This is a genomic window from Streptomyces sp. NPDC002870 (assembly GCF_042888505.1).
Taxonomy (GTDB): Bacteria; Actinomycetota; Actinomycetes; order Streptomycetales; family Streptomycetaceae; genus Streptomyces.
The window spans coordinates 144,824-202,494 of sequence record NZ_JBIAPW010000007.1; the positions used below are offsets into that span (position 1 = coordinate 144,824).

The following is a 57,671-nucleotide window of genomic DNA, read 5'->3' on the forward strand; positions in this document are numbered from 1 at the left end:
GGCGTCGGCTCTTTTGGGGGTGGGGTGGTCTCGCTTGGAACTTGGGCGTGGCTCTGGTGGTGTTTTTGGGGGGGGGGGGGCGCTGCGCGCGGGCGGGGGGGGGGGGCCCCCCCCCCCCCCACCCCGTCAAGCCAAGCTCATGCAGAGCTTACGGCTCAGGCCTCCGCGGCCTCTTCGCCCTCGCCCTCGGCCTCGGCGCTCGGCTCCTCGGCCTGCGCGGCCAGGACCTGCAGGACGACGGTGTCGTCCTCGACGGCCAGGGTCGTGCCGGACGGCAGCGGCACGTCCTTGGCGAGGATGGAGTCACCGGCCGCGAGGCCCGCGATGGAGACCGTGACGGACTCGGGGATGTGCGTGGCCTCGGCCTCGACCGGCAGGGCGTTCAGCACGTGCTCGACCAGGTACGCACCCGGGGCCAGCTCGCCCTCGGTGTGCACGGGGATCTCGACGTTGACCTTCTCGCCGCGCTTCACGATGAGCAGGTCGACGTGCTCGAGGAAGCCCTTGATCGCGTCGCGCTGGACGGCCTTCGGGATGGCCAGCTCGGTCTTGCCGTCGATGTCCACGGCGAGCAGAACGTTGGAGGTACGCAGGGCGAGCAGCAGCTCGTGGCCCGGCAGCGTGATGTGGATCGGGTCGGAACCGTGACCGTAGAGAACGCCGGGAACCTTGTTCTCGCGGCGGACACGACGAGCCGCACCCTTGCCGAACTCGGAACGGATCTCGGCGGCGAGCTTCACCTCGGACATGTGCACTCCTCGTATTGCAGAAAAAACTCTGGTGGCGGTCACCCGGCCACGACAGGCCTGCTACGAAGAGCGCGTCGATAACGGACCGCCGCACCGAAAGTGCGGCCTCCCTCGCCGAGCAACTTCGACAGTCTACTCGGAGTCCCCGCAGCCACCCAATTCGATCAAGAGGCCCCGGGCCGGGCGCGAGGAGGCCACCCGGCAGGGCATGAGAAAGGGCATGAGAAAGGGCCGCTCCCAGCGGGAACGGCCCTGTCTCCGTACGTTTCTCAGCCCTGCTCCTCGAAGAGGCTCGTCACCGAACCGTCCTCGAACACCTCACGCACCGCACGCGCGATCGTCGGCGCGATCGACAGCACCGTGATCTTGTCGAGCTCCAGGTCGCCCGGGTCGGGCAGCGTGTTCGTGAACACGAACTCGCTCACCTTGGAGTTCTTCAGACGGTCCGCGGCCGGACCGGAGAGGATGCCGTGCGTCGCCGTCACGATCACGTCCTCCGCGCCGTGCGCGAACAGCGCGTCGGCGGCGGCGCAGATCGTGCCACCGGTGTCGATCATGTCGTCGACGAGGATGCAGACGCGGCCCTTGACCTCGCCCACGACCTCGTGGACGGTCACCTGGTTGGCGACGTCCTTGTCGCGGCGCTTGTGGACGATCGCCAGCGGGGCGTCGAGCCGGTCGCACCAGCGGTCGGCGACGCGTACCCGGCCGGCGTCGGGGGAGACGACGGTGAGCTTGTTGCGGTCCACCTTCGCGCCCACGTAGTCGGCGAGCACCGGAAGCGCGGAGAGATGGTCCACCGGGCCGTCGAAGAAGCCCTGGATCTGGTCGGTGTGCAGGTCGACCGTGAGGATGCGGTCGGCGCCCGCGGTCTTCAGCAGGTCGGCGATCAGCCGGGCCGAGATCGGCTCGCGGCCACGGTGCTTCTTGTCCTGACGGGCGTAGCCGTACGACGGGATGATCACGGTGGTGCTCCGGGCGGAGGCCCGCTTCAGAGCGTCGATCATGATCAGCTGCTCCATGATCCACTTATTGATGGGAGCCGTGTGGCTCTGCATCAGGAAGCAGTCCGCACCGCGGGCCGACTCCTGGAAGCGGACGTAGATCTCGCCGTTCGCGAAGTCGAAGGCCTTCGTCGGCACCAGGCCGACACCCAACTGGTGTGCGACCTCCTCGGCCAGCTCGGGGTGGGCGCGGCCGGAGAAGAGCATCAGCTTCTTCTCGCCGGTCGTCTTGATCCCGGTCACAGCACTGTCTCCTCAGACGTGTTCTCTGGCCACGGGCGTACTGAGCGTGAGCCAGCCGAATTTGCGTGCACGTATCACGGTACGCCGAGAACGACGCACCTGTTTCCGGTCAGTTCCCGTCGTCGACCGGTTCCGTTGCCACCTGGGCCGCCTGAGCGGCGGCGCTTCCGGGGCGCTTGCGAGCCACCCAGCCCTCGATATTCCGCTGCTGGCCGCGCGCGACGGCCAGCGAACCGGCCGGTACGTCCTTGGTGATGACCGAGCCCGCCGCGGTGTACGCGCCGTCCCCGATCGTGACGGGAGCCACAAACATGTTGTCCGAGCCGGTCTTGCAGTGCGAGCCGATCGTGGTGTGGTGCTTGGTCTCGCCGTCGTAGTTCACGAACACGCTCGCGGCGCCGATGTTCGTGTACTCGCCGATCGTCGCGTCGCCGACGTAGGAGAGATGCGGCACCTTCGTGCCCTCGCCGATCGTGGCGTTCTTCATCTCCACGTACGTACCGGCCTTGGCCTTCAGGCCGAGCCGGGTGCCGGGACGCAGATACGCGTACGGGCCGACCGACGCCGACTCCCCGATCTCCGCGCTGTCCGCCACCGTGTTGTCCACCCGCGCGCCCGCGCCGACCGTGGTGTCCTTCAGCCGCGAGTTGGGGCCGACCTCGGCGCCCTCGGCGAGATGGGTCGCGCCCAGCAGCTGCGTCCCGGGGTGCACGATCGCGTCCGGCTCGAACGTCACCATCACATCCACGAGCACCGACGCCGGGTCGACGACCGTGACACCGGCCATCATCGCCCGCTCCAGCAGGCGCTCGTTGAGCAGCTTGCGCGCCTCGGCCAGCTGTACGCGGTTGTTGATGCCCAGGATCTCCCGGTGGTCGCCGGCGACGGACGCGCCGACCCGGTGACCGGCCTCGCGCAGGATGCCGAGGACATCGGTGAGGTACTCCTCGCCCTGGCTGTTGTCCGTACGCACCTTGCCGAGCGCGTCGGCGAGCAGCTGGCCGTCGAAGGCGAAGACCCCGGAGTTGATCTCCCGGATCGCGCGCTGGTCCTCGGTGGCGTCCTTGTGCTCGACGATCGCGGTGACGGCGCCGGTGACGCTGTCCCGCACGATCCGGCCGTAGCCGGTGGAGTCGGGCACCTCGGCGGTCAGCACGGTGACGGCGTTGCCGTCGGCGGCGTGCGTCGCGGCGAGCGCGGTGAGCGTCTCGCCGGAGAGCAGGGGAGTGTCGCCGCACACGACGACGACGGTTCCCTCGGGGGTCTGCCCGAGCTCTTCGAGGGCCATCCGGACGGCGTGCCCGGTGCCGTTCTGCTCGGCCTGGTAGGCGGTGCGGGTGCCGGCGTACTGCTCGGCAAGGTGCCCCTTGACCTGCTCACTCGCATGGCCGACGACGACGACGAGGTGCTCGGGGTCCAGCTCGCGCGCGGCGGAGACGACATGTCCGACGAGCGAGCGCCCGCAGATTTCGTGCAGGACCTTGGGGGTCTTCGACTTCATGCGGGTGCCCTCACCCGCTGCGAGGACGACGACGGCTGCCGGGCGGTTGGCGCTCACGGGAATGCCCTTCGGCTTCGGGTGGTGGACATCCGAAGGATACCGGGGGGTTTCGGGAGTGAAATAAGGGTGGGTCCTGACCGTGAAAGTCAGAACCCGATGAAAGAGGCTCCCCCGCCAGGACTCGAACCCGGACTAATGGCACCAAAAGCCACTGTGCTGCCAATTACACCACAGGGGATAGCTGAGTCGATCATTCCGGACATTACCCCCGGGGCGTCGACTGGGCACCCCACACTATGCCGTACCACCCGCACTCGGTGCGACGGTACTTGTCCCCAAGCTGCCCCGCACTCGCCGAAAAAGCCGCCCCGCACTCCCCGGAAAAGGACTCGCGCCCGCCCTTAGGCTGGAGGGCATGACCACAACGGGGGAACGCCAGGACGGCACGGGCACGACCGCCCGTAGCTGGCTGTGGTGGAGGCGGCGGCGCAGTGTCGCGTTGGACGTGGGGCTCGCGATCGCCTCCGCATTCGAGTGCGCTCTGGAGGGTGTGGGGTTCGCGGATCAGGCCGTGATTCCCGTGCCCGTCGGGGTGCTTTTCGGGCTGGTCGTCGGGTCCGTGCTGGTGCTGCGGCGGCGGTGGCCGATCGCCGTGGTGCTGGTGTCGATCGCGACCACGCCCGCCGAGATGGGCTTTTTGATGGGCGTCGTCGGGCTCTACACGCTCGCCGCGTCCGATGTGCCGCGCCGGATCACCGCGACCCTCGCCGGGATGTCGCTGGCCGCGACGCTGATCGTGTCGTTCGTGCGGGTACGCCAGGAGGTGCAGTCCGCGGACTTCGATCCGGCGCCCGGCTCCTGGTACGTACCGACGATGGCGGGCTTCATGTCGCTCGGCCTGACCGCGCCGCCGGTGCTCCTCGGTCTCTACATAGGGGCCAGACGCCGGCTGATGGAGAGTCTGCGGGAGCGCGCGGACAGCCTGGAGCAGGAGCTGTCGCTGCTGGCCGACCGGGCCGAGCAGCGGGCCCAGTGGGCGCGTACGGAGGAGCGGACCCGGATCGCGCGGGAGATGCACGACGTCGTGGCGCACCGGGTGAGCCTGATGGTCGTGCACTCGGCCGCGCTGCAGGCGGTGGCGCTCAAGGATCCGCAGAAGGCCGTGAAGAACGCCGCGCTGGTGGGGGACATGGGCCGGCAGGCCCTGACCGAGCTGCGCGAGATGCTCGGCGTGCTGCGGGCGGGCGACGACGAGCAGCGGGCCGCGAAGCCGGTGCCGCTGGCGGCGGTGGGGGTCGCCGCGGCCGCCGCCGCGGCTGCCGCAGCCGAGGACGGACCGTGTCTCGCCGACCTGGAGGGTCTGATCGGTCAGTCCCGGCAGGCGGGGATGGTGGTCGAGATCGTGGTCCAGGGCGAGGCGCTGGAGTACGCGCCGGAGGTCGAGCAGACCGCGTACCGCGTGGTTCAGGAAGCTCTGACGAACGTCCACAAGCACGCGGCCGGCGCGAAGGTGATGGTGCGGCTCGGCCACCGCGAGTCCGAGGTCGCCGTACAGGTGGAGAACGGCGCTCCGGACGCCGACGGTGGGCCGACGGCCGCGCGGCTGCCGAGCGGCGGCAACGGCCTGGTGGGGATGCGGGAGCGGGTGCTCGCGCTGGGCGGGGTGTTCGTGTCCGGGCCGACCGACGTGGGCGGCTTCCGGGTGTCGGCGGTGCTGCCGGACCGGGACGGGTACGGCGAGCGGCAGCTCTGACCCGTACTGATACGGAAAGGTCCCGGTCGGGCGCGGCCCCTTTCGTCGGTCCCGGTAGCCCGGGTGGGACGTCCGGGTTCCTCCCGCCCGCCTCGGTAAGCCCCGGTCGGGCCGGGTTCCTCCCGTCGGCTCCGGCAAGCCCCGGGCTCAGCCGAGCGTGAGGCGGGCCGGCTGGACGCCCGTGACCAGCGTGGCGAGCGCCCGGTCGATGTCCGGGCCGAGGTACCAGTCGCCGGTGTGGTCGAGGCTGTAGACCCGGCCCTCGACGTCCATGGCCAGCAGCGCCTGGCTGTCGCCCTCCTCCCCGAGCGGGGAGATCTCGGTGTCCAGCGTGCGCCCCAGATCGGCGAGCGTGCGGGCGAGGTGGAGCCCCGCCAGCGGGTCGAAGTGCACGGGCGTGGGGGCCGTCTGCCGGCCGGGGCCGGGGGCCGTGACGCGCAGTCCGCCGAATTCCGCCCAGGCCTCGACGGCCGCCGGGAACACCGAGTGCCGGTGGTCGGCCGGCGAGGCGTACGCGCGCAGCGTGTCCGCCCAGTGCTCGGCCAGCTTTATGTCCCAGCGGCCGGGCTGCCAGCCCGCCTCGCGCAGGGCGGCGTCGACCGCGACCGGGAACCGGGTGGTGCTGAGGTGGTCGGGCATCGGTGCGGGTTCAGCCGTTCTCGGGTGCGGTCGGGGCGACGGGGCGTACCCCGAAGTGGTCGAGCATCGCCGTACAGGAACGGCAGGGCGGTGCGTAGCTGCCGTGCAGCGGGTCGCCGTCCTCGCGGATGCGGCGTGCGGTCAGTTTCGCCTGTTTCAGTGCGCGCCGCGCCTCGCTGTGGGTCAGCGGCTTGCGCTGGGCCCGCTTCGAGCGCTGCGACTCGGCGGCCGTGAGATGGCGTGAGAGCAGGATCGCCTCGGGGCAGCGGCCGGTGAAGCGTTCACGCTGGCCGCTGGTGAGGGTATCGAGGAAATCCTGTACGAGCGCGTGAAGTACGGGCGGCTGGTCGCCCTTTCCCGCGGTGCAGGTGAGAGTCTCACCGCGAACGGAGAGGGCAGCGGCGACGGTGGGCAGGATGCCGTCGCGGCGGTGGTTCAGGACGGGCGGGCGGTGGGCCTCGGTGCTGCTCCAACTGAGGCGTGGATCACCTGATGTGCCGGACGTACTTGGTTGCGCTGTGTGCATGGTGCTGTCGTTCCCTCCCCTGCACTCCCCCGAGTTGCGGGACAGCCTGCCAAATGGGCCGGGGCGTGCGGAAGCTGGGGCACTGAAACGTGTCGACCCGTCGGCAAACGGTCACTTGTTTGTGACTGTTGGTGACGGAACCGGAGCGTCGGTTCTCCCTGTTGCACCACCGCATAGGCTGTCCTGAACCAGCCGGAACGCAGCAGGGGGCATACCGCCATGACGACAGGTCGGCAAGGGCTGGGGGCACCTCCCGGCCCCCGGGCCGTGGGACGAACCGCGCCACCGAACGCGGCCTACGCCGGGCAGGTCGTGAACTTCCCGGACCCGGTCCGGGCCTCCCGCCACCCCAGAGGTGTGCGCGTGGACGAGAACGGCTTTCCGGTCTTTTCGCCGTACGCGCGTGCCGCCGCGCAGATTGCCGAACCCCCGGAGGGCTTCGGCGTCGACGAACTGCGGCTCACCGACTACGTATCGGCGAATGCGGCGTTGCACGCCGACGGCCATCCGCTGTGGGACACGATTCCCGCGGTGGCCACGCCGCACGGCTGGACCTGGCACCACGTGCCGGGCACCCGCCGTCTCGAGCTGGTCCCGGTCGAGGTGAAGGCGCTGCTGCGGCATCACGGCGGCCTGGCGACGACGCCGGTGGACCAGAGCAAGCGGGGCACCCGGCCGCTGCAGGAGACCCGGCCCGCGCACTTCGGCCTGCCCAAGGGCGCCGTGTCGGTGACGGAGCAACAACTGCTCGGCGTCGAGGAGGACTTGGGTTACCGCCTGCCGGGCGCCTACCGCACGTTCCTCAAGGCGGCGGGCGGCTGCGCCCCGGTCGGGGCGGCGCTCGACGCCGAGTTGGGGCTGCTGGTCGACCAGCCGTTCTTCACGGTGCGGGACGAGGCCGGGGTCAATGACCTGGTGTACGTCAACAAGTGCCTGCGGGACCACCTGACCAAGGACTACCTGGGCGTCGCGTTCGTCCAGGGCGGGATCCTGGCCGTGAAGGTCAAGGGCTCTGCGATCGGCTCGGTGTGGTTCTGCGCGTACGACGACGCACGGGACCAGGACGGCTGGAACGTGCAGGAGCGCGTGGAGCGGCTGCTGCTGCCGTGCGGCGACGACTTCGACGGTTTTCTGCAGCGCCTGGCGGGCAATCCGCCGGAACTGGAGACCGTGGCGAACCTGATGGTGGACGGCGGCTTCGCGTACGCCGTCCCGATCTCGGACGAGGGGTGACGGTCCCGATGGTGACCTTCGCGCAGGCGCAGGAGCGCGCGGAAGAGTGGGTCAACGGCGATGTGGCCGCGTATCAGCACCGTGAGGTGCGGGTGCGGGAGTTCGAGCTGGGCTTCGTGGTCTGGGCGGAGGACCGTGAGGGCGGCGTCCGTTCCGACGGCGGGCAGCAGCGGCTGGTGATCGCCCGCGACAGCGGTGAGGCGACGCTGTGGCCGGGGCTGCCGGTGGGTGAGGTGATCCGCCGGTACGAGGAGGAGTACGGGATCCAGGAGGAGGCCGCTGTCGCGCCCGAGCCGCCGCAGCGCATCGACCTGAATCAGACGTCGTTCCTGCTGAGTCCGCCGGAGTGGCTCCAGGAGGCGGCGGACAAGCTGGGGATCCCGGACCGGCGGTCGCCTGCGTCCGGCGCGGCGGCTTCGGGCTCGGGTTCGGCTTCGGCTTCGGATCTGGCTTCGGGTTCTGGCTCGGGTTCTGGTTCGGGTTCGGGTTCGGACCTGGGCTCGGCTTCGGACCTCGGTTCTGGTTCGGGTTCGGGTTCGGACCTGGGCTCGGCTTCGGACCTCGGTTCGGGTTCGGGTTCGGGTTCGCCGGAACCGGCGGGTGTGGGCGCGGGCGCGCCGTCGACCGGGGCCGACTGGTCGGCCCCCGCTGCCGCTTCGGGTGCCACCGGCCCCAACGCGTCGCAGGCGGGCGGGAGTTCGTCCGCCGCCGGGTCGGCGTGGCCCGAGGCCGGGTCCTCGGGGGGCGGCGGGTCGCTGTGGCCCAGCGCCGGTGGCGGCGACTACGAGCCGACGGCATCCGACGGTGTGCCGGCCACGCCGTCCGGGGCCGGCGCGTGGACGGACACCAGCGACGCCGGGTCGGACGACGCGTCCGTGCCGCTGCCGGCCACGGTGTTCGCGCCGCCGATCTCCGGTACCGACGACGATGACACCCCGCCGCCCGCGGTGGGTGCGGATGCGCCGACCGCCCTGATGTCGGGCGGCAGCCAGTTGCCGCGGACCGCGGTCGCCCCGGCCCTGAACCGGCCGCCCGCGGGACCTTCCGGTCTGGGTGCGAGCGACATCGCCGACGCGGCGACGAGCAAGGCGGTCCTGCCGCCGCGAGGCTCGCGCGGAAGCGGTCCGACGACTCCGCCGCCGCCCGGCGCTCCCGGCGCTCCGGGCGCGCGGCCGGGCGCGACGCCGCCTCCGTCGGGGCCGGGTGCTCCCGGTGCTCCGGCGGCCGGCTATCTGCCGACGCAGCTCGTCCCGCAGCTGGGTCCGGAGGGGCCGCAGCCGCCCGGTGCGCCGACGCCTCCCGGTCCGCCCGGTGCGCCGACGCCCCCCGGTCCGCCCGGTGGTGGCGCGCACCATGCCGCGACGATGCTGGCGGACCCGAGCCAGATGGGCGGCCCCGGTGCGCCGCAGCCGCCCGGTCCGCCGGGCGCTCCGGGTGCGCCTGGGGCTCCGCAGCCTCCTGGTCCGCCTGGTGCGCCGACGCCTCCCGGTCCGCCCGGTGGTGGCGTGCACCATGCCGCGACGATGCTCGCCGGACCCGCCCAGACGGGCCCCGGTGCGCCGCAGCCGCCGGGCGCTCCGGGTACACCGGGTGCGCCTGGGGCTCCGCAGCCTCCTGGTCCGCCTGGTGCGCCGACGCCCCCTGCTCCGCCCGGTGGTGGCGTGCACCATGCCGCGACGATGCTCGCCGGACCCGCCCAGACGGGCCCCGGTGCGCCCCAGCCGCCCGGCCCGCCCGGTGCGCCTGCCGGCCCGCCGCCCGGCCCCGTACCGCATGCGCCGCAGCCGCCGCACGGCGGTCAGCCGCCCGCGTACGGCTATCCGCCGCAGCCGACCGGCATGCCCACCGTCGGCCCCGGCTACCAGGCCGTGCTGCGCTACCGCGCGCCCGACGGCTCCGAGGCCCAGGTGATCCGCCGCTCGGCGCCCGGCACTCCGCACCCGGAGTGGCAGATCCTGCATGAGCTGCGCGCCATGAACGTGCCGCCGCAGCAGGTGCTGGAGCTGCACACCGAGCTGGAGTCGTGCGAGCTGCCCGGCGGCTACTGCGCCCGGATGATCCGGGAGACCTGGCCGCAGGTGCGGATCACGTCTGTCGCTCCGTACGGCAGGGATCACGCCAGCCGGCAGCAGGGCATGCAGCATCTGCTCACTCACCAGGGCGAGTTGCACCAGGTCGCGGCCGGCCCGGCGCGCCCCGCGCCGGTGCGGGCGCCGCTGCCGCAGGTGGCGCCGGCCCCGCCGATCCCCCCGGAGGGGATCGCGCAGGAGCTGGTGGGCGCGTTCGGACCGCAGGGCATCTGCCGGTTCGACCAGCGGGCCGTTTCGCGTCAGGGTGTGCCGGAGATCGTCGCGGCCACGCTGGTGTGGGCGGGGCTGCCGGGCGACTTCAACCCGTTCTTCTGGGCGCAGCCGGCCCAGCCGGTCGTCCCGACGCTTGCGGAGCTCGCGGCACAGCGGCAGATCCAGCCCGCCTCCGACGCGGGTTCGTACCTCGTGGTGGGCAGCGACTTCGGCCGGGCGATCTGCGTCCAGTACGGGACGGCGCACATCGTGGCGGTGCCGGTGGAGGCGGGCCCGGGCGGTCAGCCGGTGGCGCCGCAGTTCGTGAACAGCGGGCTGCCGGAATTCACCCGCTGCCTGGCGCTGCTCGGCCGGATGTGGCGGCTGCGCTTTGGGCTCAACCCGGAGCAGGCCGGCCGCTGGACGGTCGACTTCCAGGCACAGCTCGCCGCGCTGGACCCGGCGGCGCTGGCGTCGCCGGAGGGCTGGTGGTCGGTGCTGCTCGAGCAGATGTGGGACGGACTGCTGTAACGCCGCAACTCTGAAACGCCGTACGTGGCGAGTCACCGGGGCGGGGGGGGCGGCCCCCCCCCCCCGGGGCCCCCCCGGGGGGCCCCCGGGGGGAGAGTTTTTTCTCGGGGGGGGGGGGGGGGCGGGGGCGGGGGGGGGGGGGGGGGGGCGGGGGCGGGCCCCCCCCCCCCCCCCCCCCCCCCCCCCCCCCCCCCGCTGTTTCCCCCGATTCCGACTTCTTTCGCAAAGTGGCGCGTCCTTGACCGGTGCGCATGGGTGGAGTGTTGCGTTTTGAGCGCTTCACCTGGATCCAGGAGGATATGAGTCAATCACGTTGTGTGTCGGAGAGAGGCTTGAAGATGAGTGCTGCATCGATGTCACCTCACGGCTTCGCCACCGTACGTGGCCGTGGCTACCCGCTGAAGAAGACCGACGCCTACGTCACCTCCCTGTCCCAGGACCGCGACGACGCCTGGGAACGCGCCGCGCGCCTCACCGTCCTCGCCAGAGAGATGGAGGCGGAGGCGGCAGTCCTGCGCGAGAGGGTCGCGGCGCTCGCCCCGCCGACGTACGAGACACTCGGCCGGCGCGCCGAGTACCTGCTGGCGCTGGCCGTTGAGGAGTCCGAGGAGCTGCGAGCCACGTCCCAGGACGAGGCGCAGGCCGTGATCGAGGCGTCCGACGCGGCCGCCCGCCGGACGCGCGACGCGGCCCGCGAGCATGCCGATTCGGTACGGGCGGACGGCGAGGCGCGGGCCCAGCAGATCCTCCTTGCCGCGCAGGCCACGGCGGACGAGACCCGCATCGAGGCCCGCCGCGAGGTCAAGGAGCGGCGCGTCGAGGCGGTTGCCGCGTGGAAGGAGATGCGCCTGCGCACCGAGACCATGCTGGCCGACCTGGAGACGGAGCAGGCCGGCCGCTGGGAGACGTTGGAGCGCGAACTTGCGGACCGCGAGGCCGAGTTGGACGCGCGCCAGGCCGAACTCGCCGACTACGCGAAGGCCAGTCTCTCGGAGGCCAAGTGCGTCTTCGCCGAGTCGGAGGAGTACACCCGCCACGGTCAGGAGGACGCGGAGGCCCGGGCCGCCGAGCTGCTCGCCGAGGCCCGGGCGTGCGCGGAGCGGATCGCGCGCGAGACGGAACGGCTGCTGCGGGAGCACGAGGAGTCCCGCGAGGAGATGGAGGCGCACATGGCGCACATCAGCAACAGCCTGGCGACCCTGACGGGCCGTGCGGCGGCGGAGGGCTGAGGGGGCCCTCCGCCGATGGCGCGGGGCTTGTTATTTCACCGAGGCGGGCGGCTCGAACGGGACGACGGGCTTGTTCTGGCAGCCGAAGGACTTGGCCACGACCCGGGCGGAGTGCGGCAGGTGGGTGAAGTGGGTGCGGGCGCTCGTGTCCCCCGTGAGGGTGTCCGACATCGATCCCTCGATCGGTACGCCGCTCTCCTGCTTCGCGGGCGTGCCGGGGATCTTGCACTTGATGAACACGAAGTATCGGACCTCATACGGGCCTTCCCCGGGCCTCCCGTACGTTCTTCCAGCCAGTTCATGCCGGCGCTGCCCAGGAGTTCCCTGCAGGTGGCCTGCTCGGCGGCTGCAGAGTCCTCGCTCTTGTCGGCGGTGCATGCAGCCATTCCCAGCAGCAAGAGCGCCAGGACGGGCAATCGGACGGACTTCAACATCAGTATCCTCGGGCGTTGTCGGTGTCACTGCGAGCCCCGCCGGCCTGGTGTTCCTTCTCCGCTTCGATCGACAGATCCCATATCTCATCGCTGGACATGCCGTGCTGCTCCGCCCAATTCATTAGCGGAGTCATCGCGTTGCGCTCGCCCTCGTCCCTCGCCTTGGCGATGCCCTCGAGCGACTCGTCGGTGTTGTCGAACTCGTTCTCCTTGAGCCAGTCGATCGTCTGGGTCGCAAACTGGGTTCCGCAGCGCCGCCAACCACTTCGAAGGCAAGGGGGACGGCGATGGCCGCGGCGGCACCGGTGGGAACGACAACGGCCGCGCCCACGCCTGCGGCTGTCCCGATGACGGCCTCGGCCGCGAAATTGCGCTACTCGCCCTGCTTCTCGAGTTCCCTGTTCCGATCCTCCTTCACGCCTGAAGCACGCACGCGGTGGCTACTTCTCGGGCTGGTCGGCGATGACCGGGAAGCGGCGGGGGGCGACGAACACCAGTACCAGCAGGGCGACTCCGGCTGCCGCTGCCGCGCCCATGTACACGTAGTCCACCGCCGCGTTCACCGCGCGCCGCAGGTTGTCCGCCGACGCGTCCGTCGCGAGCGTGTGCGCCACCGAGTCGAGGTCGCCGCCGCCGAGGCGGGCAGCCAGCACTCCGTTCGCGATCGCCCCGAAGAGGGCCGCGCCCACGCTCTGGCCGACCTGACGGCAGAAGAGGACGGACGCCGTTGTCGTACCCCTCTCCGCCCAGGGGACCGTCGACTGGACGCCGACGATCAGCGGGAGTTGGAAGAGTCCCAGCGCCGCGCCGAGGAGCAGCATGATCAACGCGGGCTGCCAGGGTTCGGCGGGGTGGGGGAGCAGCGGGAAAGCCAGCAGGATCAGCATCGCGAGCGTGATCCCGACGATCGCGGTGAGCCGGAAACCGATCCGTGTGTAGACCCGGTTCGACAGTGCCGCTGAGATCGGCCAGCTCAGTGTCATGACGGAGAGTACGAATCCCGCGGCGATCGGCCCGAGGCCGAGCACCGACTGTGCGTACGTCGGGAGGAAGACGGTCGGGGCCACCATGAGCAGGCCCAGCGCGCCGAGCGCCAGATTGACCGCGGCGATCGTGCGGCGGCGCCAGACCCAGCCGGGGATGATCGGCTCGGCGGCCCGCCGTTCGATTACGACGGTCACCGCGAGGAGGACCGCGCTGCCGCCGAGCAGCGCGAGCGACGGGGTGGAGAGCCACGGCCAGGCGATGCCGCCCTGCACGAGCGCGAAGAGCAGCAGGCTGCCGGTGAGGAAGACGGCCAGTGCGCCGGGCCAGTCGATACGGGGGCGAGGTCCGCGTTCCCGTACGGGCTCGGTGAGATGGCGGGCGACCAGCCACAGCGCCACCGCCCCGACCGGCAGATTGATCAGGAAGATCCAGCGCCAGTCGGCGTACCCGGCGAGCAGCCCGCCGATCGCCGGCCCCGACACCGCAGAGACCGCCCACACCGTCGACAACTTCGCCTGGATCTTGGGGCGTTCCTTGAGCGGGTAGAGGTCGGCGGCGATGGTCTGCACCGTGCCCTGGAGCGCCCCGCCGCCCAGGCCCTGCACCACGCGGAAGGCGATCAGTGAGGCCATGTTCCAGGCGGCGGCGCACAGCAGCGAGCCGGCGAGGAAGAGGATGATGCCGGCGATCAGTACCGGTTTGCGGCCGAAGGTGTCGGAGAGTTTCCCGTAGACGGGGAGGGAGACGGTGACGGCGAGCAGATAGCCGGAGAAGAGCCAGGAGAAGACCGAGAAGCCGCCGAGGTCGCCGACGATCTGCGGTACGGCGGTGGAGACGATGGTGCCGTCCAGCGCGGCGAGCGCCATGCCGAGCATCAGGGCGGCGACGACGGGGCCGCGGCGGCCGGGTCGCGGGACGGCGGTTGCCGCGGTTGCCGCGTTTGCTGCGGTCGCCTCGGAGGCTTTCGGTGCCGCGGGCTCCGCGGTTGCCTCCGGTGCGTCGGTTGCCGCGGCAGCTTCCGGTGACTCGGTCGCCTCCGACGCCGCGGACGGCGCGCTCGCCGATCCGCTCGGCGCCCCGGATATCTCGCCGTCGGCGCCGGTGCTGCCCGTACTGCTGCCCGTACCGCCGCCTGTGGCGCTCACCCCTGAATCCTTTCCCCCTGCACGTATTTCCCGGGACAGCCTCTCACTTGAGCCTCACGCAGCGGGAGGGTGCAGGCTCGACCCGTGCCGGTCCACCTCGAGGTGGAGTCCCCCTAGGGGCTTCTCCTTACTGACGGCCAGGAGTGGTTCGTCCCGGGGGACGACGAGGTGGTGGGGATCAATCCTTAGCTTGGTCTTACGGCCGCAGCTGAGGCCCGCACCACCGGGGGGTGGGGAAAACCCCCGGTTCAAGACTGCGCTGCGCACCAGCGCGCCGGACCGCTTCCGCCGACAGACTTCAATCCGTACTCGCCTCCGCATTCGCATCCGTACTCGATGCGCTCTCGGAGCGTACGCGGCGACACCAACTCATCACCGAATTAGGAGACATACCGTGACAACGGCTGTGACCATTCCTCGGCACGGGGACACCGGAGGGCGTACGGCCGTCGCCGCGCGAGGGCGGCAGGTCGTCAAGGCGTACGGCTCCGGGGAGACCCGTGTCGTCGCGCTCGACCATGTCGACGTCGACATCGCCCGCGGGCAGTTCACCGCGATCATGGGCCCGTCGGGGTCCGGCAAGTCGACTCTGATGCACTGCCTGGCCGGTCTCGACACCGTCACGTCGGGCGAGATCTACCTCGACGAGACCGAGATCACCAAGCTCAAGGACAAGAAGCTCACGCAGCTGCGCCGGGACCGGATCGGCTTCATCTTCCAGGCCTTCAACCTGCTGCCGACGCTCAACGCCCTGGAGAACATCACGCTTCCCATGGACATCGCCGGCCGCAAGCCGGACGCCGCCTGGCTGAACCGGGTCGTCGAGACGGTCGGTCTCATCGACCGCCTCAAGCACCGGCCCACCCAGCTCTCCGGCGGCCAGCAGCAGCGCGTCGCCGTGGCCAGGGCGCTCGCCGCCCAGCCCGAGATCATCTTCGGCGACGAGCCGACCGGAAACCTCGACTCCCGCGCGGGCGCAGAGGTGCTGGGCTTCCTGCGCCGCTCGGTCGACGAGCTGGGCCAGACCATCGTGATGGTCACGCACGACCCGGTGGCCGCCTCGTACGCGGACCGGGTCCTCTATCTCGCCGACGGCCGGATCGTCGACGAGATGTTCCGGCCGACCGCCGATGCCGTACTCGACCGTATGAAGGACTTCGACGCGCGGGGGCGGACGTCGTGACTGTATGGAAGACCTCGATGCGCAACTTCTTCGCGCACAAGGGGCGAATGGCGCTCTCGGCCGTGGCGGTGCTGCTGTCGGTGGCCTTTGTGTCGGGGACGCTCGTCTTCACCGACACGATGAACACGACGTTCGACAAGCTCTTCGCCGCGACCGCGTCCGACGTCACCGTCAGCCCCAAGGGCTCGGGCGACGGCGGCGACGAGAACCCGCAGACCGGCAAGCCCGAGTCGCTGCCCGCCTCGCTCGTCGAGAAGGTGGCGAAGGCCGACGGCGTGAAGTCCGCCGAGGGCGCGGTCGTCAGCATGAGCGTGACCGTCGTCAACTCCAAGAACAAGGACATGGGTTCCAGCAGCGGCGCTCCGACGATCGCCGGCAACTGGACCGAAAATGAACTCAAGTCGATGGACATCACCTCCGGCCACGCACCCCGCGGCCCCACCGAGGTGATGGTCGACGCAGACACCGCCGAGAAGCACAACCTGAGGCTCGGTGACGAGCTGCGCACCATCGCCGTCACCGGCGACCTCACCGCCAGGATCACCGGCATCGCCTCCTTCAAGGTCACCAACCCGGGTGCGGCCGTCGTCTACTTCGACACCGCCACCGCGCAGCGTGAACTGCTCGGCAAGGAAGGCCTGTTCACCCATGTCTCCGTCACCGCGGCCGAGGGCGTGAGTGACGAACAGCTCAAGCAGAACGTCGCCACGACGCTCGACGGATCGTTCAAGCTGCAGACGGCGAAGGAGTCCGCCGACTCCAACCGAGAGGACGTAGGCTCTTTCCTCGACGTGATGAAGTACGCGATGCTCGGCTTCGCCGGTATCGCCCTCCTCGTCGGCATCTTCCTGATCGTCAACACCTTCTCGATGCTGGTCGCCCAGCGCACCCGCGAGATCGGCCTGATGCGAGCCATCGGTTCGAGCCGCAAGCAGGTCAACCGCTCCGTGCTCGTCGAGGCGCTGCTGCTCGGCATCGTCGGATCCATCGCGGGCGTCGCCGCCGGCGTGGGGCTGGCCGTCGGACTGATGAAGCTGATGGGCTCGATGGGCATGGAGCTGTCCACCAGGGACCTGACCGTCAAGTGGACCACCCCGGTGGTCGGACTCGTCCTCGGCATCGTCGTCACCGTCGTCGCCGCGTATGTCCCGGCCCGCCGGGCCGGCAAGGTCTCCCCGATGGCCGCGCTGCGCGACGCCGGTACGCCGGCGGACGGCAGGGCCGGCTGGATCCGGGCCGGGATCGGCCTCCTCCTCACGGGTGCCGGTGCCGCCGCGCTGCTGGTCTCCACCCAGGCCGACAAGGCGAGCGAGGGCTCGCTGTTCCTCGGCCTCGGCGTGGTCCTCTCGCTCATCGGCTTCGTGGTCATCGGTCCGCTGCTCGCGGGCGTCGTGGTCCGGGTGATCAGCACGGTCGTCCTGCGGATGTTCGGCCCGGTGGGGCGGCTCGCGGAGCGCAACGCGCTGCGCAACCCCCGCCGTACGGGAGCGACCGGCGCCGCCCTGATGATCGGCCTCGCCCTGGTGGCGTGCCTGTCGGTGGTCGGCTCCTCGATGGTCGCGTCGGCGACGGACGAGTTGGACAAGTCGGTCGGCGCGGACTTCATCGTCCAGTCGGGCAAGGGCCAGCTGATCATGCCGCAGGTCGAGAAGGCGCTGAAGTCGGCCCCGCACATCGAGCACGTCACCAACTACAAGGGCGTGGACGCCAAGCTCACCACCCCGGACGGCAAGACCGAGGACGAAGGCATCGTCGCCGCCGACCCGACGTACGCACAGGATCTGCGCCGCGAGACCGTCGCGGGGGAGCTCTCGGCGGCGTACGGGAAGAACGCGATGTCGGTGGGCGACACCTACGCCAAGAGGCACGGCGTCAAGGTCGGCGACACGATCAAGGTCGCGTTCAAGCACGGCCGGACGGCCGGGCTGAAGGTCGCGGCGATCACCTCCGACGACGGGAACGTCGACAAGGGCGCGATGTACACCAACATCACGACCGCCGCGCAGTACGTCCCCGCCGACAGGATGCCCAAGAACATGATCATGTTCGCGAAGGCGGAGGACGGCAAGGAGAAGGAGGCCTACGCGGCGCTCAAGGCGTCGGTCGCCAAGTACCCGCAGTACAAGGTGCAGAACCAGACCGACTTCAAGCAGGACCTGAAGGACCAGATCGGCCAGCTGCTGAACATCGTCTACGGCCTGCTGGCGCTCGCGATCATCGTCGCGGTGCTGGGCGTGGTGAACACCCTGGCCCTGTCGGTGGTCGAGCGGACCCGGGAGATCGGCCTGATGCGCGCCATCGGCCTCTCGCGCCGTCAGCTGCGCCGCATGATCCGCCTGGAGTCGGTGGTCATCGCCCTCTTCGGCGCGCTGCTCGGCCTCGGCCTGGGCATGGGCTGGGGAACGGCGGCCCAGAAGCTGCTGGCGCTGGAGGGCCTGGGGGTCCTGGAGATCCCGTGGCCGACGATCCTGACGGTGTTCGTGGGCTCGGCGTTCGTGGGTCTGTTCGCGGCACTGGTACCGGCGTTCAGGGCGGGCCGGATGAACGTGTTGAACGCGATCGCCACGGAATAGGGGGCGGCGGCGCGTTACCGTAGGGGGTCCTGGCCCCGGGGTGTTCCTCCAAACATTCCGGGGCCGGGGTGTTTGGCGGGCCGCGGGGTGCGGGGGTCCGCGGTGCGGGGTCGCCCGGCGTCGCGGGGTGCGGGTCTGCGCTGCGCGGGCCGCGGGCTTGCCCGGTGTCGTGCGGTGCGGGCGTGCGTTGCGCGGGCCGCGGGCTTGCCCGGCGCCGCTGCGTGCGGGTTCCGGTGCCCCTCCGGGCTCGACTCCTCGGGGTCGGCGGCGTGTAGGGGGCCGTGTTGATCACTGGGTCCGGCCGCCGATCCCCTGCGGGGACGACCCTGCACGGCCCCTCCCCACCGGGAGGCACGAACCGGCGCGGGCCCGCCGGGCTGGCGCGAGGCTGCCGTGTGGTGGGGGTGGGGCGGCGTGTGGCTGCCGCGTGGCGGGCTGGGGCCCCGCTTTGCCGGTGCCGCGAAGCTGGCGCCTGGCAGGGTGTGGGGGTGCCGGCCCGCTTTCGTGGGCCGCCATCCCCGCATTTCTGGGCGGGGCAAAGACGCCGCGCGCCGGCCTTCCTGTGCTGGCGGCGAGCTGCCGGGGCGGCGTGGGGGCGTCGGCCCTGTCTTTCTGGGCCGGGGAAAGCCGGCGCCTGGCGGGGTGTGGGGGTGCCGGCCCGCTTTCGTCGGCTCCGCGGCGAAGCCGCCGGAGCGGGCGGGTGTGGGGGGGGCGTCAGCCCCCACGTTTCCTTTGCCCCCGCCGGGGGCCTGGGGGCAGCGCCCCCAGTTTCGGGATGGGGGTACCTCCCAGGCGAAGCTCTGGGGGAGGGCGGGGTGGGGGAAGAGTTCCGCGCCCGCACCCTGCGTCCCCCTGCGCCGCGACCGGCTCCGCCCCGCCCCGCCACTGATCGCGCCCCCGACCCCCCACCGCCAGGGTTCCGGACGCGGCTGCCACACCCGCGTCGTACGCTGGAGACCCCCGGCCCGTTCGACGTGTCGGGCGGTTCGCGTTGCCCACCCCCCTCCGCCCCGGATGGAAACCCTTGATGAGCCTGCACGGTCTGCTCGATGCCGTCGTACGTGACCCGGCGCTCGCCGACGCCGTGAAGGCTGCCGGCGACGGCCACCGTATGCATGTCGACCTGGTCGGTCCGCCCGCCGCCCGCGCCTTCGCGGTCGCCGCGCTCGCCCGCGAGTCCGGGCGGCCGGTGCTGGCCGTCACCGCGACCGGGCGCGAGGCCGAGGATCTCGCGGCGGCGCTGCGCTCGCTGCTGCCCGAGGAGGGCATCGCCGAGTACCCCTCGTGGGAGACGTTGCCGCACGAGCGGCTTTCGCCCCGTTCCGACACGGTGGGCCGCAGGCTCGCGGTGCTGCGCAGGCTGGCTCACCCGGCGACGGACGACCCGGCCGCCGGACCGGTCTCTGTCGTCGTCTCGCCGGTCCGTTCCGTACTGCAGCCGCAGGTCAAGGGGCTCGGCGACCTGGAGCCCGTGGCGCTGCGGAGCGGAGAGAGCGCCGATCTCGGTGAGGTCACGGAGGCGCTCGCCGCCGCCGCGTACTCCCGGGTCGAACTGGTCGAGAAGCGCGGCGAGTTCGCCGTCCGCGGCGGCATTCTGGATGTCTTCCCGCCGACCGAGGAGCACCCCCTCCGGGTGGAGTTCTGGGGCGACGACGTCGAGGAGATCCGGTACTTCAAGGTTGCCGACCAGCGTTCGCTCGAAGTCGCCGAGCACGGGCTGTGGGCGCCGCCATGCCGCGAGCTGCTGCTGACCGACGACGTACGGCAGCGGGCCGCGGCCCTCGCCGAACAGCACCCCGAGCTGGGCGAGCTGCTCGGCAAGATCGCCGAGGGGATCGCGGTGGAGGGCATGGAGTCGCTGGCGCCGGTCCTCGTGGACGAGATGGAGCTGCTGCTCGACGTCATGCCGAAGGGCTCGATGGCTGTCGTCTGCGACCCGGAGCGGGTGCGCACCCGGGCCGCGGACCTGGTGGCGACGAGCCAGGAGTTCCTGCAGGCGTCCTGGGCGGCGACCGCGGGCGGCGGCGACGCCCCGATCGACCTCGACGCGGCCTCGCTGTGGGGGATCGCGGACGTACGGGACCGGGCGCGCGAGCTCGGCATGATGTGGTGGTCCGTTTCCCCCTTCGCCGCCGACGAAGAGCTGTCGGACGACACGATCAAGCTGGGGATGCACGCCCCGGAGATGTACCGCGGCGACACCGCCCGCGCGCTCGCCGACACCAAGGGCTGGCTGGCGGACGGCTGGCGCACGGTGTACGTCACCGAGGCGCACGGCCCCGCGGCCCGTACCGTCGAGGTGCTGGGCGGCGAGGGCATCGCCGCCCGCCTGGAGGCCGACCTCGCCGAAATCTCCGCGTCCGTCGTCCATGTGGCCTGCGGCTCGATCGACTACGGCTTCATCGACCCGGGCCTCAAAATCGCGGTGCTGACGGAGACGGACCTCTCCGGGCAGAAGGCGGCCGGCAAGGACGGCCGGCGGATGCCGGCCAAGCGCCGCAAGACGATCGATCCGCTCACCCTGGAGGCGGGCGACTACATCGTCCACGAGCAGCACGGCGTGGGCCGGTACATCGAGATGGTGCAGCGCACCGTGCAGAACGCGACCCGCGAGTATCTGCTCGTCGAGTACGCGCCCGCCAAGCGCGGCCAGCCCGGCGACCGGCTCTACATCCCCACCGACCAGCTGGAGCAGGTCACCAAGTACGTCGGCGGCGAGGCCCCGACGCTGCACCGGCTCGGCGGCGCCGACTGGACGAAGACCAAGGCGCGCGCGAAGAAGGCGGTCAAGGAGATCGCCGCCGACCTGATCAAGCTGTACAGCGCCCGGATGGCCGCTCCCGGCCACGCCTTCGGCCCGGACACCCCCTGGCAGCGGGAGCTGGAGGACGCGTTCCCGTACGTCGAGACGCCCGACCAGCTCTCGACGATCGCCGAGGTCAAGGAGGACATGGAGAAGACGGTCCCGATGGACCGGCTGATCTGCGGCGACGTCGGCTACGGAAAGACGGAGATCGCGGTACGGGCCGCGTTCAAGGCCGTCCAGGACGGCAAGCAGGTCGCGGTCCTGGTGCCGACGACCCTCCTCGTACAGCAGCACTTCGGCACCTTCTCCGAGCGCTACTCCCAATTCCCGGTCAATGTGCGGGCGTTGTCCCGCTTCCAGTCCGACGCGGAGGCGAAGGCGACCCTGGAGGGGCTGCGGGACGGCTCGGTGGACATCGTCATCGGCACGCACCGCCTGTTCTCCGCCGAGACGAAGTTCAAGGACCTGGGACTGGTGGTCGTCGACGAGGAGCAGCGCTTCGGCGTCGAGCACAAGGAGCAGCTGAAGAAGCTCCGCGCGAACGTCGACGTACTGACGATGTCCGCGACCCCCATCCCCCGTACCCTCGAAATGGCGGTCACCGGCATCCGCGAGATGTCGACGATCACCACGCCTCCGGAGGAGCGGCACCCGGTGCTGACCTTCGTCGGCCCGTACGAGGAGAAGCAGCTGGGCGCGGCCATCCGCCGTGAACTGCTGCGCGAGGGCCAGGTCTTCTACATTCACAACCGGGTCGAGTCGATCGACCGGGCCGCGGCCCGGCTGCGCGACATCGTGCCCGAGGCCCGCATCGCGACCGCGCACGGCCAGATGCCCGAGGCGGCGCTGGAGCAGGTCGTGGTGGACTTCTGGGAGAAGAAGTTCGACGTCCTCGTCTCGACCACGATCGTCGAGTCGGGCATCGACATCTCCAACGCGAACACGCTGATCGTCGAGCGCGGCGACAACTTCGGTCTCTCGCAGCTGCATCAGCTGCGCGGCCGGGTGGGACGGGGCCGCGAGCGCGGTTACTCGTACTTCCTCTACCCGCCGGAGAAGCCGCTCACGGAGACCGCCCACGAGCGCCTGGCGACCATCGCCCAGCACACCGAGATGGGCGCGGGCATGTACGTCGCGATGAAGGACCTGGAGATCCGCGGCGCGGGCAATCTGCTCGGCGGCGAGCAGTCCGGCCACATCGCGGGCGTCGGCTTCGACCTGTACATCCGCATGGTGGGCGAGGCGGTCGCCGACTATCGCGCCGCGGTCGAGGGCGGCGTGGAGGAGGAGCCCCCGCTCGAGGTCAAGATCGAGCTCCCGGTCGACGCGCATGTCCCGCACGACTACGCACCGGGCGAGCGGCTGCGCCTCCAGGCGTACCGCGCGATCGCCTCGGCGAACACCGAGGAGGACATCAAGGCGGTCCGCGAGGAGCTCACCGACCGCTACGGCAAGCTCCCGGAGCCGGTCGAGAACCTGCTCCTGGTGGCGGGCCTGCGGATGCTGGCCAGGGCGTGCGGGGTCGGCGAGATCGTGCTGCAGGGCTCCAACATCCGCTTCGCGCCGGTGGAGCTGAGGGAGTCGCAGGAGCTGCGGCTCAAGCGCCTCTATCCACGTACGGTCATCAAGCCGACGGTCCACCAGATCCTGGTGCCCCGCCCGACGGCGGGCAAGATCGGCGGGAAGCCGGTGGTGGGGCGGGAACTGCTGGCGTGGACGGGCGAGTTCCTCACGACGATTCTGGGGTCATAGCCGTACTTGAAGGGTGGTAGAGCGCTCGGGCACGGGCAGAGTCGATCGGACCGTCCCCCTCGATGTGCAGGAAATGGTCCAGCTGCCACGCCTGTGAACTGCGGGCTTGGCGATTGGTCGTCGTAACCCACGGCGGGTAGACGCGGAACGCCCGCTTTCCGCCGGAACCGTTTCTTGATACGACGTCCCGTTCGCAGAGCACGTCTCGCGGAAAGACGAACTGTCCGAAATGGTCGCTGTCACGGGTGCTGATGACGAAGAGGTCGACGGGGTCCTCGGCATCGAAGGGCTGGATCGGCCCGCCCGAGGACCTCTTCCATACGGTGACGAACTGGCCGACCTTCGTCGGGGTCGTCTTGGCTGCACGGAACCTGACGGAGAAGCCGTCCAGAGTGAATTCGTGGGCTCCGTACTCCGCACTCTCCGCCTCGGGCACCGGCCGTGAGCAGCTGAACCCGCTCGGGTCATAGACCAGCGCCTTCGCCGAGAGGAGGTCGCTATGGATCGGTCCCGTTGTCATTCCTTCATCCTGTCATCGCCGACCGCCGAAGAGGATGGCGGGGAAGGCGGGCCGGTGGGCCCTGGTGGACCCGGCGGCGTGACACCGCCCGCGGGGGCCGGCTCGGCTCCGCGGACGGTGCGTGTGCGTGTGTACCTGTATGTGTGCGTATCGCTGTCGTAATGAGATGCCTTCCGCAGGGGTCAGGGGACAATTTCGACGCTACGCGCACCCTCCCCCTCCCGCGCGCTGGATTCCGGTCCGGTCCACGGCATAGCGGTGGACGGTAGGGCAAAGGATCACCAATCGGGTCGAACTGCCATGCTGCGCACGCCACTTGGGCTCAGTAGGGTACGAAGGTGAACAGACCCGGGGAACGAATATCGCGCGCGCTCGCGGCCGTACTGACGACTGCGGTCGCCGCAGCGGTGCTCACCGGCTGCGACGGAACGGGACTCCCGGGTGACGCCAAGCCCTCGGGCTCCGGTTCCGGCTCCGCGCCGACCGCCGCCGGCAGTGGCACCAGCCCGCTGGCCAACCCCGAAGGCACGAAGCCGGGCCTGGCCCCCCTCACCTCCGAGCAGGACAGGGCCGCCGCCCGCCGGCTGATCGAGAAGGTGACCACCAAGGGCCGCGGCCCCAAGACCGGCTACGACCGCGACCGCTTCGGCTACGCCTGGATGGACACCGCCGACGGCGTCCCGCTGGCCCGCAACGGCTGCGACACCAGGAACGATCTGCTCGCCCGCGATGGCCGGAATCTGCGCTACCGCTCCGGCTCCGACTGTGTGGTCGTGGCGATGTCGCTGAACGACCCGTACACCGGCACCGTCATCGACTGGCGCAAGCAGAAGGCCGCCGCGGTCCAGATCGACCATGTCGTGCCGCTCTCCTACGGCTGGCAGATGGGCGCCGCCCGCTGGGACAAGGCCAAGCGGCAGCAATTCGCCAACGACCCGCTGAACCTGCTGCCCGTCGACGGCCCCGCCAACAGCTCCAAGAGCGACTCGGGCCCGGCGTCCTGGCTGCCGCCGAGCAAGCGGATCCGCTGCTCGTACGCGGTACGGATCTCCCAGGTCGCGGTCAAGTACCGCCTGCCCGTGACGGCGGCGGATAAGGAGTCGATGCTCACGCAGTGCGGCGGTTAGGGTGCCCCGCATGGACCTGATCATCACGACGCTCGCCGAGCGGCCCGAACTCCGGGGCCCGATGTGGCAGATGCTCGACACCTGGCCGGAGTTCGTGATCAACGACCCGGTGGGCTGGGCGAACATCGGGCGGATCGTCGCCGAACTGCCCGAGTACGTGCTGGTCGCGACCGACCCGGACGGCCGGGTCGTGGGCCGGGCGTTCAGCGTGCCTTTCCAGATGGCGGCGGAGGGGCGCGGCGGGCTCCCCGAAGGCGGCTGGGACCAGGTGATGCTGTGGGCCTTCTCCGATCTGCGGCACGGGCGAACGCCGGACACGGTGAGCGCGATCGAGATCACCGTCGCCACGGACCGGCAGGGCCGGGGCATCTCCGGCCGGATGCTGGCCGCGTTGCGCGAGAACGTCCGCAGGCTCGGCTTCGGCGAGCTGGTCGCGCCGGTGCGGCCGAGCGCGAAGAGCGGTGAACCGTACGTCCTGATCGAGGAGTACGCGCACCGGACCCGGGCCGCCGACGGTCTGCCCGACGACCCCTGGCTGCGGGTCCATGTCCGGGCCGGAGGGGTCGTCGAGTCGGTGGCACCGGCGTCCATGACGGTCTCCGGGTCGCTGAAGCAGTGGCGTAAGTGGACCGGGCTGCCCTTCGAGGAGTCCGGTCCGGTGGAGGTGCCGGGCGCGCTGGTGCCGGTGCACTGCGAAGCGGAGCGCGGGTACGCGGTGTATGTGGAGCCCAACGTGTGGGTGCGGCACCGGGTCTGACGCGAAGAGGCCGCCTCAAGGGCGGCCTTCAGCGGTTGTGCTTCAGCGCTCGCGGCTGTACGTCACTGCTCGCGTCACTGCTCGCCGAGCTTGTCCAGGTCGATGATGTCCTTGGCCGCCGGCTTCTTCGCCGCGACCGGCTTGTTGTACTCGGAGAAGGTCATCGTGCCCGGTTCCGGTACGGGGAACGCTTCCGCGCGCCGGCCGCTTTCGAGGACGCGCTGCGCCTCACGGGGCGGCTGGGGGAGCAGCTGGTCCAGGGCCTGTACGACGGTCTGACGGATGGCAGTCTTACGGCGTGACCGGTTCGACAACGGTTCCGTACAACTCCGCAGCCGTTGTCCGTGTCGGTGTATACGCTCGTCCTCGCAAACCGCCTCGTCCCCAGGCCTTCAGGAGCACCAATGCATGGCCCCGGCTATATGCCGCCGCAGCCTCCGCGCGACATACCGACGTCGGTGATCGTGCTGCGGGTGCTCTTCGCGATACTCCCCGTCTTCAGCTGCGGGATGCTCGCCTGGGGCACGATGCTGCGGCTCGCGCTCGTCACCCGGCGCGCGCGGGACTGGGTGCTCTTCGCGGTGGTGCTGGTCTCCTTCATGGCCTGCTTCGGCACGTTGCTGTCGGACCACACAGAAAACCTGACCATGACCCGGTCGGATGTGGCGATGGGCATCATGTTCGCCGTTGCCCTGGCTGTCGTGCCCTACTTCCTGTACGCGGACATCAAGCACTTCTCTTCCCGGGTCGCGCAGCCGTACTACGGGCCCACCGTGCCCTACGGCCTGCCGCCGCAGGCACAGCCGCTGCCTCCGACGCCGCCCGTGGCCGGATACGGCTACCCGACGGTCTCGAACCAGCCCCAGCCGCAGCGCCAGCCGCAGCCCCAACCTCAGGCTCAGCCGCAGCCCCAACCTCAGGCTCAGCCGCAGTCCCAGCCTCAGCCGCACCCCCCGTCCGACAAGCCCCGCATCGACCAGGTCCGCGCCGAACTCGACGAGCTCAGCGACTACCTGCGCAAGGAGCAGGGCCGGGAGCAGGGCCGGTGAACGGACGCGTCATCGCGAGCCGTTACGAGCTCTCCACCGTCATCGGCCAGGGCGGCATGGGCCAGGTCTGGACGGCGTACGACAACCGCCTCGACCGCCGCGTGGCCGTCAAGCTGCTGCGCCCCGACCACATGGCCGCGGCCGCCGCCGCCGACGACATGCGTCGCCGCTTCGTCCGCGAGTGCCGGGTCACCGCCCAGGTCTCGCACCCCGGTCTGGTCACCGTCCATGACGCGGGCAGCGACGGCGAGGAGCTCTTCCTCGTCATGCAGTACGTCGAGGGCGCGGACCTCGCCGACCACCTCGCAGAGCAGGAGCCGTACCCCTGGCCCTGGGCGGTCTCGGTCGCCGCCCAGCTGTGCGCGGTGCTCGCCGCCGTGCACGCCGTGCCGATCGTCCACCGCGACCTCAAGCCGCGAAACGTCATGGTGAAGCCCGACGGCACGGTCACCGTCCTCGACCTCGGCGTCGCGTCCGTCATCGACATGGACACCACGCGCCTGACCCATACCGGATCGGTCATCGGCAGCCCCGCCTATATGGCCCCCGAGCAGGCGATGGGCGGCGCGGTCGGCCCGTACACCGATCTCTACGCCCTGGGCGTGCTGCTCCACGAACTCCTCAGCGGCAACGTACCGTTCGCGGGCTCCACCGCACTCGGCGTGCTGCACCGCCATCTCTACGAGCCGCCGCTCCCGGTCCGCCAGCTGCGCCCCGAGGTACCCGGGCCGCTCGAGGCGCTGGTCCTGCGGCTGCTCGCCAAGGACCCGCAGCACCGCCCGACGGGCGCGCATGAGGTGTACGAGGCGCTCGCGCCGATGCTGCCCAGCCGCGGAGCGCCGAGGGGACCGCTCGACCCGACCCGGCCCTTTCTGCGCCCGCACGCCCCCTGGCCGGACCGCTCCGTCGCCACGCCGCCCGCCGCGCCCCCGGTGCCGCCGGCGCCACGCCCCGACGTCGCGGCAGCCGTCGACGAGGTCAAGCGCCTTCTCGGCGAGGGCAGCATCACCCAGGCCGTGGACATCCTCGGCGGGATTCTCCCGGCGGCCGCCGCCGAGCACGGCGAGCACTCGCCGGTCGTACGGATCCTGCGCAAGCAGTACGCGACGACGCTGATGGACGACGGGCAGTACCGCCGTGCGCTTCCCGAGCTGCGGCGGCTCGCCGACGACCGGGCCGCCGAGGCGGGCCCGGCCGACCCACAGACCCTGCAGTTCCGTTACGACGCCGCGCAGTGCCAGGAGCAGCTGGGCGAGGCGGCCGCTGCGCTCGCCGGGTACCGGGCCGTCCTGCCGTACTACGAGAACCAGCAGCCGGGCGGCGCCGACGCCGCCCGCGCCTTCGACGTACGCCACCGGATCGGGAATCTGCTGCTCGCCGTGGGTGACCACACGGCGGCGCGGCAGCAGTTGCAGGGCCTGCTCTACGACACGGAGCGGGCGTACGGGCCCTACCACCGGCTGCCGGTCGAGCTGCGTCGTGCGCTCGACCGGCAGCGGCAGTTTCACAGCGGGTGACGGCGGGACCGTCGCCTGACGGTCAGCTCGCGCGCAGAAACGCCGACGTGGCCACCCGCCCCAGCAGGCTCAGCCGTGAAGTCCCGCTCGCCAGGTGCTTGTCCAGGGCGTCCTGCACCCCGGGCCAGGCCTTGTCGCCGTAGTCGTCGAGCACCACGATGCCGCCCGGGGCCACGATCTGCTCGACCCATTCCAGGTCGGCTCGCACCCCGTCCATGGAGTGATCGCCGTCCACCACGATCACTCCGTACTCCCGGTCGGACACGGCGGCCCGCACCTCCGGATCGCCCGAGAAGCCCTGCTGGATTCGCGCGTCGATCACCGAACCGACGCCGCCGAGTGCCAGGTTGGCCCGTACGACGTCCTCGCGGACCGGCGTGCCGGTGGGATCCGCGCCCTGCGGGGCTGCGCCGGGCTGCAGCTGCGCGCCCGCCAGTGGATCGACGATCGTCAGATGCGGTTCGGCCCCGGAACGGTGCAGCATCCGCAGCAGGCCTGCGGCGAACATCCCGTACAGGGTGCCGATTTCGAGGACATTGCCGTTCGGCGGGGAGAGCAGCGGCACCGTGGCGAGCTTTCCGCACACGTTGGAGGTCGAGCCGGCCAGCCTGCCCACGCCGAGGGACTCCAGGGCGATCACTGTGCGATAGGCGACGGTCACATTGCGGAGAGCGTGTTCACTGCCGTCCGCCACGCCCTGGATCTGGCGGGCGAGGGTGTCGATCTGGGCGGGGGTGGGCGTTCGGTGGCCGCTTCGACCCGTCCCGTTGACGAGCAGGCCGAGTCCGTACTGCGGGTTCTGCAGCGCGGCCACTTTTCGGTGGAGGGCGTCGAGATCGGCCTGCATGTCGTGCGTGGCACGTTTCACCTGCTGCTCGATGCGCCGTTCGATCATCGTGAGGGCTGGGCTCAGCACTCGCTTGGCCAGCCGGTTGGGAAGGTGAGGGGGCATGCGGGGACGCTACGCCCGGGCACCACGGCGCGGGCCAAGGCGGGATGCTGCGTAGGTGAAGTCCTGAGGGCCCCGCGGCGACGGAATTGTGAAGTCCCTACGACGGAATGCCGTGTACCCCTTCTGTCCGGGTGCGGCGGGGCGGCGGGGCAGCAGGGCGGCGGGGCAGCAGGGCGGCAGGCGGTACGCGGCAGCGGCCGCTCGGCGGGGCGGCAGGAAGGCAGGGCGGTAGGGCGGCGGGGCGCCTGGAACGCGGGGCGGCAGGCGGTACGCGGCAGGGCGGTACGCGGCAGCGGCCGCTCGGCCATGCGGACGGGGCCCGCGCCGCATCTTCTCCCCGGCCGGGCCCCGCCCCTGCCCAGTCAGCGCGCCTGACCCGCCGGTTCGCTTGCCTTCTCGGCGCTCTGCGTGGCATGGCCATCGGTCCCGGCCCCGCTCGCGATCCCCCGCCCCATACGGGCGCGGAGCTTCGGCAGCATCGCGATCAGCGCGAGCGTCAGCAGTCCGGCCGCTCCCGTCGCAGCCCCCGCCTTCAGGCCGGGCGGACGGAAGGAACAGTCGACCGTCGTCGTCTTTCCGTCCAGCGGCACGGCGACAAGCCCCTGGTACGAGTCGGCCGGCTTGCCGTTGCAGCTCCAGCCGGCGATCCGGGGCGCGGCGACGACCGCCCGGCCGGTGGCCCCCGGCGGCAGCTCGGCCCGTACACCGCCGTCGGTGACGTCGACCGACACCGCCCCGGTCTGCTTCAGCCGGTCCACGGCGGCGGCGAGATTGGCGTGGTCCAGGCAGCCGAGGGTCGTGCGCCGGGGGTCCTTGCTGTAAGTGACCTTCTCGCCGGGCGAGTTCACCGTGCCGAGCGAGGTGAGCGCGGCACGCCGCTTGGGCTGGCCGCCGCGCATCGTCACCTGCTCGTTGTCGCCGAGGCGGGCCTTGCCGGTGTAGTTCGGGGCCCAGAGGAAGACCTCGGTGCCGACCGGGCAGGAGCCGTCCACCGGATCGCCGTAGACGTCCGAGCCGAGCAGCAACTCCTGGTTGCGGAACGGGTTCCAGTTGTACGTGGCCTCCGGCCCCGCCGGCCGTACGGTCACCAGCGCAGGAGTGGCAGCCGCCCGTGTCACCTCCGGCTCCTCGCCGGGCGCGGTGCGCACACGTGCGCCGACCGAGAAGATCGCGTCGGTGACCGGATTGTCCAGGGACTGCACACTGCGTCCGTTGGACGTCCAGCCCGCGCCCAGCGCGGCCATCGTGCGCGTGAAGACATCCGGCGTGTGGCTGCTGTAGTAGCCGCCGCCCTGTCCGCCGAGCAGGATCGGATCGTTGCCGGTGATCTGGTCGCGGCCCACATCGGTGCGGTAGCGCGGCCAGCCGTCCGCCTTCGCCACGGCCGCCGACCGCTCGTCGTGCGCCGCGCCCCAGGCCGGGTAGTCGTCCAGCCGGCCGAGCTTCTGCCGGTCGGCGTACGCGGTGGTCGCCGCTGCCTGCCCGACCAGCGCGCCACTGATCAGCAGCGCCGCGACCACTGCGTACTTGCCGCGCCTGGCGAGCAGCAGGCCGCCCGCCACCGCCGCGATCCCGGCCGCGAACAGCGGGAACGTCCACGCGGTGACGAGGTCGCTGGTGGAGGCGGTGAGTGCCGTCACGGCCACCACGGCGCCGCCGCCGAGCAGGGCGCGCCGCCCCGGCCAGTCGTACGAGAGGCACATCCACCCGGCGATCACGAGTATCCCGGCGAAGACGAAGGTCTGCCGGTACGGGCTGCCGTTGGGCGTCGCGAAGACATGCCACACCAGATGCGTGGGCGACCACTGGAGTGACAGCAGGGTTGCCGCCGCGAGCCCCGTCCACACCCATCGCTCGCGCCGCGGGACCGCGCTGTTGAAGGCGAGCGTGCAGGCCAGCAACAGCGCACCGCTGCCGAGGAAGACCGCGGGCGTGAAGAAGCTGTACGTCGCCGGCAGCGTGCGGGCGAACACATCGGCCCAGCCGGCCGGTGCGAACTCCTTCGTCCACCCCGGATAGGCGTGCTTGGACCCGAGGAAGACGGGGATCAGGACGGGCGTGGCCAGCGCGATCCCGAGCAGTACGGACCGGGCGGCCCGCAGCAGCGCCCGCATCCGGTCCCCTGCCGCCGTCTCCTCCAGCAGCAGCCGCACGAGAAGCACCAGCGCGGCTCCGATGGTCGCCATGTACGCGGTGTAGAAGTTGGCGATCCACGCCACCGCCACGACCACCGGGCCGAGAACCGGCCGCCGTGCCGTGCGTGCCCACTCGTCGACCAGGCACAGCAGCGGGAAGGCGACGAGTCCGTCCATCCACATCGGGTTGTACGAGGCCTCGACGACCGACCAGCCGCACAGCGCGTACGAGCCGCCGAGCACCGCAGCCATCCACCAGCGGCCGCCCCTGTCCCCCCGCAGCGACAGCAGCAGCCAGGTCATGGCCGCGGCCGCGGTCGCCATCTTCAGCAGCGTGATCACATAGACGGCGAGGTCGATGCGGTCCCGTGGGAAGAGTCCGACCAGCATCGAGTAGGGGCTGGTCAGATAGGTCCCGAGGTCGGGCAGAAAGCTGGTGCCGTATCCGGACTGCCAGTTCAGCAGCAGTCCGCCGTCGGCCCGCCCGTGCAGCACATCCCGCAAGTGCGCATGAAACGGCACAAACTGATTGCCGAGGTCATTCACGCTGCGGGTGTGCGGTCCGAAGGGGAAGCTGCGGGCGACGGCGTCACCGGCGCACACGGCTCCCACGGTGATCAGTGCGGCGAGGGCGGCGGCGCGGCCGCGCGCGGATTGCAGAGTCGACATGGTTCTTCGAATATGCCAGCGTTGATGGTGAAAACGCCTCGTAAGAAGCCCAGTTCACGAAATGGTCGCCTACGTGTCATGCGGTCAATCCGCAGGGGACATTCGGGTGGGTTGTTGTTCTTCCGTGCTGATCTCGATAGTTGTTCCGTGCTTCAACGAAGAGGAGATCATCGGCCGCTTCCATGAACATGTGACCGCAGAACTCTCCCTGCTCGGGCAGGAATTCGAGCTGGTCTATGTGGACGACGGAAGCCAGGACCGAACGCTCCCTCTCCTCGAGGAGATCGCCGAGGCCGACCCTCGTACGCGCTACGTCTCCTTCAGCCGCAACTTCGGCAAGGAGGCGGCGATGCTGGCCGGGCTCCAGCATGCCGAGGGCGACGCCGTGGTCATCATGGACGCAGACCTCCAGCACCCTCCGGAGCTGGTCAGGCGCATGCTGCAGCTCCATGACGAGGGCTTCGACCAGGTCATCGCCCGCCGCACCCGCAAGGGCGACCGGGTCACCCGCACCGTCACCGCCCGCGCCTACTACTGGCTGATCAACCGGCTCGTCGACGTCGAACTGGTCGACGGTGTCGGTGACTTCCGGCTGCTGTCGCGCCGTACCGTGGACGCGATCCTCGAACTCACCGAGTACAACCGCTTCTCCAAGGGCCTGTTCGCCTGGGTCGGTTTCCGCACCACGACCTTCGAGTACGAGAATGCGCTGCGTGAGCAGGGCCGTTCCAAATGGAGCTTCGGCAAACTGCTCAACTACGGCCTCGACGGCCTGCTCTCCTTCAACAACAAGCCGCTGCGGGCCGCCGTCTATCTCGGGCTTCTGCTTGTCACGCTCGCCATGGCGTATGCCGCCTGGATCGTCGGTGTCGCCCTGGTGAACGGCGTGGACACCCCCGGGTATGTCACCCTTCTGGTGGTGGTCACGGCACTCTCCGGCGTGCAGATGCTGATGCTGGGGGTGGTCGGCGAGTACGTCGGCCGTATCTACTACGAGGTGAAGCGGCGACCGCACTTCCTGGTCAAGGCCACCAACGCCGGCCTTCCGCACCAGCGGGAAGGGGAGCGGCACGAACGCGACGGGGAGCTCGTAAGACGATGACGGTCCGGGTCCAGCTGGTCAGGTTCGCCCTGGTGGGGGTGGTGAACACCGGGACGTACTACGGCCTGTATCTGGCCCTGCTCACCTGGCTGCCCTATGTGGCGGCCCATGTCGTCGCCTTCGCGCTCAGCATGGTCGGGTCGTTCTTCCTGACCTCGTACTTCACCTACCGGACCCGCCCCACCTGGCGGAAGTTCCTGCTCTTCCCGCTCACCAACGCGGCGAACTTCGTCGTCACCACGAGCGGTGTCTATCTCCTGGTGGACGTGCTGCACTTCGGCAGCCGCTACGCCCCGCTGATCGCGGCGGCGGCGGCGATTCCGATCACCTTCGTCGTCTCCCGCACGATCATGCTGCGCCCCGAGCCGGCGCGCCCGGCGGCGCAGGCGGCGCAGGCGGCGCAGGCCGAACACGAAGTGAAGGTCGGCCGGCCCGGCTGACGGCTGCGGGGTGTATCGCAACTTCCGGCGAATCGTCGGCCGAATCAGTGGCCCAGACCACGGAGACTGCTTACCATCGATCACCGCAGGGTCTTGTGCGCCCGCCCGTCGCCCGACCACCACCCCTCAACGAGGCGCTGCACGCCACACCTTTCGCTCGCACAATCACGCCGCACGCCGGGAGGCTCCTTTGCACCGCCGCCGTCGCACCGCGCTCACCGTCTCAGCCGCGCTGCTCGTCGCCGCGCCCCTCCTCGCCGCCTGCGGCAGTGAGGCTCACCCCGGGGCCGCCGCCGTCGTAGGTGGGGACCGGATCGAGGTGTCCACCGTCCAGGCGAAGGTGAAGGACGTGCGCGCCGCCCAGCAGCGCTCCCCCCAGTCCGCCCAGCTCATCAAGGACAGCGGGCAGCTCAGCCGCGCCAAGCTCTACGACCTGATCGTCGAGCGGGTCGTCCAGCGGGCCGCCGACGACGCCGGGGTCGAGGTCAGCCGCAAGGAGATCCAGGCCGGGCGGGCCGCCCTCGTGCAGCAGTCCGGTGGCGAGGAACAGCTCGCCGCCATGTATCTGCAGCAGCGCGGGGTCGCCCCCGGCCAGCTGAACGACGTCGTACGCCGTGACGTCCTGGTCAGCAAGCTCGCCGAGGCCCTCGGCGCGACCAACACCCCCGAGGGTCAGCAGAAGCTGAACCAGGCCTTCACCGCCGCCGCCAAGGCGCTGGACATCGACGTCAACCCCCGCTTCGGCGCCTGGGACGACCAGAAGCTCGAGCTCGGCAGCTACAAGGCCCCGTGGATCACCCAGGTCAGCAAGGAGCCGGAGCCCGAGGCGGGTGCGTAGCGACGCGAGGTAGGTTCGAGGGGTGACCACAGAAGCACCAGTCGCCGCCGGCCGAATCGTTTTGCTCACCGCAAGCCACCGCGTCGCGCCCGGGCTGCTGTCCTGGCCCGCGTGGCAGACGCTGCGGGCCGCCGACCGGGTGCTCTGTGCCGACGAGGCCCATCCCCAGCTGCCGTATCTCCGCGAGGCCGGTGTCGTCGTGGAGATAGCGGCCGTCACCGCGCAGGAGCTGGTCGACGCCTGCGCCGGGGGCACCTCCCAGGCCGAAGGCTCTGGGGAAGGCCGCACCGTCGTGGTCGTCCCCTCCGGCGAGGGTGATACGGCCCTGACCGACGGGCTCGCCCGGCTCGCCGGCTCCGGACGCGTGCAGATGCCGGACCTGGAGCTGCTCCCCGGCTCGTACGACCTGCCCGGCGCCCGGCTCCTCGACCTCGTCCAGGTCATGGACCGGATCCGCGCCGAGTGCCCCTGGTCGTCGACCCAGACCCACACGGGCCTCGCCAAGTACGGCATCGAGGAGGCGTACGAACTCGTCGAGGCGATCGAGGACGGCGACCGCGACGAGCTGCGCGAGGAGCTCGGGGACGTACTCCTGCAAGTCGTGTTCCACGCGCGCATCGCGCAGGAGGACGAGCACGAGCCGTTCTCCATCGACGACGTCGCCGGGACGATCGTCGAGAAGCTGATCCACCGCCACCCGCACGTCTTCGGCGACGAGCGCGCCGAGACACCCGAGGACGTGAAGGAGCACTGGCTCCGCACGAAGGCGATCGAGAAGCAGCGCGACTCCGTGACGGACGGCGTGCCGCTGGGCCAGCCCGGTCTCGCTCTCGCCGCGAAGCTCGCGAGCCGGGTCCGCAGCGCCGGCCTCGACGTCCCGCTCCCCGCCGGCTCCGGCATCGGCTACGAACTGCTCGCCCTCGCCGTCCGGGCGGAGGCGTCCGGCACCGACCCGGAGGCCGCCCTGCGGGCCGCGGGCCGCGCCTACCGGGACGCGATCCGCGCCGCCGAGGGGCAGGAGTGAGCGCTCAGCCCGAGCTGTTCACCTGGCAATTCGCCACCGACCCCTACCCCGCCTACGCGTGGCTCCGGGAAAACTCGCCGGTCCACCGGACCACCCTCCCCAGCGGGGTCGAGGCATGGCTGGTGACGCGGTACGCCGATGCCAAGCAGGCCCTCGCCGACCAGCGGCTCAGCAAGAATCCCGTGCACCACGACGAGCCCGCCCACGCCAAGGGGAGGACGGGGATCCCCGGCGAGCGCAAGGCCGAGCTGATGACCCATCTGCTGAACATCGACCCGCCGGACCACACCCGGCTGCGGAGGCTGGTGTCGAAGGCGTTCACGCCGGGTCGGGTCGCCGAATTCGCCCCCCGGGTACAGGAGTTGACCGACCGGCTCATCGATGGGTTCGAGGCGAAGGGGGAGGCGGACCTGATTCATGAGTTCGCGTTCCCCCTCCCCATCTATGCCATCTGCGACATGCTCGGCGTCCCGCGCGAGGACCAGGACGACTTCCGCGACTGGGCCGGAATGATGCTGCGACATTTCAAGCCGGGCCACCCCGGCGGGCCGCGCGGCGGCGTCGCCCGTTCGGTGAAGAAGATCCGGGGGTATCTCGCGGAGTTGATCCACCGAAAGCGGGAGGAGCCCGGGGACGACCTGATCTCGGGGCTGATCCGGGCCAGCGACCACGGCGAGCACCTCACAGAGAACGAGGCCGCCGCCATGGCCTTCATCCTTCTCTTCGCGGGTTTTGAAACCACCGTGAACCTGATCGGCAATGGGGTGTACGCCCTGCTTCGTCATCCGGAACAGCGGGAGCGGCTCCAGGCGTCACTCGCCGCAGGGGAGACCGAGCTGCTGGCCACCGGTGTCGAGGAACTCCTGCGCTACGACGGCCCCGTGGAGCTCGCCACCTGGCGGTTCGCCACCGAGGAGCTCGTCGTCGGCGGGCAGCGGATCGCGGCGGGCGATCCCGTGCTGGTCGTACTCGCCGCCGCCGACCGGGACCCGGAGCGGTTCGCCGACCCGGACACCCTCGATCTGTCCCGGCGCGACAACCAGCACCTCGGATACGGGCACGGCATCCACTACTGCCTCGGCGCGCCGCTCGCGCGTCTTGAGGGGCAGACCGCGCTCGCCACGCTGCTCAGGAGAATGCCGGACTTGCGGCTTGCGGGTGATCCAGCCGATTTGCGGTGGCGTGGGGGTCTCATTATGCGCGGATTGCGCACTCTGCCGGTTGAGTTCACCGCTCGACAGAACTGACGCATTGTCAAGTCTGTGACTTTCACGTGATCTCCGCTGCATCGACTTGTGACTTACGTTCGATTGCGGCTACGTTCACCGTCGTCTCAGCAGTCGCGTGAAAGGCAACCGCATGCGTTCCGGGAACGGGCGACACCGCCGACCTCGTCAAGCTCCGGCCATTGTCGTCGCGGCAGGGGTGACGGGATCGGCCATCGCGATCCCCCTTCTCGGCGCCGGATCGGCCTCCGCCGCCGACGCCTCCACGTGGGACCGCGTCGCGGAGTGCGAGAGCGGCGGCATGTGGAGCGCCGACCTCGGCAACGGTCACTACGGCGGGCTGCAGTTCTCGCCGGAGACCTGGCAGGACTTCGGTGGTACGGCGTACGCGCCCCGCGCCGACCTTGCCAGCCGCTCGCAGCAGATAGCGGTCGCCGAGAAGGTCCTCGACGCGCAGGGCCCCGCGGCGTGGCCCGGCTGCGCGGCACTCGCCGGGCTGAAGAACGACGGCGCCGCGACCGGCGTCGACCCGGGCGTCGCGCCGTCGCCAGAGCAGAGCGCCCCGGTCGAGTCGCTCGTACCCACGAAGCCCTCGGCTCAGCCCACCACGGCGGCGTCTGCCGAGCCGTCCGCGGATCCGGCCGAGCCCGCCGAGCCGGCGAACACGGACGGGACGCCGGACGCCGACAGTGGCGGCAAGCACCGTGGCGAGGCCGCCCCGGAGGAGACCGAGCCGGGCAATACGGACAATGAGCGCGAAGCGGGGCGTCATGCCTCGCGAGGTGACGGTTCGGCACGCGACAATGCGGGCAACCCGGATGAGGTGGGCGAGGCGGGCAAAGCGGACGCCGCACCCGGCGAATACACCGTCCGGCCGGGCGACAGCCTGTGGACCATCGCCGACAAGCAGAAGCTCTCCGGGGGCTGGGCCGAGCTCTATGAGGCGAACCGGGGGACCGTCGGTGCCGACCCCGACCTCATCCTTCCTGGCCAGAGCCTCGATGTGGACCTGAAGTAGGGGTAATTCGCTGGCAGTTCACGGCCAGTTCGCGGGCTTATGTCCGAGTCTGTGCAAGTGAGACATGAGTCTCTTTGTCCCAACTGCCGTGACTTGCCCGGCGGAACCACTCATTCCGCCCCTCACCTGCGAAAACGGTAGTGGCCGGAGTGGCGAGATGGGCGATTTCTCCCCGATGTTCCTCCTTTGAACATCGGGGAGAGGTGTGTTTACGGTCTGAACCGCTCGCCACCGCGGGCGCCGCTGACCGTCACGCCAAATCCTGCCGACGGCCGGGGGAGCAGTCGTCGCGCAGAGCGCCGAAGGCAGGAGCGGGGGACCCAAGGTAAGCGCCGGCCCCGGCCGTTGAGATCGACGGCTCCAACCGGCTTGGGGTGAAGTCGCGCACGACGCGCGGCCGGGCAACTCGTCCCCTGGTTCCTAACGGAACCGGGGACTCTTCATCGGCCCGAACCCGACAGCTCACCTCGTAGGCGTCGGTGAGGAGAAGTTCCATGCTGCTTTCCGGCAAGGGCAAGCACCGTCGCCCGTCCAAAGCCACTCGTTTCGCCGCGATCGCCGGCGTCACCGGCGCGGCCGTCGCCGCCCCGCTCCTCGGCGCCACCTCGGTGTCCGCCGCGACCGCCTCCGAGTGGGACCAGGTCGCCCAGTGCGAGTCCGGCGGCAACTGGTCCATCAACACCGGCAACGGCTACTACGGCGGCCTGCAGTTCTCGGCCTCCACCTGGGCCGCGTACGGCGGCACGCAGTACGCCGCGAGCGCTGACCAGGCCTCCAAGACCCAGCAGATAGCGGTCGCCGAGAAGGTCCTGGCCGGCCAGGGCAAGGGCGCATGGCCGAACTGCGGCGTCAACCTGTCGGGCGCCGCGTACGACGGCGGCTCCGCCGCCGCGGCCACCACGCCGCCGGCGCAGCCGGAGCGCGCCGAGGTTCCCACCACCCGCTCCGAGCGCCCCGCCGCCCCGGCGAAGTCCGCGAAGCCCGCCGCGAAGGCCAAGAGCTTCAAGAAGGGCGACGGCGAGTACAAGGTCAAGGCCGGCGACACCCTCGGCAAGATCGCCGAGACCGAGAAGGTCAAGGGCGGCTGGCAGAAGCTGTTCGACCTCAACAAGGACATCATCGACGACGCGGACGTCATCTACCCGGGCCAGCAGCTCCACCTGAGCTGACCCGGCTCCGCCCGAGCCGGCTGACCCCCCGGCTCCGCCCGAGCTGACCCCCGGGCCCCAGAGCACCCCGGTCCGGCGCGCTTTCCCCCGAACGCGCCGGGCCGGGGTTCTGCCTTGTCACTGCCTGTTCATGCCCTTTTCCGTCCCAGCGGGCGGGCACCGGCCGACCGATGCCCCGGAGCCGGTTAGGCTCTTGTCGCAAGGCCGAGGAGACCCTGCACTGCGCTGCACTGCGCTGCACTGCTGGCGTCCCACTGCTTGCGTCACATTTAGCGTCACATCCCAGAAGGAGATGCTCGTGCCGTCCATCGACGTCGTCGTAGCCCGGGAAATCCTGGACTCCCGAGGCAACCCCACGGTCGAGGTCGAGGTTGGCCTCGACGACGGCAGCACGGGTCGTGCTGCTGTTCCGTCCGGCGCCTCCACCGGTGCGTTCGAGGCTCTTGAGCTCCGCGACGGTGACCAGAACCGCTACCAGGGCAAGGGCGTCGAGAAGGCCGTCCTCGCCGTCATCGAGCAGATCGGCCCGGAGCTCGTCGGGTACGACGCCACCGAGCAGCGCCTGATCGACCAGGCGATGTTCGACCTGGACGCCACCCCGGACAAGTCCTCGCTCGGAGCCAACGCGATCCTCGGCGTCTCCCTCGCCGTGGCGCACGCCGCCTCCGAGGCCTCCGATCTGCCGCTCTTCCGCTACCTGGGCGGCCCGAACGCGCACCTGCTGCCCGTTCCGATGATGAACATCCTGAACGGCGGCTCGCACGCCGACTCCAACGTGGACATCCAGGAGTTCATGATCGCGCCGATCGGCGCCGAGTCCTTCTCCGAGGCCCTGCGCTGGGGCACCGAGGTCTACCACACCCTCAAGAAGGTCCTGAAGCAGAAGGGGCTCTCCACCGGCCTGGGCGACGAGGGCGGCTTCGCGCCGAACCTCGACTCCAACCGCGCCGCCCTCGACCTGATCCTCGAGGCCATCAAGGAAGCCGGCTACGCCCCCGGCAAGGACATCGCGCTCGCGCTCGACGTCGCCGCGTCCGAGTTCTACAAGGACGGCTCGTACGAGTTCGAGGGCAAGTCCCGCTCGGCCGCCGAGATGACCGAGTACTACGAGGAGCTCGTCGCCGCGTACCCGCTCGTCTCCATCGAGGACCCGCTGTTCGAGGACGACTGGGCCGGCTGGAAGGTCCTCACCGACAAGCTGGGCACCAAGGTCCAGATCGTCGGCGACGACCTCTTCGTCACCAACCCGGAGCGCCTGGCCCGCGGCATCGACGAGGGCGCCGCGAACGCCCTGCTCGTCAAGGTCAACCAGATCGGTTCGCTGACCGAGACCCTGGACGCCGTCGAGCTGGCCCAGCGCAGCGGCTTCAAGTGCATGATGTCGCACCGCTCCGGCGAGACCGAGGACGTCACCATCGCCGACCTGGCCGTCGCCACCAACTGCGGCCAGATCAAGACCGGCGCCCCGGCCCGCTCCGAGCGCGTCGCCAAGTACAACCAGCTGCTGCGCATCGAGGAGATCCTCGACGACGCCGCGGTGTACGCGGGCCGCTCGGCGTTCCCGCGGTTTCGCGCCAACTGACGCGAACTGATACGCACAGCAAGGGCTGACGCTCTCGCTTACATACGTCCCCGGCCGCGGTCCCGTACCGTGTCCGGGGACGTACGTACGTATCGGGGAGGCGGGACATGGCCGGGAAGGACCGCGACCGGTTCTCCACCACGACCAGGATTCGGCTGCTCGGCGAGCAGACCGCCGCCCGCGTCTACCGTTCGCAGAGCCGCAGGCAGGCCCGCCGCTCCCGGCTCACCGGCCGTGCGGCCTTCCTGGCCCTGGTGGTCTGCTCGCTGGCCGTCGCGCTCGCGTACCCGATGCGGCAGTACGTCTCTCAGCGCGCCGACATCGCCGAGCAGCAGCGCCGGATGTCGGACGCCAAGCAGCAGGTCGAGCGGCTGAGGGACGAGAAGGCGCGGCTCCAGGACGACATGTACATCCGGCGTCTCGCCCGCGAGCACCTGCATCTCGTGCTGCCGGGAGAGACCGGCTACATCATGATCGACCCCGAGGCCGCCGAGCAGCGCCGTACCGAAGAGGGGGCGACCGACCGCCCCTGGTACTCGAACGTCTGGGACGGCGTCGACAACGCCGACCGCAGCAAGTAGCAGGCACGCAAGCGGCAGCCACACAGAAGCACCGCTGGAACCAAGTAGAACCAAGGCAGGCATGGAAACGCCCCCTCCCACCACCGCCCCGACCGAGCCCACCGACGCGGACATCGCCGCGTTCAAGCAGCAGCTCGGCCGTCCGCCGCGCGGGCTGCGCGCCATCGCGCACCGCTGCCCGTGCGGTCAGCCCGACGTCGTCGAGACCGCGCCGCGGCTCCCCGACGGCACCCCCTTCCCGACGCTGTACTACCTGACCTGCCCGCGGGCCGCCTCGGCGATCGGCACGCTGGAGGCCAACGGCGTGATGAAGGAGATGACCGAGCGGCTCGCGACCGACCCGGAGCTGGCAGCCAAGTACCGCGCCGCCCACGAGGACTACATCGCACGCCGCGACGCCGTCGAGGTGCTCGAGGGCTTCCCGAGCGCGGGCGGCATGCCCGACCGGGTGAAGTGCCTGCATGTCCTGGTCGGCCACTCGCTCGCGGCGGGGCCCGGCGTCAATCCGCTGGGCGACGAGGCGATCGCGATGCTGCCCGAGTGGTGGCGCAAGGGCCCGTGCGTAGCGCCGTGTGAAGAAGGGGACGAGAAGTGACCCGGGTCGCCGCCGTCGACTGCGGTACGAACTCCATCAGGCTGCTCGTCGCCGACGCCGATCCGGCCACCGGCGAGCTGGTCGACCTCGACCGGCGGATGACGATCGTCCGGCTCGGCCAGGGCGTGGACCGGACCGGGCGGCTCGAACCCGAGGCGCTGGAGCGGACCTTCGCGGCCTGCCGCGAGTACGCCGCCGTGATCGAGAAGCACGGCGCGCAGAGGATCCGCTTCGTGGCCACCTCGGCCTCGCGCGACGCGTCCAACCGGGACGACTTCGTCCGCGGAGTGCTCGACATCCTGGGCGTCGAGCCCGAGGTGATCACCGGGGACAGGGAGGCGGAGTTCTCCTTCACCGGCGCCACGAAGGAGCTGCCCGGCCATGAGGAGCGCCTGGTGGTGGACATCGGCGGCGGCTCGACCGAGTTCGTCGTCGGCCATGACGAGGTCGAGGCCGCGCGGTCCGTGGACATCGGCTGCGTACGGCTGACCGAGCGGCACATCCGGCACGATCCGCCGACGCCCGAGGAGGTCGCCGCGATGCGCGCCGACATCGAGGCCGCGCTCGACCTCGCCGAGGAGACCGTCCCGATCCGCGAGGCGCAGACGCTGGTCGGCCTGGCCGGGTCGGTGACGACGGTGGCGGCGATCGCGCTCGGTCTCGACGAGTACGACTCGACCAGGATCCACCACTCGCGGATCCCGTATTCCCAGGTCAAGGCGGTCAGCGACGCGCTCCTGAAGGCCGGCCACGAGCAGCGCGCCGGGTACCCGCCGATGCATCCGGGACGGGTGGACGTCATCGGTGCCGGGGCGCTCGTACTGCTGGCGATCATGGAGCGGATCGGGGTGCCGGAGGTGGTCGTGAGCGAGCACGACATCCTTGACGGGATCGCCTGGTCGATCGCTTAGAAGCGGCCTCGGAACGAACTTCGTGAAGTTCTTCACAAGGAAAAGGCCCATGGGGACTGCTGCGGGGGGCCGAAAGGCCCCTCCGGCCCGTCCGCCCCGCCCGGCGGGGGGCATTTCGGGCGGTGCGGGGCCCGTTACGAGGGTGTGGACCGAGCCCGCTGGTTCATCCGCGGGAGGTCCCTTATGAGCAGCTCACAAGGGGTGAAGAAGGTGTCCGCCGATACCGTGGTTCCCCGGTCGGGTCATGACCTCGATCACGTGGGCCGCGCAGTGTAGCAGAGGTGTGTCGACACCTTGTGAAGGGGCTCACGAGCGACCCCCCTGAGGGGGGTGGATACTCGATGGCATGAGCACCACGGAGCGTCCCAGGATCCTCGTTGTAGGCGGTGGGTACGTAGGCCTGTACGCAGCTCGTCGCATTCTGAAGAAGATGCGCTATGGCGAGGCGACCGTCACGGTCGTCGACCCGCGCTCGTACATGACGTACCAGCCCTTCCTCCCCGAAGCTGCCGCCGGCAGCATCTCGCCTCGGCATGTCGTCGTCCCGCTGCGACGCGTGCTGCCCAAGGCTGAGGTGCTCACCGGCCGGGTCACCACCATCGATCAGGACCGTAAGGTCGCCACGATCTCGCCGCTGGTCGGCGAGGCGTACGAGCTGCCCTTCGACTACCTGGTCGTCGCGCTCGGCGCGGTCTCCCGGACCTTCCCGATCCCCGGCCTCGCCGAGCAGGGCATCGGTATGAAGGGCATCGAGGAGGCCATCGGCCTGCGCAACCACGTACTGGAGCAGCTCGACAAGGCCGACTCGACGACCAATGAGGAGGTCCGCCGCAAGGCGCTGACCTTCGTCTTCGTGGGCGGCGGCTTCGCCGGTGCGGAGACCATCGGTGAGGTGGAGGACCTGGCGCGCGACGCGGCCAAGTACTACACCAGCGTCAAGCGCGAGGACATGCGCTTCATCCTGGTCGACGCGGCCGACAAGATCCTTCCCGAGGTCGGTCCGAAGCTGGGCAAGTACGGCAAGGAGCACCTCGAGGGCCGCGGCATCGAGATCTACCTGTCGACCTCGATGGACTCCTGCGTGGACGGCCACGTGGTGCTGAAGAACGGCCTCGAGGTCGACTCCAACACCATCGTGTGGACGGCCGGCGTGAAGCCGAACCCGGCGCTGGCGCGCTACGGCCTGCCGCTCGGCCCGCGCGGCCATGTGGACTGCACCGACAAGCTCCAGGTCCGGGGCACCGACTACATCTGGGCCGCGGGCGACAACGCGCAGGTTCCGGACATGGCGGCCCGCAAGGCCGGTGCCGAGAACGCCTGGTGCCCGCCGAACGCCCAGCACGCGCTGCGTCAGGCCCGGGTCCTCGGCGACAACGTCATCTCCGGCATGCGGGGCTTCCCGCAGAAGGAGTACAGCCACGCCAACAAGGGTGCGGTGGCCGGACTCGGCCTGCACAAGGGCGTCGCGATGATCGTCATGGGCAAGGTGAAGATCAAGCTCAAGGGCCGTCTGGCGTGGTACATGCACCGTGGCTACCACGGCATGGCGATGCCGACGTGGAACCGTAAGATCCGGGTCTTCGCGGACTGGACGCTGGCGATGTTCCTCAAGCGCGAGGTGGTCTCGCTGGGCGCGATCGAGACGCCGCGCGAGGAGTTCTACGAGGCGGCCAAGCCGGCTCCGGCGGCGGCAGTGCCCGCCCAGGAGAAGGCGAAGGCCTCCTAGCTCCGGGCAAGTTCGCGTGAGGGGCCGTCCGCCATCCGTGGTGCGGGCGGCCCCTTCGCTGTGTCCGGGCTCGCCCGTGCGCCCGGACGTGCGGCCGTTCGGCAAGATACATGCGACGAGCACGTATTTTGCCTGGGCATTGCGCGCCGCCGGGAAGCACGCACAGTGGTCGGATTGTTCTCAGGAGTGCATCACGCTTGCCACCGCGGCGTGGTGCAGGAGCATTTCTGGGATCCATCGTCATGGAGGTGTGCGCCATGGGCGACGCCGCGCTGCGGCTGACCACTCTTGCCGAGGAGTTGCTCGGGACCCCGCTCCCGGTCCGTATCCGGGCCTGGGACGGTAGTGAAGCCGGGCCTCCGGGCGCTCCTGTACTCGTCGTCCGGCACCGCCGCGCCCTGCGCCGGTTGCTGTGGCGGCCCGGGGAGCTCGGGCTCGCCCGCGCCTGGGTGGCCGGCGAGATCGATGTCGACGGCGATCTGTACCACGCCCTCGATCTGCTGGCCGGGCTGCTCTGGCAGCGCGGAGACGACGCCGAGGACAGCGGCAACCCGCTTCTCGACCCCAGGGTGCGCGCCGGCGCCCGCGGGCTGCTGAAGATCGGCGGGGCGCTGCCCCCGCCGCCCCCGCCGCCCGAGGAAGTCCGGCGGCGCGCCGGGCCGTTGCACACCAAGCTTCGTGACAAGAGGGCCATCAGCCACCACTACGACGTAGGCAACGACTTCTACGCACTCGTCCTCGGGCCTTCCATGGTCTACTCCTGCGCGTACTGGCAGGACGGCGGCACCCTCGAGGACGCGCAGCGCGACAAGCTCGACCTCGTCTGCCGCAAGCTCGCCCTCACGTCAGGCGACCGGCTCCTGGACGTCGGCTGCGGCTGGGGCTCCATGGCGATCCACGCCGCCCGCGAGTACGGCGTCCAGGTCACCGGCGTCACCCTCTCCCGCGAGCAGGCCGCCTACGCCCGCAAGCGCATCGCAGAGGAGGGCCTCACCGACCGGATCGAGATCCGCGTTCAGGACTACCGGGACGTCAGGGACGGTCCGTACGACGCCATCTCCTCCATCGGCATGGCCGAACACGTCGGCCAGGTCCGCTACACCAAGTACGCAGACCAGCTGTTCTCGCTCCTCAAGCCCGGCGGCCGGCTGCTCAACCATCAGATCGCCCGCCGCCCCGAAAGAGACGAATCCGCCTACCGCGTCGATGAGTTCATCGACCGGTACGTCTTCCCCGACGGCGAGCTCGCTCCCCTCGGCCGTACCGTCGCCACCCTCGAGGAAGCCGGTTTCGAGATCCGCGACGTCGAGTCGATCCGCGAGCACTACGCCCTCACCCTGCGCCGCTGGGTCGCCAACCTGGAGGCGAACTGGCGCCAGGCCGTGCGGCACAGCTCGCCGGGCCGGGCCCGCGTCTGGCGGCTCTACATGGCCGCGTCCGCGGTCTCCTTCGAGCGGAACAGGATCGGCGTCAACCAGATCCTGGCCGTGAAGACCCCGGAGGGCGGTGAGTCGGGGCTGCCGCTACGGGCCCGCGACTGGCGCTGAGGCCCGGCGCTGACCGCGTACGCGAAGGGCCCCGCGACCGACTCCCTGTCGCGGGGCCCTTCACATCCCGTACTGCTACTCCGTCTTGATGGCCGTCAGCATGTTCAGCTTCGCCGCGCTGCGCGCCGGCCACAGCGAGGCCAGCACCCCGACCACTCCGGCGAGCAGCAGGAAGATCCCGATCCGGTCCCACGGCACGACCAGCGCGTACCCGGGGATGTCCGCCTTGATCGTCTCGCCCACGGCCCAGGCCAGGAAGGAGCCGAGCCCGACGCCGATCACCGCGCCGAAGAGCGAGATCACCACCGCCTCCAGGCGGATCATGCGCTTGACCTTGCGGCGGTCGAGGCCGATCGCCCGCAGCATGCCGATCTCCTGCTGACGCTCGAAGACGGACATCGCGAGGGTGTTGATGACACCGAGCACCGCGATGATCAGGGCCATCGCCAGCAGTCCGTACATGATGTTCAGCATCGTGTTGATCATGCCGCCGAACATGTTCCGGATGTCCTGCCGGTCCATGATGCTCATCGCCGGGTTGTCACCCAGCGCGTCCACCAGCGCCTGCTCGTTCGCCTGGCTCGCCCCGCCGTCCATCTTCACCCAGACCTCGGGGATGTACGGCTCCGGGTCGTAGGGAGCGACCAGCGACGTCGACACCAGGACCGGCTCGAGGAACTCGTTTGCCTCGTAGACCGCGCCGACCGTCAGGGTCTTCGTGTCGGCCTTGCCGCCCTCGCTGTCGCTGGGGAACGTCACCGGCACCGTGTCGCCGGCCTTCCAGCCCTCCTTCTTGGCCTTCTTCTCGTCGACCGCGATCTGGCCCTTGCCGAGCGTGGCCAAGGAGCCGGAGACCGTCTTCAGGTCGAAGACCTGCTCCACGTCCCCGGGGGTGACCGCGGAGGCGGAGTGGAACTCGTCCTTGATCTGCACCCCGGTGGACTGCGACGGGGAGATCGCGCTGACGCCCTTCGCCTTCTTCAGCGCGGCGACCGCCGACTTGTCGAGGCCGCCGCTGCCGCCCGCCATGGTGACCATGTAGTCGGCACGGAGGTTGTCCGTGGTCATCTTGTCGATGGCCTGGCCCAGCGTCACACCGATGACCGTGAGGCCGGTGACCAGGGTGAGGCCGATCGCCAGCGCCGAGGCGGTGGCTCCCGTACGGCGCGGATTGCGGACCGCGTTCTGTCCGGCCAGCTTGCCGGACACCCCGAACACCCGGTGCAGCAGCGGCCGAGCCAGCGCGATGACCGGACGGGACAGCAGCGGGATCAGCACGATGACGCCGATCAGCGTCAGGAAGGCACCGGCGCCGATCACCATCCGGCCCGTTCCCTTGCCGACCACCGCGCCTGCGACGATCGCCGCCGCACCGGCCAGCGTGATGACACTGCCGAGGGTGTTGCGCACGACCAGGGACTTGGTGGTCGCGGGCAGATGGGCGCTGCCCATCGCCGCCACCGGCGGGATCTTCGCGGCCCGGCGTGCGGGCAGCCACGCGGCGAACACGGTGACCAGTACACCGACGGCGAGCGCGGCGATGATCGCCGTGGGCGAGACGATCAGCGGACCGGCGGGCACCTTCGCGCCGAAGGAGCCCATCGCGGAACGCAGCCCCGTCGCCAGCCCGATACCGAGGACGAAGCCGATCACGGAGGCGAGCGCGCCGACCACCAGCGCCTCGAGCATCACCGAGCGCTTGACCTGTCGGCGCGACGCTCCGACGGCGCGCATCAGGGCCAGTTCCCTGGTGCGCTGGGCGACCAGCATGGTGAAGGTGTTGGCGATCAGGAAGATGCCGACGAAGAGTGCGATGGCCGCGAAGGCGAGCAGCATCGTGTTGAGGTTGGACAGGCCTTCCTCGATCTGGCGGGCCTGGTCGTCGGCGAGCTTCTTGCCGGTCTGCGCCTCGGCTCCCTGGGGCAGCAGCGGCTTGACCTCCTCCAGGATCTTCTGGTCGGAGGCGGCCGCGGTGGCGATGGTGACGTCCTCGAAGTAGCCGGGCTGCAGATAGAGCTTCTGGGCGACCGGAGTGCCGAAGAGGACGAGGCTGCCGCCCGCGTTGACGGCGCCGTCCTCCGTGGTGAAGACGCCGGAGAGGGTGTACTCCTTCACCGGGCCGTTGGTCGCCACCCGCACGGTGTCCCCGACCCGGTACTTGCCCTTGGCCGCGGAGTCCTTGTCGAGGGCGATCTGACTGTCCTTCACCGGGCCCGAGCCGTCGGTGAAGGTGTACGCGGCGTCCTTGCCGTCCTTGCCGGGGGCGAAGTTCGCGCCGGTGTTGGACCAGCCGTTGCCGATCAGCTTGCCGTCCTGGTCGGCGACCCCGGCGAAGCCGGAGACCCGTCCGGTGGCCTCGGCGACGCCGTCCAGACCCCGGATCTTCTCCAGCGTCCTGGTGTCGATGTTGGTGTTCTTCGGGTCGCTCTGGTCGGCGTAGGTGGTGACGGCGACCGCGACATTGTCGTAGCTCTTGGCCGACTGCTTGCGGTAGGCGTTGCCGAGGGTGTCGGTGAAGACCAGGGTGCCGGAGACGAAGGCCACGCCGAGCATCACGGCGAGCACGGTCATCAGCAGCCTGGCCTTGTGCGCGAGCACATTGCGCAGGGCGGTACGGAACATGTCTGTATCAGTCCTGGGGTGAGAGCCGGAGGGTGGGGAACAGCGGTCGTTCAGCTGGTCCGGCCCTTGGCGTCGAACTCCTTCATCCGGTCGAGGACGCCGTCGGCGGTGGGGTGCAGCATCTCGTCGACGATCCGGCCGTCCGCCAGGAAGATCACCCGGTCGGCGTAGGAGGCGGCCACCGGGTCGTGAGTGACCATGACGACGGTCTGACCGAGCTCACGTACGGAGTTGCGCAGGAAGCCCAGGACCTCCGCGCCCGAACGCGAGTCCAGGTTTCCGGTCGGCTCGTCACCGAAGATGATCTCCGGCTGCGAGGCGAGGGCGCGGGCGACGGCGACGCGCTGCTGCTGGCCGCCGGAGAGCTGGGTGGGGCGGTGGCTGAGCCGGTCCTGCAGGCCGACCATCTCGATGACCTGCTGCAGCCACTGCTTGTTGGGCTTACGGCCCGCGATGTCCATCGGGAGGGTGATGTTCTCCAGACCGGTCAGCGTCGGCAGCAGGTTGAACGCCTGGAATATGAAGCCGATCTTGTCCCGGCGGAGCTGGGTCAGCTGCTTGTCCTTGAGGGAGCCGAGCTCGGTCTCACCGATCCGTACGGACCCGGAGCTGAAGCTGTCCAGGCCGGCCACGCAGTGCATCAGCGTGGACTTGCCGGAGCCTGAGGGGCCCATGATCGCGGTGAACTCCGCCTGCCGGAAGTCCACGGTGACACGGTCGAGCGCGACCACCTGGGTCTCGCCCTGTCCGTACACCTTGGACAGATCCGTGGCGCGGGCGGCCACTGCGGTGGCGCGGTGAGCGAGGGGCATGGTGGTCACGAGTGGGCACTCCTGTCGCGGTGATGTGCGGGACGAGACCATCCTGTCCGCCGTCCGGCGGCGAGTCGTCAATCCCGGTGCCCGTTCCAGTGGCCCTCTTCAGTCGGACCGCAGAGCCCGATCGTCCTCCTTTGGTATGACGCCTGCCCTGAGATCCGGTGAGGGGTCGAGGGGTGGTCGAGGAGCGGTGGAGGGGTGGTCGAGGGGCGGTGGAGGCGGGCGGCGACTTTCCGTCATTCCCGGGCACGGGCTGTGGTGGCCACGGGCCCGGTGGGGCGGGTACGAATGCCCCTTACCTGCACTGACGCACCCTCAGAAGCCAGTAAAATAAGACAACATCGGGCCACTGGCCCCGCGGGCGGGGGGATCTACCCGGATAGGCTCAAGTGCCAACGCGAACCCGCGCGCCACGCCCGGATGGTGGAATGCAGACACGGCGAGCTTAAACCTCGCTGCCCCTCGGGGGCGTACCGGTTCAAGTCCGGTTCCGGGCACCACACCGCCCTTTTGCGCCTGCCGGTGCCGTCCCGGCGGACGCCGTCCTGTCACGATCGTGGAAAGATCCTCCCCGAGCACTAGGGTGCTTCTTTTGCTCGCGCATTACTCTTGACTTCAAGGCCGCGCAGGGCGGCCATGGAGGAGTGAGATGAGGAGCAGTAACCCGGTCTTCTCGCGACGGGGGTTCAGCCGCGACAATGGCTACGCGGGGTTCAACGCGCAGCAGCCGCAGGCCGGGGGCCCCGCCGTAGGAAACAACCCCTACGCCCAGGGCGCGCCCGCCCCGTACGCGACCAACCCGTACGCACCCGCGGACACGCAGTCCGGCGCGGGCCCGCAGGCCCCCGCTCGCCCCAATGTGATGACCATCGACGACGTCGTGGCGCGCACCGCCATGACGCTCGGCACGGTCGTCCTCACCGCCGTACTCTCCTGGGTCCTGCTGCCCGTCGACGAGGCCAACATCGGCAAGTCGTACGGCATCGCGATCGGCGCGGCCCTGGTGGCCATGGTCCTTTCGCTCGTTCAGGCCTTCAAGCGCAAGCCGGTGCCGGCGCTGATCCTGGCGTACGCCGCCTTCGAGGGTGTCTTCCTCGGAGTGATCTCCAGCGCGGTCAGCACCTACATCAGCCCGGGCACAGTGATGCAGGCGGTGCTCGGCACCATGTGCGTCTTCGCCGGTGTGCTCATCGCCTACAAGACCCGGCTCATCCGGGTCAACCGCCGCTTCTACGGCTTTGTGATGGCCGCGGCCATGGGCTTCATCCTGCTCATGGTGGTCAACCTGCTGTTCGCCGTCATCGGCGGCGGTGACGGCCTCGGCTTCCGCAGCGGCGGCCTCGGCATCCTCTTCGGTGTCATCGGCATCATCCTCGGTGCGTGCTTCCTGGCCCTCGACTTCAAGCAGGTCGAGGACGGGCTCGCGTACGGCGCTCCGCGCGAGGAGTCCTGGCTGGCGGCCTTCGGCCTCACCCTGACCCTGGTGTGGATCTACCTGGAGATGCTGCGGGTGCTGTCGATCCTCAACGGCAACGACTGACCGTCCGGGACCAGCAGGTCCAGGACCGGCCGTCCAGGCCGTGACGAAGGGCCCACGGGCATCGCCCGCGGGCCCTTCGGCGTCTCGGGACCTAGAGCAGTTTGCGCGCGGCGCGCCTCAGGTCGTACTCATGGATGATCGCTTTGGCATGCCCGTACGCGAGGTTGTGCTCGCTCCGGAGCCAGCTGACCTTCTCCTCGAAGCGGAAGAGGGAGGGGCCTTCATCGACGGTGCGCAACCAGTCGGAAATTTCACGACCGGTGCAGTGCGGAATTCGGGAGAGCAGGTTGCGATGGGTCTCTTCGGAGAAGACTTGGGACATCGGCGCCTCCGGACGCTTCGCGCGTGTGGTCCTTCACGCCACCGTGCCTGAGCGTTCGCGTATTGGCAACAGTGCGGGGGTGGCGCGTAGGGTCGCGGAGTGCTTGAAACGACTGAGCTGACGGCCGCTGTCGACCGCTTCGCCGACCGTCTGCGGGCCGCTCCGCAGAGCCGTCTGAACCGGGGTGCGGCGGCCGAAGGGCTTGCGCTGGCCAGGGAGTTGGCGGTGCGTGCCCAGCGGATCGAGGCCCCCGGTCAGGCGCCGCGGATCATGCCTGAGGCGGGCCTGTTCGCAGTCGCGGATCAACTTGAAGTCGCCGGACATGATTTGGCCGAAGCGTTGCGAACGGCCCCGTCCGGGTCCCTGAGGGAGGTGGACGAGGCCGTGGGTCTCGTTGAAGCTGCCGCCCGGCGGGCGGGTCTGTAGAGCCCGCAGGGCGGGTCTACAGCGACGCGATGACGCGGTCCGCGAGGATGTAAATGCTCTCCTCGCCGCACGCGAACGTCAGGGCGTACGCGCCCGCGACGCCGGAGCCGCCCAGCAGCACCGGGATGTCCCCGCCGCGCAGCGCCTCGGCGAGCTGCTCGGCGGTCTCGCGGTGACCGGGAGTCATACAAAGCGTAGTGCCATCTGCGAAGACGTACACATCGAGCGTGCCGAGCGGTCCCGGCCGTACGTCGGCGAGGGCGGTGCGCATCTCGGCGAGCTCCTCGAGGCGCGCCACGGTGCGCTCGTGGTCGGTGACCACCGGGGTCTGTACCGGGACGAAGTCCGGGTGCGAGGGATGGCGGCGGCGGGCCGCGGCCAGCTCGGGGGAGTCCTCGGCGAACTCCGTCACCTCGGGCAGGTCCGCCAGCTCGTCGAGCGCCTCGGCCGCATCGAAGTCCATCGCCTCAAGGGCGGCGAAGTCGGACTGGCGCGGGACGTAGAAGGGCGGCAGCTCGTCGCCCGGGGCGGACAGGCCGCCCAGCAGGGAGGGAGCGTCCGCCGCGTCGCGGGACTCCTGCGCCGCCCAGAAGGCGCGCGCTTCCGCCAGTTCGCGCTCCCGCTCCTCGGCGAGCGCCTCGGCGACGGCGGCGCGTATCTCGGCAGCCGGGGCGGTGCGGGCCTGCGGTACGGAGGCGATGCGGCTGGTGCCGTGCGCGGTGACCAGTTCGGTGCGCAGGGCCGTGACCTGCTTACGGAGCCCGTGGGCGGCGTGCAGGGCAGCGGCACCCACGGCCGTGGCTGCGGCCGTGGTCAGCAGCAGGGCAAGAGACATGGCGCTCACTGACTTACTCCCGGTTTCACTCGATCCCCCCGACTTCCTACATCAGCTTGCGGTCAGCGCGCGCCCCCTGTCAGTGCATTACGTCACGAATTGGACAGGACTTTGTGTCCCGTGTTTAGCGTGAATGCAGTGCTGACCTGGGGAAAGAGCTCTCCCCCAGGAGATAGGTCACATCCTGGGGGAGATTCGGTCACGACTCGAGTTCCGCGCGGGCCCGAAAGCTCTAAGAGAGGCGCTCGATGACCATGGCCATGCCCTGGCCACCGCCCACGCACATCGTCTCCAGCGCGAACTGCTTGTCGTGGAACTGGAGGCTGTTGATCAGGGTGCCGGTGATCCTGGCGCCCGTCATGCCGAAGGGGTGCCCGACGGCGATGGCGCCGCCGTTGACGTTCAGCTTGTCCAGGTCGACGCCCAGGTCGCGGTAGGACGGGATGACCTGTGCGGCGAAGGCCTCGTTGATCTCGACCAGGTCGATGTCGCCGATGGTCAGCCCGGCGCGGGACAGCGCCTGCTTGGAGGCCTCGACGGGGCCGTAGCCCATGATCTCGGGGGAGAGTCCGGAGACGCCGGTGGAGACGATGCGGGCCAGCGGGGTCAGGCCCAGCTCACGGGCCTTGGTGTCGGACATGATCACGAGGGCGGCGGCGCCGTCGTTCAGCGGGCAGCAGTTGCCGGCGGTGACCAGGCCGTCGGGGCGGAAGACGGGCTTGAGGCCCTGGACGCCCTCGAGGGTGACGCCCGCGCGCGGGCCGTCGTCCTTGGAGACGACGGTGCCGTCGGGGGTGGTGACCGGGGTGATCTCGCGCTCCCAGAAGCCGTTCTTGATGGCTTCCTCCGCGAGGTTCTGGGACCGCACGCCGAACTCGTCCATGTCCTGGCGGGTCACGCCCTTGAGCCGGGCCAGGTTCTCGGCGGTCTGGCCCATCGAGATGTACGCGTCCGGGACGAGGCCGTCCTCGCGCGGGTCGTGCCAGTCGGCGCCCTCCTGCTCGGCGCGGGCGGCGGTACGTGCCTCGGCCTCGGCGAAGAGCGGGTTGTGGGTGTCGGGCAGCGTGTCGGAGTTGCCCTTGGTGCTGCGGGAGACGGTCTCGACGCCGGCGGATATGAAGACGTCGCCCTCGCCGGCCTTGATGGCGTGCAGCGCCATGCGGGAGGTCTGGAGGGAGGAGGAGCAGTAACGGGTGATGGTGCAGCCCGGGAGGTGGTCCATCCCCATCTGCACGGCGACGATGCGGCCGAGGTTGTGCCCCTGCTCGCCGCCGGGCAGGCCGCAGCCGAGCATCAGGTCGTCGATGTCCCTGGGGTCGAGCTCGGGGATCTTGGCGAGCGCGGCCTGGATGATCGTGGCGGTCAGGTCGTCGGCGCGCAGCTCCTTGAGGGAGCCCTTGAAGGCCCGGCCGATGGGGGAGCGGGCAGCAGAGACGATCACGGCTTCGGGCATCACGCGGCTCCATGAGGGGCGAGGCGGTAGGGCAGGACTGTCTGGGAAGTTACCCGCCCGTATCGCTGGGGTCACGGGCCGGGTCGTGTGATGCGGACCTCTTTTCTAAGCGATCGCTCAGCTCCTCCAGTATGCGCCGACGCCGCGCGGGGCGAAGGCGGCCGCTTCGGGCCGCGGAGCACGCATCGCCCGCGCCGCCCCTTCGCAGCGGTGCCGCCGCGCCGCCTTCGCCGTGGCGCCGTCCGCGCCGCCGCGCTACGCCCGCCGTACTTCCGACGGTGACGGCGGCGGCGACGGCGAGGGTGCCGGTTCCGTCGTCGGGGACGGCTCCGGGAGGCGACGGCGGCGACGGTGCTTCAGGAGCGCCCACGGGGCCCTCGCGCCCGTGACCTCCGTACCCGCCTCCGCAGCTGCCGTGGCCGCCGCCCGCGCCACCGGAAGCATGTCCTCGTCGCGGTCCGCGTCCAGGCGGTCGGTCTCCGGCCACAGGCCCAGCACCGCGCACAGAGTCGGCAGCATCGCCATCGCCGCCGTCGCGTAGCCCTCCGCCGACGGGTGGTAGTTGTCCGCGCCGAACATCTCCCGCGGGTTCGCCGCGAACTCCGGGCCCAGCAGGTCGCCCAGCGAGACCGTACGGCCGCCCTGCTCCACCACCACGATCGTCTGCGCAGCCGCCAGCTGGCGTGAGACCCGGCGGGCCAGATAGCGCAGCGGCTGGTACACCGGCTCGATGGTGCCCAGATCAGGGCAGGTGCCCACCACCACCTCCGCGCCCGCTGTACGCAGCCTGCGCACGGCGGAGGCGAGCAGCCGGACAGAATGCGTGGGCGGCATCCGGTGCGTGACGTCATTCGCGCCAATCATGATCACGCAGACGTCCGGCGTACGGGACCGGTCCGCGAGCAGCACCGTGACCTGGCGCTCCAGATCGGTCGACTGCGCGCCCGGCAGGGCCACATTGCGCACCTCCACCGGCCGCTCGGCCACGGCCGAGAGTCCGGACGCGAGCAGCGCCCCCGGCGTCTGGCCCGCCCTGCGTACGCCCTGCCCCGCCGCCGTGGAGTCCCCGAGCACGCCGAGGAGCAGCGGATCGCTGTGCCCGAAGGCCAGTCCGTACAGGCCGTCACCGCGCGGCGGGAGCGGGGCCGTGCCCCCGCCCACCGATCGTTTCGCCAACTGGACCTCCGCCAGCACCAGCCCCACGGCCGCCGCTCCGAGCAGCCCGATGCTGCCGCCGCCGTAGGCCGCGCCAGCGGCGATGCGTCGTGCCACCCTCGCCCTCGACACAGTCCGAGCCACCTCCTCGTAGCCGCCTCGTAGCTCTGCGTAGCAGCACTACGTCGTCATCAGCTAACTGCCCCGTGGCTACCGTCGCCCAATCACACGCTGCTCCGCTTACGCTGGCCGCATCACTACGGAGATCCCGGAGAACATTGTGCGCATCCACAACTCGATGATCAGTCTCGTCGGCAATACCCCGCTGCTGAGGCTGAACAACGTCACCGCAGGCATCCAGGCGACCGTCCTGGCGAAGGTTGAGTACTTCAACCCCGGTGGGTCGGTCAAGGACCGGATTGCCCTGCGCATGATCGAAGCCGCGGAGGAGAGCGGAGCGCTGCAGCCCGGCGGCACGATCGTCGAGCCGACCAGTGGGAACACCGGCGTCGGTCTCGCCATCGTGGCCCAGCAGAAGGGCTACAAGTGCATCTTCGTCTGCCCGGACAAGGTGTCCACGGACAAGATCAACGTGCTGCGTGCGTACGGCGCAGAGGTCGTCGTCTGCCCCACGGCCGTCGACCCCGAGCACCCCGACTCGTACTACAACGTCTCCGACCGGCTGGTACAGGAGACGCCCGGCGCCTGGAAGCCCGACCAGTACTCCAACCCGAACAACCCGCGCTCGCACTACGAGACCACCGGTCCCGAGCTGTGGGACCAGACGGACGGGCGGATCACCCACTTCGTCGCGGGCGTCGGCACCGGCGGCACGATCTCCGGCACCGGCCGCTACCTCAAGGAGGCCAGCGACGGCAAGGTCAAGGTCATCGGCGCCGACCCGGAGGGCTCCGTGTACTCCGGCGGCTCCGGCCGGCCCTACCTCGTCGAGGGCGTCGGTGAAGACTTCTGGCCGTCCGCGTACGACCGGACCGTGACCGACGAGATCGTCGCCGTGTCCGACAAGGACTCCTTCCAGATGACGCGTCGGCTCGCCAAGGAGGAGGGCCTGCTCGTCGGCGGGTCCTGCGGCATGGCGGTGGTCGCGGCGCTGCGCGTGGCCGAGGGGCTCGGCCCGGACGACGTGGTGGTCGTGCTGCTGCCGGACAGCGGCCGCGGCTACCTCTCCAAGATCTTCAACGACGAGTGGATGGCGGACTACGGCTTCCTGGAGGACTCGGGCCCCGCCGCGCGCGTCGCGGACGTGCTGCGGCACAAGGAGGGCGGCAAGATCCCGAGCCTGGTGCACATGCACCCGGAGGAGACGGTCGGCGAGGCGATCGAGGTGCTGCGGGAGTACGGCGTCTCCCAGATGCCGATCGTGAAGCCGGGCGCCGGTCACCCGGACGTGATGGCCGCAGAGGTCATCGGCTCGGTCGTCGAACGGGAGCTGCTGGACGCGCTGTTCGCGCAGCGCGCCTCGCTGGGCGACCCGCTGGAGAAGCACATGAGCGCGCCGCTCCCGCAGGTGGGCTCGGGCGAGCCGGTCGGCGACCTGATGTCGGTGCTCGGCGCGGCGGACGCGGCGATCGTGCTGGTGGAGGGCAAGCCGACGGGTGTGGTGAGCCGTCAGGACCTGCTGGCGTTCCTCGCAGGCGGCGGCAAGTAGCAGCCGGGGCACGGGAGTTCACGCGGAGCGCGACCGGGGAACTCCCCGGTCGCGCTCCCGGGTGCAGCCCCCGCTGCGCCTTCCGGGGTGTCCCCCGGCACCCGCGGAGACTCTGGTCGCGAAAACGGTACGAGCGCGACACGTAGGCGCAGCACCCGCTTAACACGCGTCCGGCACATTGGTGGATGTCGGCAGGGGGCCCGGGCAGGGATCCCGGCCGGCACCCAATGCGGCGTCTAGGACCTCCGGAGCGGCTCCCGGACCTCCCAAGACGCCCTGGACGCGGAGACCGGCCCTGACCCGGGACCGTGTCCCACGCGGGGACCGCCGTCGTCCCGCCCCCCGGTTCGCCGGGGGTGCGGCGGTCCCCGCGCACAGCTCACCTTTTGCGCCTGAACCGGCGCCGCTCTCGCGGACGTGGTTGCTCGCCGTCCGGGTTCCTCGATCAATGGTTGCGGTGATCGTCGTTTCACCCGGCAGGCGTGCGGGGAGCCGCTACTCCTCCCAGTCGGACTTCTCGCGCCGCCCGCGCATCCACGGCCAGCCCCGCGCCGCATGCACCGCGTTCACTCCGACGATGCCGAACCAGGCGACGACCAGGCCCGGCAGGTCGGCATTGACCACGGCGATCGCCGAGAGCGGGACGGCGAGGATCATCGAGACGATCCCGAAGCCGAAGCGCTCCCCGAAATTGGCCTCCGCGGACTGCGGCGGGCGGGCGCCCCGGGCGACCACCATCTGCTGTTCGGCGAGCTGGCGCCGGACACGGCGGTCCACCGTGCCGTCGAGGCGCTGCTCGACCTTCTCCAGAAATGATTCGACGAGCGCGGAGTCGTACTCTTCCCCCAGCTCACGGCGGGCGTGCAGGGTGGCGTCGAGCTCCTTTTTGAGCTCAGGGTCGCGGGCTTCCATAACGGTTCACGCTACGGGCGGCCGGCAGCCGCGTCAGTGGGGCTAGCCCCACTGTTTTCACCTGGGGTACCTGGGGGGCCTGGGGGCCCTACTCGGCGAGGCCGTGCTGCTTGGCCCAGGCGTTCGCGACGTCCTCCGGGTCCTTCTTGTCCTTGTCGACCTGCCGGTTGAGCTCGGTCAGCTGCTCCGTGGTCAGTACGGCGCCGAGGGGGTGATACCGCCGTCGGCCATCTCCAGGGTGAAGTCGTGGACCGCCGTCGTGCCGTTGGGGAAGCGCTCCGGGGGTCCGGGGGTGTCCCCCCGGAAAGGCACAGCACTGCTTCGAATTTGATCATCAGTCGTCCCTTGCCCGGCCTGCATATAGTCATGCAGAGTTCTCGGTATCTGAATAAGTTGTCAATGCCCCGGGGTGAATCACTGGTTGCGGATGCTCGAAGGCAAGACGAACCGTCCGAAAAGGAAGGGTTTGCGCATGATGTCGTCCCACATGGTGGACTCGCCCACCGGCATCGTGATCCTCGACGGCCAGAGCCTCCCCGTCGCGGACATCGTCCGGCTGGCCGACGGCGCGGCCCGTCCCGTACCCGGCTCAGAAGCGATCAAGCGCGTCGAGGCCGCCTGGGACGCCGCGCGGGAGCTCGCCGCGTCCGGCCGCGTCTACGGGCGCTCCACCGGCGTCGGCGCCAACCGGAACGAGGACGTGCCCACCGGTGCCGCCGCCGACCACGGGCTGCGGCTGCTGCGCTCGCACGCCGGCGCGATCGGCGATCCGCTGCCCGCCCGCGAGGTCCGCGCCATGCTGGCCGTACGGGCGAACCAGCTGCTCGCGGGCGGCGCCGGACTGCGGCCCGGCGTCGTCACCGC

At 70.4% G+C, this 57,671-nt stretch carries 45 protein-coding genes, 2 tRNA genes, 2 pseudogenes and 1 riboswitch (1 of these 50 cut by a window edge); of the genes and pseudogenes, 30 read left to right on the top strand and 19 right to left on the bottom strand.

What is annotated here, in order from left to right; translation table 11 throughout:
- Positions 1-155: 155 nt before the first annotated feature.
- From ACFYWY_RS11670 to ACFYWY_RS11685, 4 genes are all read right to left on the bottom strand, one after another.
- A complete protein-coding gene (locus tag ACFYWY_RS11670) occupies positions 156-749 on the bottom strand; it encodes a 50S ribosomal protein L25/general stress protein Ctc (protein ID WP_389183443.1) in 594 nt (197 codons plus the stop codon).
- A gap of 269 nt (positions 750-1,018) precedes the next feature.
- The gene (locus tag ACFYWY_RS11675) at positions 1,019-1,996 is read right to left on the bottom strand and encodes a ribose-phosphate diphosphokinase (RefSeq protein WP_389183446.1); all 978 of its coding nucleotides are present in this window, start codon (positions 1,994-1,996) and stop codon (positions 1,019-1,021) included.
- A gap of 109 nt (positions 1,997-2,105) precedes the next feature.
- Positions 2,106-3,554, bottom strand: a complete 1,449-nt coding sequence (gene glmU / locus ACFYWY_RS11680; RefSeq protein ID WP_389183448.1) for a bifunctional UDP-N-acetylglucosamine diphosphorylase/glucosamine-1-phosphate N-acetyltransferase GlmU — start codon at positions 3,552-3,554, stop codon at positions 2,106-2,108.
- Between the two features lie 109 nt (positions 3,555-3,663).
- Positions 3,664-3,735 (bottom strand) — tRNA-Gln (locus ACFYWY_RS11685).
- A gap of 177 nt (positions 3,736-3,912) precedes the next feature.
- Between ACFYWY_RS11685 and ACFYWY_RS11690 the strand changes: the two genes are divergently transcribed.
- On the top strand, positions 3,913-5,250 hold the full coding sequence (locus tag ACFYWY_RS11690) for a sensor histidine kinase (RefSeq protein WP_389183451.1): 1,338 nt from the start codon (positions 3,913-3,915) through the stop codon (positions 5,248-5,250).
- Between the two features lie 147 nt (positions 5,251-5,397).
- Here the strand turns inward: ACFYWY_RS11690 and ACFYWY_RS11695 are convergent, their stop codons facing one another.
- Both ACFYWY_RS11695 and ACFYWY_RS11700 read right to left on the bottom strand, forming a co-directional pair.
- Positions 5,398-5,889, bottom strand: coding sequence for an SUKH-3 domain-containing protein (locus ACFYWY_RS11695; protein ID WP_389183453.1), 492 nt, complete (start codon positions 5,887-5,889; stop codon positions 5,398-5,400).
- A gap of 10 nt (positions 5,890-5,899) precedes the next feature.
- Positions 5,900-6,415 (bottom strand): YwqJ-related putative deaminase, encoded by a 516-nt coding sequence (locus ACFYWY_RS11700; RefSeq protein ID WP_389183456.1) that lies wholly within the window; start codon positions 6,413-6,415, stop codon positions 5,900-5,902.
- A 219-nt stretch (positions 6,416-6,634) separates the two neighbouring features.
- Between ACFYWY_RS11700 and ACFYWY_RS11705 the strand changes: the two genes are divergently transcribed.
- From ACFYWY_RS11705 to ACFYWY_RS11715, 3 genes are all read left to right on the top strand, one after another.
- Positions 6,635-7,648, top strand: coding sequence for an SMI1/KNR4 family protein (locus tag ACFYWY_RS11705; protein WP_389183459.1), 1,014 nt, complete (start codon positions 6,635-6,637; stop codon positions 7,646-7,648).
- 8 nt (positions 7,649-7,656) lie between these two features.
- A complete protein-coding gene (locus ACFYWY_RS11710) occupies positions 7,657-10,461 on the top strand; it encodes an SUKH-4 family immunity protein (protein WP_389183461.1) in 2,805 nt (934 codons plus the stop codon).
- Positions 10,462-10,799: 338 nt separating this feature from the next.
- Complete coding sequence (locus ACFYWY_RS11715; protein WP_389183464.1) at positions 10,800-11,690, top strand: cellulose-binding protein; 891 nt, start codon at positions 10,800-10,802, stop codon at positions 11,688-11,690.
- 30 nt (positions 11,691-11,720) lie between these two features.
- Here ACFYWY_RS11715 and ACFYWY_RS11720 read toward each other — a convergent pair whose 3' ends face one another.
- Both ACFYWY_RS11720 and ACFYWY_RS11725 read right to left on the bottom strand, forming a co-directional pair.
- Positions 11,721-11,930, bottom strand: coding sequence for a hypothetical protein (locus ACFYWY_RS11720; protein WP_389183467.1), 210 nt, complete (start codon positions 11,928-11,930; stop codon positions 11,721-11,723).
- A gap of 634 nt (positions 11,931-12,564) precedes the next feature.
- Positions 12,565-14,256: an MFS transporter gene (locus ACFYWY_RS11725; RefSeq protein ID WP_389183470.1), complete on the bottom strand. Its 1,692-nt coding sequence runs from the start codon at positions 14,254-14,256 to the stop codon at positions 12,565-12,567.
- A 394-nt stretch (positions 14,257-14,650) separates the two neighbouring features.
- Here ACFYWY_RS11725 and ACFYWY_RS11730 point away from each other — a divergent pair, with 394 nt between their 5' ends.
- The 3 genes from ACFYWY_RS11730 to mfd all read left to right on the top strand — a co-directional run bounded on the left by ACFYWY_RS11730 (position 14,651) and on the right by mfd (position 22,570).
- Positions 14,651-15,439 carry an ABC transporter ATP-binding protein gene (locus ACFYWY_RS11730; protein ID WP_389183473.1) on the top strand — a complete coding sequence of 263 codons (789 nt, stop codon included), beginning with the start codon at positions 14,651-14,653 and terminating at the stop codon, positions 15,437-15,439.
- Positions 15,436-18,012, top strand: a complete 2,577-nt coding sequence (locus ACFYWY_RS11735) for an ABC transporter permease (RefSeq protein ID WP_389183476.1) — start codon at positions 15,436-15,438, stop codon at positions 18,010-18,012. Before ACFYWY_RS11730 ends, ACFYWY_RS11735 begins: the two co-directional genes overlap by 4 nt.
- 1,027 nt (positions 18,013-19,039) lie before the next feature.
- Positions 19,040-22,570 carry a transcription-repair coupling factor gene (gene mfd, locus ACFYWY_RS11740; protein ID WP_389183479.1) on the top strand — a complete coding sequence of 1,177 codons (3,531 nt, stop codon included), beginning with the start codon at positions 19,040-19,042 and terminating at the stop codon, positions 22,568-22,570.
- Here the strand turns inward: mfd and ACFYWY_RS11745 are convergent.
- Positions 22,548-23,090 carry a MepB family protein gene (locus ACFYWY_RS11745; RefSeq protein ID WP_389183482.1) on the bottom strand — a complete coding sequence of 181 codons (543 nt, stop codon included), beginning with the start codon at positions 23,088-23,090 and terminating at the stop codon, positions 22,548-22,550. The genes mfd and ACFYWY_RS11745 overlap by 23 nt on opposite strands.
- A gap of 338 nt (positions 23,091-23,428) precedes the next feature.
- Here ACFYWY_RS11745 and ACFYWY_RS11750 point away from each other — a divergent pair, with 338 nt between their 5' ends.
- From ACFYWY_RS11750 to ACFYWY_RS11770, 5 genes and pseudogenes are all read left to right on the top strand, one after another.
- The gene (locus ACFYWY_RS11750; RefSeq protein ID WP_389183485.1) at positions 23,429-24,217 is read left to right on the top strand and encodes an HNH endonuclease family protein; all 789 of its coding nucleotides are present in this window, start codon (positions 23,429-23,431) and stop codon (positions 24,215-24,217) included.
- A 10-nt stretch (positions 24,218-24,227) separates the two neighbouring features.
- The gene (locus ACFYWY_RS11755; protein ID WP_389183488.1) at positions 24,228-24,974 is read left to right on the top strand and encodes an N-acetyltransferase; all 747 of its coding nucleotides are present in this window, start codon (positions 24,228-24,230) and stop codon (positions 24,972-24,974) included.
- A 176-nt stretch (positions 24,975-25,150) separates the two neighbouring features.
- Positions 25,151-25,276, top strand: a pseudogene (locus tag ACFYWY_RS11760) (type II restriction endonuclease subunit M); the annotation flags it as partial.
- Between the two features lie 102 nt (positions 25,277-25,378).
- The gene (locus ACFYWY_RS11765) at positions 25,379-26,023 is read left to right on the top strand and encodes a hypothetical protein (protein ID WP_389183491.1); all 645 of its coding nucleotides are present in this window, start codon (positions 25,379-25,381) and stop codon (positions 26,021-26,023) included.
- Positions 26,020-27,540, top strand: coding sequence for a protein kinase (locus tag ACFYWY_RS11770; RefSeq protein ID WP_389183494.1), 1,521 nt, complete (start codon positions 26,020-26,022; stop codon positions 27,538-27,540). Before ACFYWY_RS11765 ends, ACFYWY_RS11770 begins: the two co-directional genes overlap by 4 nt.
- Before the next feature lie 22 nt (positions 27,541-27,562).
- Here ACFYWY_RS11770 and ACFYWY_RS11775 read toward each other — a convergent pair whose 3' ends face one another.
- Both ACFYWY_RS11775 and ACFYWY_RS11780 read right to left on the bottom strand, forming a co-directional pair.
- Entirely contained in the window at positions 27,563-28,492 is a 930-nt protein-coding gene (locus ACFYWY_RS11775; protein ID WP_389183497.1) for a class I SAM-dependent methyltransferase, read from the bottom strand.
- A gap of 362 nt (positions 28,493-28,854) precedes the next feature.
- Entirely contained in the window at positions 28,855-31,296 is a 2,442-nt protein-coding gene (locus ACFYWY_RS11780; RefSeq protein ID WP_389183500.1) for a YfhO family protein, read from the bottom strand.
- Between the two features lie 124 nt (positions 31,297-31,420).
- Between ACFYWY_RS11780 and ACFYWY_RS11785 the strand changes: the two genes are divergently transcribed.
- The 13 genes from ACFYWY_RS11785 (at position 31,421) to ACFYWY_RS11845 (ending at position 45,055) form a co-directional block, all read left to right on the top strand.
- Positions 31,421-32,398 carry a glycosyltransferase family 2 protein gene (locus ACFYWY_RS11785; protein ID WP_389183503.1) on the top strand — a complete coding sequence of 326 codons (978 nt, stop codon included), beginning with the start codon at positions 31,421-31,423 and terminating at the stop codon, positions 32,396-32,398.
- Positions 32,395-32,838: a GtrA family protein gene (locus ACFYWY_RS11790; protein ID WP_389183506.1), complete on the top strand. Its 444-nt coding sequence runs from the start codon at positions 32,395-32,397 to the stop codon at positions 32,836-32,838. Before ACFYWY_RS11785 ends, ACFYWY_RS11790 begins: the two co-directional genes overlap by 4 nt.
- Positions 32,839-33,028: 190 nt before the next feature.
- Complete coding sequence (locus ACFYWY_RS11795; protein WP_389183508.1) at positions 33,029-33,676, top strand: SurA N-terminal domain-containing protein; 648 nt, start codon at positions 33,029-33,031, stop codon at positions 33,674-33,676.
- A gap of 22 nt (positions 33,677-33,698) precedes the next feature.
- Complete coding sequence (locus ACFYWY_RS11800) at positions 33,699-34,700, top strand: nucleoside triphosphate pyrophosphohydrolase (RefSeq protein ID WP_389183511.1); 1,002 nt, start codon at positions 33,699-33,701, stop codon at positions 34,698-34,700.
- Complete coding sequence (locus tag ACFYWY_RS11805; protein WP_389183514.1) at positions 34,697-35,947, top strand: cytochrome P450; 1,251 nt, start codon at positions 34,697-34,699, stop codon at positions 35,945-35,947. The genes ACFYWY_RS11800 and ACFYWY_RS11805 overlap by 4 nt, the downstream gene beginning before the upstream one ends.
- Before the next feature lie 112 nt (positions 35,948-36,059).
- Positions 36,060-36,944: a transglycosylase family protein gene (locus ACFYWY_RS11810; protein ID WP_389183517.1), complete on the top strand. Its 885-nt coding sequence runs from the start codon at positions 36,060-36,062 to the stop codon at positions 36,942-36,944.
- 287 nt (positions 36,945-37,231) lie between these two features.
- Positions 37,232-37,435: riboswitch (cyclic di-AMP (ydaO/yuaA leader) on the top strand.
- Positions 37,436-37,438: 3 nt separating this feature from the next.
- Complete coding sequence (locus ACFYWY_RS11815) at positions 37,439-38,113, top strand: transglycosylase family protein (RefSeq protein ID WP_389183520.1); 675 nt, start codon at positions 37,439-37,441, stop codon at positions 38,111-38,113.
- 298 nt (positions 38,114-38,411) lie between these two features.
- Positions 38,412-39,695 carry a phosphopyruvate hydratase gene (gene eno / locus ACFYWY_RS11820; protein WP_389183523.1) on the top strand — a complete coding sequence of 428 codons (1,284 nt, stop codon included), beginning with the start codon at positions 38,412-38,414 and terminating at the stop codon, positions 39,693-39,695.
- Between the two features lie 107 nt (positions 39,696-39,802).
- Positions 39,803-40,276, top strand: a complete 474-nt coding sequence (locus tag ACFYWY_RS11825) for a septum formation initiator family protein (protein ID WP_389183526.1) — start codon at positions 39,803-39,805, stop codon at positions 40,274-40,276.
- A gap of 61 nt (positions 40,277-40,337) precedes the next feature.
- Positions 40,338-40,871: a DUF501 domain-containing protein gene (locus ACFYWY_RS11830; protein WP_389183529.1), complete on the top strand. Its 534-nt coding sequence runs from the start codon at positions 40,338-40,340 to the stop codon at positions 40,869-40,871.
- Positions 40,868-41,782 carry an exopolyphosphatase gene (locus ACFYWY_RS11835; protein ID WP_389183532.1) on the top strand — a complete coding sequence of 305 codons (915 nt, stop codon included), beginning with the start codon at positions 40,868-40,870 and terminating at the stop codon, positions 41,780-41,782. The genes ACFYWY_RS11830 and ACFYWY_RS11835 overlap by 4 nt, the downstream gene beginning before the upstream one ends.
- 346 nt (positions 41,783-42,128) lie before the next feature.
- Positions 42,129-43,508, top strand: a complete 1,380-nt coding sequence (locus ACFYWY_RS11840; RefSeq protein WP_389183535.1) for an NAD(P)/FAD-dependent oxidoreductase — start codon at positions 42,129-42,131, stop codon at positions 43,506-43,508.
- 257 nt (positions 43,509-43,765) lie between these two features.
- Complete coding sequence (locus ACFYWY_RS11845; RefSeq protein WP_389183538.1) at positions 43,766-45,055, top strand: class I SAM-dependent methyltransferase; 1,290 nt, start codon at positions 43,766-43,768, stop codon at positions 45,053-45,055.
- A gap of 75 nt (positions 45,056-45,130) precedes the next feature.
- Here ACFYWY_RS11845 and ACFYWY_RS11850 read toward each other — a convergent pair whose 3' ends face one another.
- Entirely contained in the window at positions 45,131-47,677 is a 2,547-nt protein-coding gene (locus ACFYWY_RS11850; RefSeq protein ID WP_389183541.1) for an ABC transporter permease, read from the bottom strand.
- A gap of 50 nt (positions 47,678-47,727) precedes the next feature.
- The gene (locus ACFYWY_RS11855) at positions 47,728-48,498 is read right to left on the bottom strand and encodes an ABC transporter ATP-binding protein (protein WP_389183544.1); all 771 of its coding nucleotides are present in this window, start codon (positions 48,496-48,498) and stop codon (positions 47,728-47,730) included.
- Between the two features lie 411 nt (positions 48,499-48,909).
- On the opposite strand from ACFYWY_RS11855, the gene ACFYWY_RS11860 reads away from it, so the two are divergent.
- Positions 48,910-48,995 (top strand) — tRNA-Leu (locus ACFYWY_RS11860).
- Positions 48,996-49,144: 149 nt separating this feature from the next.
- Complete coding sequence (locus ACFYWY_RS11865) at positions 49,145-50,035, top strand: Bax inhibitor-1/YccA family protein (RefSeq protein WP_389183547.1); 891 nt, start codon at positions 49,145-49,147, stop codon at positions 50,033-50,035.
- Between the two features lie 91 nt (positions 50,036-50,126).
- On the opposite strand, the gene ACFYWY_RS11870 is transcribed toward ACFYWY_RS11865, so the two are convergent.
- Complete coding sequence (locus tag ACFYWY_RS11870; protein ID WP_307662990.1) at positions 50,127-50,357, bottom strand: DUF4287 domain-containing protein; 231 nt, start codon at positions 50,355-50,357, stop codon at positions 50,127-50,129.
- A 99-nt stretch (positions 50,358-50,456) separates the two neighbouring features.
- On the opposite strand from ACFYWY_RS11870, the gene ACFYWY_RS11875 reads away from it, so the two are divergent.
- Entirely contained in the window at positions 50,457-50,783 is a 327-nt protein-coding gene (locus tag ACFYWY_RS11875; protein ID WP_389183550.1) for a hypothetical protein, read from the top strand.
- Positions 50,784-50,799: 16 nt separating this feature from the next.
- Here ACFYWY_RS11875 and ACFYWY_RS11880 read toward each other — a convergent pair whose 3' ends face one another.
- The 3 genes from ACFYWY_RS11880 to ACFYWY_RS11890 form a co-directional block, all read right to left on the bottom strand.
- On the bottom strand, positions 50,800-51,618 hold the full coding sequence (locus ACFYWY_RS11880) for a hypothetical protein (protein WP_389183789.1): 819 nt from the start codon (positions 51,616-51,618) through the stop codon (positions 50,800-50,802).
- A 232-nt stretch (positions 51,619-51,850) separates the two neighbouring features.
- Entirely contained in the window at positions 51,851-53,071 is a 1,221-nt protein-coding gene (locus tag ACFYWY_RS11885) for an acetyl-CoA C-acetyltransferase (protein WP_389183553.1), read from the bottom strand.
- A 255-nt stretch (positions 53,072-53,326) separates the two neighbouring features.
- Positions 53,327-54,343, bottom strand: coding sequence for an SGNH/GDSL hydrolase family protein (locus ACFYWY_RS11890; protein ID WP_389183556.1), 1,017 nt, complete (start codon positions 54,341-54,343; stop codon positions 53,327-53,329).
- A gap of 163 nt (positions 54,344-54,506) precedes the next feature.
- On the opposite strand from ACFYWY_RS11890, the gene ACFYWY_RS11895 reads away from it, so the two are divergent.
- Positions 54,507-55,895 carry a cystathionine beta-synthase gene (locus ACFYWY_RS11895; RefSeq protein WP_389183559.1) on the top strand — a complete coding sequence of 463 codons (1,389 nt, stop codon included), beginning with the start codon at positions 54,507-54,509 and terminating at the stop codon, positions 55,893-55,895.
- 495 nt (positions 55,896-56,390) lie between these two features.
- Here ACFYWY_RS11895 and ACFYWY_RS11900 read toward each other — a convergent pair whose 3' ends face one another.
- Positions 56,391-56,807 (bottom strand): hypothetical protein, encoded by a 417-nt coding sequence (locus ACFYWY_RS11900; RefSeq protein ID WP_389183562.1) that lies wholly within the window; start codon positions 56,805-56,807, stop codon positions 56,391-56,393.
- A gap of 88 nt (positions 56,808-56,895) precedes the next feature.
- Positions 56,896-57,015, bottom strand: a pseudogene (locus ACFYWY_RS11905) (glycine betaine ABC transporter substrate-binding protein); the annotation flags it as partial.
- 267 nt (positions 57,016-57,282) lie between these two features.
- Here ACFYWY_RS11905 and ACFYWY_RS11910 point away from each other — a divergent pair.
- Positions 57,283-57,671, top strand: partial view of an aromatic amino acid ammonia-lyase gene (locus ACFYWY_RS11910; protein ID WP_389183791.1) — the 5' portion only. It continues 1,126 nt past the right edge of the window; only the first 389 of its 1,515 coding nucleotides appear in the window; it begins with the start codon at positions 57,283-57,285; its stop codon lies off the right edge, out of view.

What these genes read in the sequence shown, in the direction of transcription:
- ACFYWY_RS11850 (WP_389183541.1), bottom strand. Translation starts at nt 47,677, where the DNA reads ATGTTCCGTACCGCCCTGCGCAATGTGCTCGCGCACAAGGCCAGGCTG.
- ACFYWY_RS11885 (WP_389183553.1), bottom strand. Translation starts at nt 53,071, where the DNA reads ATGCCCGAAGCCGTGATCGTCTCTGCTGCCCGCTCCCCCATCGGCCGG.
- ACFYWY_RS11775 (WP_389183497.1), bottom strand. Translation starts at nt 28,492, where the DNA reads ATGCCCCCTCACCTTCCCAACCGGCTGGCCAAGCGAGTGCTGAGCCCA.
- ACFYWY_RS11830 (WP_389183529.1), top strand. Translation starts at nt 40,338, where the DNA reads ATGGAAACGCCCCCTCCCACCACCGCCCCGACCGAGCCCACCGACGCG.
- ACFYWY_RS11710 (WP_389183461.1), top strand. Translation starts at nt 7,657, where the DNA reads ATGGTGACCTTCGCGCAGGCGCAGGAGCGCGCGGAAGAGTGGGTCAAC.
- ACFYWY_RS11745 (WP_389183482.1), bottom strand. Translation starts at nt 23,090, where the DNA reads ATGACAACGGGACCGATCCATAGCGACCTCCTCTCGGCGAAGGCGCTG.
- ACFYWY_RS11810 (WP_389183517.1), top strand. Translation starts at nt 36,060, where the DNA reads ATGCGTTCCGGGAACGGGCGACACCGCCGACCTCGTCAAGCTCCGGCC.
- ACFYWY_RS11825 (WP_389183526.1), top strand. Translation starts at nt 39,803, where the DNA reads ATGGCCGGGAAGGACCGCGACCGGTTCTCCACCACGACCAGGATTCGG.
- ACFYWY_RS11900 (WP_389183562.1), bottom strand. Translation starts at nt 56,807, where the DNA reads ATGGAAGCCCGCGACCCTGAGCTCAAAAAGGAGCTCGACGCCACCCTG.
- ACFYWY_RS11815 (WP_389183520.1), top strand. Translation starts at nt 37,439, where the DNA reads ATGCTGCTTTCCGGCAAGGGCAAGCACCGTCGCCCGTCCAAAGCCACT.
- ACFYWY_RS11865 (WP_389183547.1), top strand. Translation starts at nt 49,145, where the DNA reads ATGAGGAGCAGTAACCCGGTCTTCTCGCGACGGGGGTTCAGCCGCGAC.
- ACFYWY_RS11790 (WP_389183506.1), top strand. Translation starts at nt 32,395, where the DNA reads ATGACGGTCCGGGTCCAGCTGGTCAGGTTCGCCCTGGTGGGGGTGGTG.
- ACFYWY_RS11765 (WP_389183491.1), top strand. Translation starts at nt 25,379, where the DNA reads ATGCATGGCCCCGGCTATATGCCGCCGCAGCCTCCGCGCGACATACCG.
- ACFYWY_RS11870 (WP_307662990.1), bottom strand. Translation starts at nt 50,357, where the DNA reads ATGTCCCAAGTCTTCTCCGAAGAGACCCATCGCAACCTGCTCTCCCGA.
- ACFYWY_RS11880 (WP_389183789.1), bottom strand. Translation starts at nt 51,618, where the DNA reads ATGTCTCTTGCCCTGCTGCTGACCACGGCCGCAGCCACGGCCGTGGGT.
- ACFYWY_RS11840 (WP_389183535.1), top strand. Translation starts at nt 42,129, where the DNA reads ATGAGCACCACGGAGCGTCCCAGGATCCTCGTTGTAGGCGGTGGGTAC.
- ACFYWY_RS11670 (WP_389183443.1), bottom strand. Translation starts at nt 749, where the DNA reads ATGTCCGAGGTGAAGCTCGCCGCCGAGATCCGTTCCGAGTTCGGCAAG.
- ACFYWY_RS11705 (WP_389183459.1), top strand. Translation starts at nt 6,635, where the DNA reads ATGACGACAGGTCGGCAAGGGCTGGGGGCACCTCCCGGCCCCCGGGCC.
- mfd (WP_389183479.1), top strand. Translation starts at nt 19,040, where the DNA reads ATGAGCCTGCACGGTCTGCTCGATGCCGTCGTACGTGACCCGGCGCTC.
- ACFYWY_RS11690 (WP_389183451.1), top strand. Translation starts at nt 3,913, where the DNA reads ATGACCACAACGGGGGAACGCCAGGACGGCACGGGCACGACCGCCCGT.
- ACFYWY_RS11715 (WP_389183464.1), top strand. Translation starts at nt 10,800, where the DNA reads ATGAGTGCTGCATCGATGTCACCTCACGGCTTCGCCACCGTACGTGGC.
- ACFYWY_RS11780 (WP_389183500.1), bottom strand. Translation starts at nt 31,296, where the DNA reads ATGTCGACTCTGCAATCCGCGCGCGGCCGCGCCGCCGCCCTCGCCGCA.
- ACFYWY_RS11700 (WP_389183456.1), bottom strand. Translation starts at nt 6,415, where the DNA reads ATGCACACAGCGCAACCAAGTACGTCCGGCACATCAGGTGATCCACGC.
- ACFYWY_RS11755 (WP_389183488.1), top strand. Translation starts at nt 24,228, where the DNA reads ATGGACCTGATCATCACGACGCTCGCCGAGCGGCCCGAACTCCGGGGC.
- ACFYWY_RS11695 (WP_389183453.1), bottom strand. Translation starts at nt 5,889, where the DNA reads ATGCCCGACCACCTCAGCACCACCCGGTTCCCGGTCGCGGTCGACGCC.
- ACFYWY_RS11845 (WP_389183538.1), top strand. Translation starts at nt 43,766, where the DNA reads ATGGGCGACGCCGCGCTGCGGCTGACCACTCTTGCCGAGGAGTTGCTC.